Origin of the sequence: Nitrosovibrio sp. Nv17, assembly GCF_900119085.1 — a bacterium.
Lineage (GTDB): Bacteria > Pseudomonadota > Gammaproteobacteria > Burkholderiales > Nitrosomonadaceae > Nitrosospira.
The window spans coordinates 1-57671 of the sequence record NZ_FPIQ01000017.1 but is presented as its reverse complement, the minus strand read 5'-3'; the positions used below and the strand labels follow the sequence as shown (position 1 = coordinate 57671).

Below are 57671 nucleotides of genomic sequence, written 5' to 3'. Positions count from 1 at the left end.
GCGCCGCCATGCGGAGCGCTTCGGCCATCCGACGGAAGCGCTGAAGGCGCTGGTGCACGTCCTGCGGCTGCAGGGGAAGAACCGGGATGCGCTGGCGGTCTACCAGGAGATGCCGGCCGCCCAGGTCGGGCGGCAGCGGCTGGAACTGGCCCGGCTGCACGAGGAGGCGGGGGATATCCGCAAGAGTTTCGAGCTGCTGCGCGACTTCCATTCGCCGGATCCCGCGTATGCGGAGGCGTACTGGCTGCTGCTGGCGCGCGTGGCCATGCAGCTGGGAGAGGATGCCCGCGCGGAGAAGGCGTACGGGGAGGCGCTGGCCCTCCGTCCCGAGGACGCGGACGTGCTCGAGCAGCTGCAGCGCCTGGCGTTGCGTCGCCATGACGAGGCGCAGAGCGAGCGCCTCGCGCACTACGGGTGGGAGCGCCTGCGGCGGATCGAGGATCTGCAGCGCCTGATGCGCTTTTCATGGAAGCGGGGCGACTGGGATGCGCTGGGACGCTGGCTGTCTCTGGCGGACGCATTCCCTGCCGCGGCCCTGGCGCAGGCGCCCGACTACTGGTATTTCCGCTCGATGCACCGGATGAGAAGCGGGGACCGGGAAGCGGCGCGGCAGGCGCTGCGGGAACTCTCCCGCCTGCGGGGCGCGGATCCGGAGGTGACGGAGGCGACGATCTGGCTGCTGCTGTCCGACGCGGACGTGGATCGCGCCGCCCTGGATGCGCTTGCCCAGCCCTATCGCAATCCTGCGATGAGCCAGTCGGCCATCGGCGCTTCCCTGGTGGAGGCGCTCGCCGCGGCGGAGCACGTGCTCGGCAAGGCTGCCCAGGGTGCGCACTGGTACCTGCGCTCGCTGTCGGCCCGGCCCCGGGACTTCATGTGGACCCTGACGCTGGCCGACAACCTGGAGTGGGCGGGATGCTCCGCGAGCGCCAACCATGTCCGCTTCCTCGCGCTGAAGATGCGGGCGGCGCCGGGCTTCCGCCCGCCCGCCACCCGCCATCCGCCGCGGCTCGCCGACTATTTCGCCGGGGTGCGGGACCAGGGCGCCGGCGGTGCCGGCGAGCCGGAAAAACGGCAGGTTCTCGCGGATCGCTGGCGGATGGCGCGCCCCCTGGAAAACGCCGACCGTTTCGCACTGGGGCGCCAGCGCGAGCGCCTGCAGTTGCCGCTCTGGGTGGCCCTGGCCGATGCGCTGGCGCGCGGCGACCCGAAGCCGGTGGAGGCGCAGTGGGCGATGATCTCCGCCCACCTGCACGACCAGCCCGGCGGGCCCGTGCCTGCCGGCGTGCTGCCGCTGTCGCTGGACGACGTCGACCGGGCCGGCCGGTGGTTTGCGGAAGACGCGGCGCCCAACCGGATCACGCCCGGGGAAGAGGCGGATGTCTGCCGCCGGACGCTGGCGAAGGTATCGGAGCTGCAGGCCGTCTCCGTGCCGGGCACGGCGCCGTCGAGGCCATGAAGAAGCCCTGGCTGGAAGGCATCGAGATCGTCAATGCGGACGATCCGCCGCCCGTGTGGGGCGGATGGTTCGAGACCGTCGCCCTGACCGCGATCGTGCTGGCGGCATCGTTCCTCACCCACCCGCCGGATCCGTTCCGCCTGGGCGGCGGCTTTCCCTGGCCGCTGCTGGCCCCGCTGCTGGCGGGGTTGCGCTATGGATTCGCGTACGGCTTCGTGAGCGCGCTGCTGGTGCTGCTGGTGCTGGGTGTGTCCATCAATCAGCAGTGGCAGGCTGCACCCGAGTTCCCGTTGGCGTGGGCCGTCGGCATCGTCGTCGTGGCGATGGCGGCGGGAGAGTTCAGGGACGGGTGGGGCCGCCGCCTGCACCGGCTCGAAGGCGCCTATCAGTACCGCGCCGAGCGCCTGGAGGAATTCACCCGCAACTACCAGTTGCTGCGGCTGTCGCACGACCGGCTGGAGCAGGCGCTGGCCGGCGGCGGGCTCTCGCTGCGCGAAGGCATCCTGCAGCTGCAGTCCGCGCTCGACGCCGTGGACGGCCTCACGCCCGCATCGCTGCAGAAGCTGATCGAATTGGTGGCGGAGCATGGTGCCCTGACCCAGGCCAGCATCGTCGGTCTGGCAGGGGATCGGGTCGATCCCGGGCGGGTACTGGCGCGTATCGGGGAGCCCTTCGACGTCGACGCCGGCGACGCGGTGCTGCGTGCCGCCCTCGACAGCGGCGAACCGGCGGCGGTGAACCGCGTCACGGAAAGCGGGGCGGAGCACGGCGACCTGCTGGCGGCGGTGCCGGTGGCCGACTCCACCGGAGAGATTCATGCCCTGCTGCTGATCCGATCCCTGCCGTTCTTCGCCCTGCACGAGGATAACCTGAAGCTCATCGCGGTGCTCGTGGCCCACGGGGCGGATCATCTGCGCTTCGGCGTGGCCGCCACCTCGATCGCCCGCTTCGTCGCCGCCTACGAGCGGGCATGCCGGGATCATGCCGCCTTCAGGCTCGACGCGGTCCTGCTGAGATTGTCGGGCGAGCCGGTACGGGTGCGGCAGACGTATGAGCGGCTCAGGCTTTCGATCCGCGCGGTCGACACGATCTGCCTGGCCGGGGGAGCGGAAGAGGAAGAGATCTGGATCCTGCTGCCGCTGACCGACATGGCGGGTGCGCGGACATGGCTGCAGCGCACGGGCGACGTGCTGGCGGCGGTGACCAGCGAACTGCTGCCGGTCGATGCGGCGGATCCGCGGCGCATCCGCGCCCTGCGCGCCGCACCATGAAGCGCGCGCTGATCGCGGCCGGGTTGGCGCTGGAGGGGCTTGCGCTCGTGGCGCTGGGACAGGGGGAGGGGGGCGCCTTCGTGGCGGCGGCCGTCCTGCTGCACACGGCGTCTTCCTACACGCTGGCGCGGGGTTACTGGCTGCTGCTGCCGCGCCGCTACCGGCTGCCGGTGCGAGGCGCCATGGGCCTGTTGTTCGCGCTGCTGTGGATGCTCCCGGTGCTGGGCGCGCTGGGACTCCTGTGGAGCGTGCTCGATGCCCTGAGGCGCCCCCTGGACCGGGATGCCCGCAGCGCGAAAATCATCATCCGGCCGGAGCTGCCGTTCTCGCCTCCGGCCGTCCTGCCGATCCCCCCCTACAGCCAGGGCGCGCTGCGGCAGATCGTGCACTTCGCGGGGCGTCCTCTGAAGCGGCTCAAGGCGGTCATGGCGACGCGCCACATGCTGCCGCGCGAGGCCATGCCGATATGGTCGAAGGCGATGCGCGACCCCGTGGACGACGTGCGCCTGCTGGCCTACGCCATGCGGGACGGCAACGAGAAAAGGCTGACGCAGCAGATTCTGGATCTGGCCGACACCCTGCCCGGTGTGCCGCTCCGCAGGCAGCGCGGCTGCCACGAGACGATCGCGGCGCTGTGCTGGGAACTGGTGTACCAGCGCCTCGCTCAGGGCGCACTCAGGGCACACTGGCTGCGGACCGCGCGCCGCCACCTGGAGCGGGTACTGGAGCAGCCCGCCCCGGTTTCCGCTCCGTCCTCCGCCGTCGCGGCGGGATCACCCGGGGGCGGCCGTTCCCTGGGGGACGACTGGCTGCTGTACGCGCGCATCCTCCTGGATTCGGATGACCGCGCGGCGGCCCGCGCAGCGCTCGCGCATGCCCGGTCGGCCGGCATCGACGAACAGAAGATTCTTCCCTGGCTGGCGGAGATCGCCTTCCGCGAGCGCGACTTCGCGCAAACGCGGCGCCACCTGGCGGCGCTCGCGCGGCCGGGCGCAAGGGGCGGCGCCCTGGCCCGGGTGCAGCGCTGGTGGACACATGCCTGACGGCGCGGCCCCGCGGGAGCGGATGTCCCGCCCGGCAGCGGCGGGCGACGCCGTGGCCGACGTCGCCCTGCTGCTGGAAGGCACCTATCCCTATGTCCGCGGGGGCGTGTCGGCATGGGTGCACCAGATCATCGGCGGCCTGCCGGACATCCGCTTCGCCGTCGTCTTCATCGGTGGCGAGCGCGGCATGTACGGCCCTCCGCAATACCCGTTTCCGCCCAACGTGACGCACGCCGAGACCCACTACCTGCTGCGCGCCGACAGGCCCCTCCGGCCCGCCGGTCACAAGGGAAATCGACCAGCCTTCAGCGACATGGCGGAGCTGCACGCGCACATGCGGCAATCCGCTGCGCTGTCCGACGCGCAGATGAGCGACGCCTTCGCACGGCTGGGTCCCGCAATGGGCATCGACGAACGGGATTTTCTCTACAGCGAGGCATCGTGGGACTACATCACCCAGCAATACCGCGAGCACTGCACCGAGCCCTCGTTCATCGACTATTTCTGGACGGTGCGCGCCATGCACGCGCCGCTGTTCACGCTCGCGGACATCGCCGCCGGCCTGCCGCGCGTGCGCACGCTCCACGCCATCTCGACGGGATACGCGGGACTGCTGGGGGCGATGCTGCACCTGCGACGGGACATTCCCTTCCTGCTGACGGAGCACGGCATCTACACCAAGGAACGCAAGATCGACCTCGCCCAGGCGACCTGGATCCGGGATCACAACGACGACGTCTGCAATACCCTGCACGACGAGATGGGATACATCCGTGGGCTCTGGATCAGATTCTACGAGCAGATCGGCCGCATGGCCTATTCGCAGGCGTCCCCCATCGTCAGCCTGTACGAAGGCAACCGCCTGCGGCAGATCGCGGACGGCGCGCCGCCCGACAGAACCCGCGTCGTTCCCAACGGCATCGACCTGCGGCGCTACGCGGCCGTGCTGGAGGCGCGTCCGGCGGGCATCCCGCCGGTACTGGGGCTGATCGGGCGCGTGGTGCCCATCAAGGATATCAAGACGTTCATCCGCGCCATGCAGATACTGGCGAACGAGCGGCCCGACGCCCAGGGCTGGATCGTCGGCCCGGAGGACGAGGACCCCGCGTACGTGGAGGAATGCAGGGAGCTGGTCGCGAGTCTCCGTCTGGAGCGCTGCGTGAGCTTCCTGGGTTTTCGCAACGTGGCGGACATCCTGCCGCAGCTCGGCCTGATGGTGCTGACCTCGATCAGCGAGGCGCTGCCCCTGGTGGTGCTGGAGGCGTTCGCCAGCGGCGTGCCGTGCCTGGCGACGGACGTGGGTTCGTGCCGCGAGCTGATCGAGGGCAGCGGCGCCGAGGACCGGGCCCTGGGAGCAGCGGGGAGCGTGGTCCACATCGCGGATCCGGAGGGAACGGCGCACGCCGCGCTCGCGCTGCTCAACGACGCGGATCGCTGGCGTGCGGCGCAACGCGCCGGTCTGGAGCGGGTGAGGCGCTACTATGACGATCGGCTGATGTTCGCCGCCTACCGGGATCTCTACGGGCAGGCACTCGATCCGGCCACGGATTCGGCCTCCTGAGCATGGCGCCCATCGGCCACGACATCCGCCGGCTGCTGGAGCGCAACAGCTACTGGTCGGTGCTGCGCGCCTACGGCTATGCGGGCCTCGTCAGCGGCGGCCCGTGGGTGCTGTCCATCCTCAGCATCGTGGTCATCGGCGCCCTGGCCGTTGCCCTGGGCGTGGGGCGCACCGAGGTCAGCGCCTTCCAGGTATGCGTGACCTACCTCATGGCCGGGTCGCTGATCTGGACCGGCGGGATGCAGCTCATGTTCACGCGCTTCGCCGCGGACCGGGCGTACGCGGGCAGCCAGGCCGAGGTGCTGCCCAACCTGTTCGGGGCGCTGCTGGTCACGATGGCCGGCGGCGCCGCCTGGGCCGCGCCGCTGATATTCTGGTCCTTCGGCGGCACGCTGCTTCAGGAGTTGCTGCTGCTGGGCAACTTCATCATGCTGAGCGGCCTGTGGATCACGCTGATCTTCCTCTCGGGGATGAAGGCCTACCTGCGCATCGTGCGCACGCTGGCCCAGGGCTACCTGCTGGGCATCGCCGTCGCGATCGCGGCATCGTCGTGGGGATTGAGCGGATTGCTGCTCGGGGTGCTGGCCGGGCACGGCTGCCTGTTCTTCTCGTTCCTGCGCCATGCCGTGCGCCGGTATCCGGGACGCACCCTGCTCAGGTTCGATTTTCTCCGCGACCGCGGCGGCTTTCACATCCTGTTCGCGGTCGGTACCCTGTACTATCTGGGGATCTGGATCGACAAGTTCGTGTTCTGGTTCGTGCCGGTCACGTCGGAGGCCATCATCGGGCCCTTGCGGGCGTCGATCATCTACGACCTGCCGATTTTCCTGGCCTACCTGTTCATCCTGCCGGGCATGGCGGTCTTCCTGGTCGCGATGGAGGCCGACTTCGCCGAGCAGCACGAGCGCTTCTACCGCGCCGTGCGCGAGGGCGACACCCTGATGCACATCGAATACCGGCGCGATCGCATGGTGTATGCCGCGCGGCAGGGCATCTACGAGATCTTCAAGGTGCAGGGGCTGACCGTGGCGCTGTGCCTGCTGTGGGGCAGGGAATTGCTGCACGCGGCGGGCATCTCGCCGCTCTACATCCATCTGTTCTACATCGACGTCGTCGCGGTCAGCGTGCAGGTGCTGCTGATGGCAACGCTCAACGTGCTGTTCTACCTGGACGCGCGCAAGGAGGTGCTGCTGATCACGGCCTGCTTCTTCGCCACCAACCTGGTATTCACCCTCGTCACGCTGCAGCTGGGCGCCGAGGCCTTCGGTTACGGCTTCGCCGCGTCGGTGACCCTGTCCGTGCTGCTCGGGCTGCTGGTCCTTTCGCGCAAGTTCAACCGCCTCGAGTACGAGACCTTCATGCTGCAGAACTGAGGCAAGTGATGCGCATGCTCCCGCATGCGCATCATCGCCTTCCACCTATCTACTACTCACCTACTACTCACCTACTACTCACCTACTACCCATCCACTTGCTACCTACCCACCTTCACCCTCACCCTCTTGCTTTTTTCTACCTCAATCTTGCCCAGAGCGTGCCCCAGGCACCGCCGCCACCGCCCCAGTTCTCCACGTCCACCGAGCGCACCAGGAGCTTCCGGTAAAGAGGGAAGAGGCGCCGCGAGTGTGTCCGGCTCATGACCCGGTCGACGCAGTCGGCCAGGAGATAGAGCAGGTGCGAACCGGTAAAGCCAATCAGCTTGCGCATGTCGGGTGTCCCGCGGTGCCCATCCTAATCCTGTAAAAAGGCTCATTCCGGAATAGCGTGGAGCGCCGCGAAACCATCCTCCCCCGCTGAAAATCCGTGCCGTTTTCCCGGCAATCTTCGATGATCCTGCAAAAAGCCCGGTGCGGGATCGCCGTCACCGGGCCGCCCTCTTGATCAGGGGAGTACTGTCCCCTGGTCAGAAGGCATGCACAACCCGTGCCAGTTTTCTTTTCTGGAATATAATATCCATATGCAACATATATTTATATGGTATTCGCGTTACTCCGGGGCAGGCTCTTCCTCGGCCTGGACGGGCGGTGTGTAAAATTTATCGTCACCCGTGAAGCATCCCTCCATGGGTGCGGGGGATTTCGGCAAGGGCCCGAGACGGCGCCAGGCGCGGGTACGGGATTCATGCCGGCGAGGCCACTCCATGATCATGAATCAACATCAAATATCGTATATAAATGATTGTTTTTACTATTTTATTATATAAAGTAAGGGAGTGCCTGCACCGGGATGCGGCCCGCTGCCGCCTGGGCGCCGGCCTGCTGTCGTGCCTGTTCTGCATGCCGTCCGGCGCAGCGCCGGCTGCGCCCGTGGCCGACACGATGGAAGAGCGGGTGAAGGCGTGCACCATCTGCCACGGCCCTGGCAGCGGCAGCGGGACGTACTATCCCCGCATCGCGGGCAAGCCGCAGGGCTACCTGTTCAACCAGCTGCGCAGCTTCAGGGATGGCGGACGCTATTACCGGCCGATGGCCCTGCTGCTGGCCAACGTGTCGGACGACTATCTGCGCGAGATGGCTGCCTACTTCTCGGCGCTCAGCCAGCCGTACCCCCCGCCCGAACGCGCCGCCGCCTCGCCCGCCGAAATCCGGATCGCCCTCGAACTGGTGAACCGGGGCGATCCCGCGCGCGACCTGCCCGCGTGCGTGGCATGCCACGGCGGAGCGCTGATGGGCGCGCAACCCCACGTGCCTGGCCTGCTCGGCCTGCCTCGCGCCTACCTGGCTGCCCAGCTCGGGGCCTGGCAGCGCGGCGGCCTGCTGCGCGGGCAGGCTGGGCACTGCATGTCCACCATCGCCCGCGGGCTTACTCCGCAGGAAACGAATGCCGTGGCGGCATGGCTGGCAGCCCAGCCGGTGCCTGAGGGCGCCGTGCCCGACGCGGCGCTTGCGCCGGATATGGCCCGGCGCTGCGGCAGCGTGTCGCCGCTGGGCCGCGAACGGGCCGCCGCCCCCGCCAAGGCGGCGGGGCCGCGCCAGCGGAGAGGCAGCTATCTTGCGCGCATCGGCAACTGCATGGGATGCCACACCGCCCAGGGAGGGCGCCCCTATGCGGGAGGGCGCCAGCTGTCGACGCCCTTCGGCACCTTCGTCTCCTCCAACCTCACCCCTGACGACGCTACCGGGATCGGACGCTGGAGCGAGGAGGATTTCTGGCAGGCCCTGCACGAGGGCCGGTCGCGCGACGGCCGCCTGCTGTACCCGGCCTTCCCCTATACGGAGTACACGCGGATCACGCGCGCGGATTCGGACGCGCTGTTCGCGCACCTCAGGTCGCTGGCGCCGGTGCCGCAGCGGAATCCGCCGAATCGCGTCGATTTTCCCTACAATCTCCAGCCGTTGCTCGCCCTGTGGCGTCTGGTCTATTTCACACCCGGTGTTTTCCGGCCGGACCCGGCTCGCAGCGGGGAGTGGAACCGGGGCGCCTACCTGGTACAGGGGCCGGGGCACTGCAACGCCTGCCATGCGCAGCGCAATCCGCTGGGCGCGACCGCGGGGGAGGAGGCCCTGGGCGGGGGGCAGATCATGGGGTCGAACTGGTATGCGCCTTCCCTGACGGCGTCAGGGGAAGCCGGCTCCGCAGGCTGGCCGGTGGAGGAGATCGCGCGCCTGCTGACGACGGGCGTGTCGCGGGATGCCACCACCTCCGGGCCCATGGCCGACGTGGTCAGGCACGGCCTGCAGCATTTGACCGATGCCGATGCGCGCGCCATGGCGGTCTACCTGCAGTCGCTGCCGGAAACCGCGCCGCAGGCGCGGCCGGTGGCGCCGGGAGCGGGCGAGCAGGCGCGCCCATGGCTGGCCCAGGGCGCGCGCCTGTACGAGAAGCATTGCAGGGAATGCCACGGGGCGCAGGGGGAGGGAGCACCCGGCGTCTATCCGCCCCTGGCGGGCAGCCGCGGGGCGAGCATGACGCCCCCCGTCAACGCGATACGCAGCATCCTGAACGGGGGCTACCCCCCGTCCACGGCAGGCAATCCGCGTCCCTACGGCATGCCGCCGTTCGCCCAGCTGCTGAACGATGAGGAGGTTGCGATGGTGCTGTCCTACGTGCGCAACGCCTGGGGCAACCGGGCCGCGCTGGTTACCCGGGCACAGGTCGACAGGAGCCGCGAAGGCATGCACTGAGCCAGGGAATTCCGGGGAGGCCGGCCTCTGACCGTCAGCGCTTCAACTGGCCGCGGATTTCGCCACCCTTATGGGCGTCGCTGTGGATGTTGATGTAGAGCCCGCCCGCCTTGAAGGCGTCGTACTGCGCGTCGGTCAGGGTCGCCCCGCCGGGAATGGACCATTCGTCGTCGCCGGTCTTCTTGAGCGTGATGATGTCCGGGCCGTTCTTGCCCACGGGAGCTTCATGGACGTGCCCGCCGCTGCCCTGGATGCCGGAGGTCTTGACGCTGCCGCGGATGGACTTGTCATCCTCGACCTTGATGACGCCGTGCCCGCTCGCGGCAGTCTCGACGGGCGGCACCTCCTGCTTGCCGCTCAGGTGCACCTCGATTTCCCCCGCCGTGGCGATTCCCATGCCGCCCGCGAGCACGCCGGCGAGCAGCGCCGCGGCGATCGTGGCGATCCGGGGCTGATGATTGGTTCCACGCATGTCCGTTCTCCAGTAGATTGATGTGAATGAGCCTGGCTCAGAGTCTGCCGCTTTCCGGCGACCGGGAGGATGCTACGCCATTTTCACGGAAAGGTCCGTACGCTAGCGTACGCAAGCGGCCGGAAGCATGCCATCAGGATAGGGCGGATTCTCTCGCGCCTACTTCACCGGGATGGGCGTCGCGGAAGGGATGGGCACGGCGCTCACGCTATTCTGCGGGCTGCCGTCTATCAGCTTGTCGGAGTAGGCCAGGTAGACGAGCGTGTTGCGCCGCGGATCGACCAGGCGAACGACGTGCAGCCGCTTGAACAGGATCGACATGCGCTCGGTGAACACGTCTTCCTGGCGGGGGAGCTTTTCGGCAAAGCCCACCGTCTCCGCCACCTGGCGGCAGGCGATGGACGCTTCCGCCCGGTCCTCCGCCAGGCCCACCGTGCCCTTCACGCCGCCGGTGCGCGCGCGGGACACGTAGCAGGTGACGCCGCGGACCTTGGGATCGTCGTACGCCTCGACCACCACCCGGTCGTCCCGGCCGAGCCAGCGAAAGGCGGTATCCACCTCGCCGACCGGCTCCGCTCGCACCGGCGCATGCAGCAGGCACAGCGTCATCATGACGATCGCCCTGAACGGAGTCGTGCTATGCGGCATTCGGAGCCTCCCTGCGGATCGCCCGGCCCGGGCGGAGGATGCATCGAAAGTATAGCGTGACCCGGGCCGCGATGCCCATGTCTTTCCGGCTTTCCCCGCGGGATGTCCGATGCCCGATGGACCGAAGCGATCCGGTGCCGGCCAAGGGAACATCTCAATCCGGGGGGCCGTCGCCACGCGTTCGGCCTGCCGGCGCGCGCGGCTTGCGGCGGGGCTTGCGGAGAACGACGGGCGGGGGATCCGCGAGCGCGTCCTCGGACGGCTCCTCGCGCGACAGGAAGGGTTCGATGCGGCTGCCCGGGTGGTCGGATGCCGCTCCGGCATGGGTGCCGCGATGCAGGGTGTAGGCCTGGATCAGCAGGGAGACGCCGATCCAGCCGGCGAACAGCGCGAACGGCGCCACCAGCAGCAACGGCTCGAACAGGGCCAGCAGCGCCATGCCCAGCAGGATGGCGCCGCCCGACGCCATGATCTTGGCTTCGGCCGCGCCGAGGACGAGGCGGTTGGTGAGCGCCGCGCCCACCGTGTTGCTGACGCGGATGGCGCCGGCGGTCAGTTGTCCCGCGCTGCCGCTCCTGCGCCGTTCCCGGCTGCGCCTCACCGGCGGGAGGGCGGGCGGCGCGCCCACCGCCTGCACCCGGTTCTTGCGGCCGAGCACGATCTCCGTCGCATTGTCCAGGTCCTCCAGGTACATGCGCTCCATTTCCTGGGCGAATCCGGCATCTTCAACCGCCACGTCCAGCTCCCAGTTTCCCAGCCAGCTGGCGATGTTGAGATTGCTCGATCCCACGCGCGCCCAGCGGCCGTCGGCCACGGCCGTCTTGGCGTGCAGCATCGATCCGTTCCATTCGAACACGCGCACGCCCGCCTCCAGCAACGGACGGTAGCCCGCACGCGACACCGGGCGCAGGAACTGCAGATCCCCGCTCGAACCAGGTACCAGCAGCCGTACGTCCACACCGTCCTTGGCGGCGCCCCGCAGCGCCTGCACGTAGCTGGCGGTGCCGACGAAGTAGGCGTCCGTCAGCCACAGCGTCTTCTGCGCCAGCACCGTGATCAACTGCTCCAGGCGGTACAGGCCGGCGGTTGCCGTGGCGCTGGCGAGCACCCTCAGGTCGACGTTGCCTGCGGCGGGGATCGAGTCGCGTTGCGGCAGCCCGTCGGGAAAGGCTTCGGCGCCGGCTTCCGCCCAGGCATGGAAGAACGCCCGCACCACATCGGCCACCACCGGCCCCCTGACCTCGACCCCCGTGTCGCGCCAGGGCGGTATCCCGCGCTCGGGGTATCCCTCCCACATCTGGCCGACGCACAATCCGCTGATGAAGGCGACCCGATCGTCCACGCACAGGGATTTCCGATGCAGCCGGCTGATCCATCCCAGCGGGCTGTCCAGGCGCGGCGGGTTGAAGCAGCGCACCGCGACGCCGCCGTCGCTCAGCCGCCGCCAGAAATCGCGCGAAGCCTCGGGCAGGGAACCCAGCCAGTCATAGAGCACCCTGACCTGCACGCCTGCCTTCGCCTTGGCGATGAAGGCCTCGGCGAAACGCCGGCCGACCGGATCGTCATGGATGATGTAGTTCTCGAAATGAATGCTGCGCTCGGCTGCCTGGATCGCGTCCAGCCAAGCGGCGTAGTTCTCGTTTCCATCCCTGAGAAGGCGAATGCCGTTGCCGTGCACCAGCGGTGCGCCGGCCGCGCGCGAGAATGCCTGCGCCGCCAGGATGCGGGCGGCGGGCAGCGCGTCCCGGGAATAGGCCCCGTGTCCCGTCCGGTTCATGGGGCCTCCCCGCCGGTAACGAAATCGTGAAGCGGCTTCGCGCCGCGGATGCCTGGCATGCGGGATCCTGTCATGGGTTGGTTGCCTGCTCCCTTCGGCAGCCGTGCCGGCACGGTGCACGGGAAGATGCCGGCAGGGCATGGACGGCAGGAGGCTGCGCGCAGTCCCGCCCGTTTCCCGGCCAGAATACCCATAGCGCTGCGGCGGCGCAAGCCGCGGAGGGTGGAGGGCGCGATCCCGATTTACCCCGTATCGCGATACGCATATACTTCCATCTGCCCGGGTGCGGTGATCGGTGCCCGTATCCGCGGCCGTTCGGCGCATTGCGCGCCGGCGCCGTGTTGTTCAATCTTCTGGAGACATGATGGACATGATGAGGCTGATTCGGATAGGGGTGCTCGTTCTGGTGCTGCCGTCGCTGTCGGGGTGTTGGCTGCTCGCCGCCGGCGGGGCGGGGGCGTATGGCGGCTACAAGGCCAAGGAGGAAGGCTACACGGTGCAGAGCCCGGTCAAGAAGGAAGGCGCCGGGAAGAAGGACTGACGGCGGTCAGCCGGGAGGCGGGGGGCGGTCGGCAATGTGCCGCTTCCACGCCACCACCCATTCCTCGAACTGCGCCACCCGCATGGGGCGGGCGTAGAGGTAGCCCTGCCCCTCCCTGCACAGTACGCCTTGCAGGAAATCGGCCTGGGCTTCGGTCTCCACGCCTTCGGCGATGATGCGCAGGCCGAGGCTGATCCCCATGGCGACGATGGCCGTCGCGATCGCCTCGGCGTCCAGGTTGCCGGGCACGTCGCGCACCAGGGATTGATCGATCTTGAGGCGGTTGACCGTGAACTGCCGCAGGTAGGAGAGGCTCGAATAGCCGGTGCCGAAGTCGTCGATGGCGACCTTGACGCCCATGGTCTCCAGCTCCCGCAGCTTCTGCACGTTCGAGTCGATGTCCTGCATCACCGTGCTCTCGGTGAGCTCCAGTTCCAGGCTGTCCGGCGGCAGCCTCGACGCCTCGACAGCCCGTTTCACGATGTCCACGAAGTCGCTCTGGCGTATCTGCACGGCGGAGATGTTGACGGAGATGCGGCCGTGCAGCACACCGCGCTCGTGCCATGCCCGCGCCTGCCGGCAGGCCTGCCCCAGCACCCATTCGCCGATCGCCAGCACCAGCCCGCTGTCTTCCGCGATGGGGATGAACTGCGCCGGTGGAATCAGCCCCAGCGTGGCATGCTGCCAGCGCACCAGCACCTCCACGCCGATGATGCGATGGGTGGCGAGGTCGATCTGCGGCTGGTACTCGAGGAAGAACTCGCCGCGCTGCAGGGCGCCGCGCAGATCGTGCTCCAGGCTGAGCCGCGCCATGGCCTGCTCCGTCATGGCATCGGAATAGAACTGGTAGCGGTTGCGGCCGCTTTGCTTGGCGCTGTACATCGAGGCGTCGGCGTTGCGCAGCAGCACGCTGGACTGCGTGCCGCTGTCCGGACAGATACAGATCCCCACGCTCGCCGTCACCTCCAGCTCATGCCCCGCGACGCTGTAGGGCTGCGACAGCGCGCGTATCAGTTTCTCGGCGACGCGCCCGGCGTTTTCCGCACTGCCGATCTCGCTCAGGAGAATGACGAACTCGTCGCCGCCCACCCGGCTCACCGTGTCGATGCCGCGCACGCAGTCCTGCATGCGCTGCGCCGCGACCTTCAGCAGCTGATCGCCCACGTCGTGGCCCAGGGAGTCGTTGATCGACTTGAACCGGTCCAGGTCGACGTACAGTACCGCGAGGCGGGTCGCCTGGCGCTGGGCGCGGCGGATGGCGAGGCGCATGCGGTCGGCGAGCAGCGCGCGGTTGGGCAGCCCGGTCAGGGAATCGTAGTGGGCGAGATTCAGGATGTGCTGCTCCGCGGCCTTGCGCTCGGTGATGTCGCGCGCGAGCACGATGAAGCGTGCGTCCTGGGCGGGATCGACCTGCTTGCGCGAGACCGAGAGCTCGAGCCAGAGCCTGCTCTGGGGCGGGCCGAGTTCCAGCTGCCGGCCCGCCGACAGCCCTTTCTCCTGGGCTTCCGCCAGGGCGGACAGGATGACCTTGACCGCCTCCGGGGGGAGGGTGTCCGCGATCCTGCTGCCGAGCAGAATCTCGACGGGTACCGCGGGCAGGCTGGTGCGCGCGGAGTGGTAACTGTGGCAGCATCCGTCCAGGTCGAGTTCGAGCAGCAGATCCGGGATGGCATCCAGCGTCGCGCGCAGCTGGTTCTGCGCCGCCAGCGCTTCCAGCTTCCGGTTCTCCTGCTCGGTGATGTCGCCGATCATGGCGACGAAATAGTCGACCTTGCCCTCGTCCGTGCGCACGCACTTGACGCTCACGTTGGCGAGCACGATCGAACCGTCCTTGCGGATGTAACGCTTGTTCCTCACGTAGCTGTCCGATTCCCCCCGCATGATCCGCTCGAACGCCGCGATGTCCTTCCCGACGTCGTCCGGATGGGTCATCTCCACCCAGTTCCGGGCCGACAGCTCGTCGTGCGAATAGCCGAGGATCTCGCACAGCCGGTCGTTGTAGCGCAGCCAGCGCTTGTTGTCCGGCGAGGTGATCGCCATGCCGATGAACGGCAGTTCATAGAAATACTTCAGCAGCTTGTCCTGTTCCGCGGTGCGCACCAGCAGCTCGAGCCGGTGGGCGTGCCGCTGCTGGCGCCAGATCTGCCATACGGCGGCGCCCACCGCGATCACGGACAGCAGCATGACGGCGCCGACCCAGAACACCAGGATCCACAGGTTGGCCAGGACCTCCTCGCGGTCGATCTTCGATATCAGGTGCCAGCCGGTGCCCGTCACGGGGCGGAATGCCGCCAGCACCGGTTCGCCGCGGTAGTCGATGCCCTGGGTGATGCCGCCGTGCCCATCCCGCGTCGCCAGGGCGGCCAGCGTATTCTGGGGTGACCCGCTCGCCGGCGGGAGGGTGTGCGCGGTATGGCGCCAGGGGGTGAGGTGCACGATGACGCCATCCTCCTGGCGCACCAGCAGGGTTTCCGCGCTGCGGCTGTTGACTGGCCACTTGCTGACCAGCGGCAACAGGAATTGCCGCAGATCCGCGCGCAGGACGACGAAGGCGGCCACCTGCCGCGTCGTTTGCGAGACGAGCGGGACGACGATGTCCAGCCTCGGGATTCCCTGCTCGTCCAGGAACAGATCGCTGTTCCGGATTTGCCGCACCTGCAGCGCCGCCGGCAGCAGCGCCCGGGTCGCGGGCGGCAGATCGGGCTGCCCCTCGCCGGCAAGGAATGCCCGGCCTTCCGTGTTCAGCAGCTGCACGGATTCATAGCCGTAGGCGTTCTGGACGGCCTCCAGCCGATTGTGGATGAGCTGTTGCAGATACGGGTCGCGGCTTGCCGGCGTGTCCGCCACGCGCCCGATGAACGCCTGGGTCGCTGCGATCGTCTCCGCGTCGCGCTGCCGCTCCGTCAGCCAGAGCTCGACCTGCTCCGCCTTGAGATCGGCGATGACCTGCAGGTCGGCGTAGGCCTGGCGTTCCATTTCCGGGCCATACAGCATGATGATGCCCACGGCCACCACGGGTACGACCAGCGCCAGGACCGCCAGCATGGCGAACAGCCGATTCGACCAGAAGCGACCGGTGTCGCCGCGGCTAGCGCCGGCATTCGCCGAAACGCCATCGCCTGCCGGTGCGCTGTTCCGATCCAGATCCGTCAATGGCGGCCGCCTCCGGTTCGGCCGGGAGTCAGTTGCGGCAAGGTGTCGAGGACCGGGTCATCGGCCTGGAGCCGGGCAGGGCACGCGGCGGGCAGGGATTCTGGCATTGCATGCGGAGAACGGAGGTGGATCCCGTACGGGAGCCGAAACGCCAGGCACAGATCCCGCTTACCCGAAAGGGTGTGAGTGGAAGCGGGCGGTTTGGATTTCCGCATGCGCTCATTCTATACTGTGTGCTCTGTCGAGGGTAGCGCAAGGGAGGAAAAATGCGAATCAAGAAGATCTCGATCGTTGCTCCGATCATGGCCGCTGCATGCGTCCTGCATGCCGCGCCCGCCAGTGCGGCTGCCACGGACGATTGCCGCGGCATCCTGTCGGAGGGATTCTACAGGAATTACGCCAAAAATGACGACCGGGTGCGAGAGCAGGCGATGTACGCGCAGCTGTGCGCCTCGCCGTTCGCGCAGGCCGGGGCGGCCATCGAGCGTGCCCGGCATCCTGCCGACAGCACCTTCGGATTCTCCTACGGGCTGTTCCTGCCGGGCGAGCAGCCTTCCTCCCGCCTGCTGGACGACAGCCGCTTCAGCCAGTGGAAGACGGCGTACTGCTCCAAGAATTCGGCGTCCAACACGTCGCGGGCCGCCGAGTTCCTGATGCAGAAGGCCGCTTCGCCGGCGGTGGCGGAGGCCTGGTCGGCGTGCATGCGCCAGCGCAAGGGCCTGGCCTGCTGGGTCAGCCCGGGCCTGGAACGGGCGGCCGTGCTGCACGTGAACTGGGTCTCCGCCGACGCCTCGCGGCCGACGGTGCAGCACTCCTTCCTGAGCCGGGGCGCCATCTCCGGATTTCAGGGCGCGGAGAGCCGCCGCATCCTGCCCGCGGGCCATGCGCTGGCGGCGGGCATCACGCGCATCCCCGTCAGCCGGGAAGAGGACAGCGCCACCGTCGTCACCCTCAAGGTGCGGCACGAAGGCACCGAGCACGAGTGCAGCACCTTCATCCCGGGCGAGCGCGACTTCGTCCTGAGGAAGCCCTTCGGGATGTAACGCCGGGCAACCGATCCCCACGCTCCCTTCCTTCCCCTCTCCCGCTGCCGCCATGGGGATGCGGATGCGCCCGCGGCGCTTCCGGCACGCCTGTCAAATATGCCACTGGAGTGAGTTTCCCCACAGCCCGGAATCCGCCCGGCGGCTATCCTGTGCCTGTCTGATGGAGGGATTCAATCCAAACGCATACAGGAGGAATCATCGTGCACGACACCAGGATCGATCGTACGGAGCGGCACTGCATCATCGGCGCCGGTCCTTCGGGATTGGCGCAGGCGCGCGCGCTGGGCGCGCTCGGGCTGCCGTTCGACGTGTTCGAGCGCCACCGCGACGTCGGCGGCCTGTGGGACATCGACAACCCGGGTACCCCGGTCTACGAGCATGCGCACTTCGTCTCGTCGCGCACGCAGTCCGGCTTCACGGATTTCCCGTTTCCACCCGGTGCGGACTATCCCCGCCGCGACGAGGTGCACGCCTACCTGCGCGCCTTCGCGGACGCATACGATCTCAGGCGGCATATCCACTTCTCCAGCGAGGTCACGCGGGTCGAACCGGCGGAGGGCATGTGGGCGGTCACCGCGCAGGGCCGCACCCGCATCTACCGCAGCGTGATCTGCGCCTCCGGCATGCACTGGTCGCCCAATCTGCCCGAGATCCCCGGCCGGTTCATCGGCTGGCAGCGCCATGCCATCGGCTACCGCAGTCCCGAGGAGTTCCGGGGGCAGCGGGTGCTGGTGGTAGGGGCCGGGAACTCGGGCTGCGACATCGCCACGGAGGCGGCCAGGAACGCGAGGGCGGCGTACCACAGCCTGCGCCGCGGCTACCACTTCCTCCCCAAGCACATGTTCGGCAAACCCGCCGACGTCTACGAGCGCGAGAACGAGTGGATTCCCCTGCGTATCCGCCAATGGGTGCTGGCGCGCATGCTGGCGGCGATGCAGGGCGATCTCACGCGCTACGGGCTGCAGCGGCCGCGGCACCGCATCCTCGAGTCGCAGCCGATCATGAACTCGGACATCCTGTCCTGCATCGCCCACGGCGACCTGATCCCCAAGCCCGACGTCCTGCGCTTCGACGGCTCCACCGTCCACTTCGCCGACGGTTCCACGATCGAGGTGGATCAGGTGGTGTTCGCCACCGGCTACCGCGCCGCGCTGCCCTACCTCGACGCCGGCCACGTCGAGTGGGCCGGGCATGGCCTGGGGCACTTCCTGACGTGCTTTTCGCGGCTGCATCCGAATCTGTTCACGCCCGGATTCTACGAGGGGAATGCGGCGGTGTTTCCGCACCTGGAACTGTTCGCGTCTCTGGTGGCGCGCTACCTTCAGGCCCAGGCGCACGGGACCGGGCGCGACGCGCTGCTGCGCAGCATCGCGCAGCGGGAGCGCGGCGACTTGCGAGGGAGCCTGCGCCTGATCGATACGCCCAGGCACGCCGCCTACTGCGACTGGCTCACCTTCCGCAAGCGCGTGCGCGCGCTGCACCGGGAGCTGGGCTGGCCCATGCCAGCCGCGGCGGATTTCGCCGCGCTCAGGGCCGCGCCCGCGCGGGAGGAAGAGAAGGGCGCGCTGCCGGCGCCGCTGCGCGACGAAATCCTGCACGGCACCTGATTTTCACGAGACCTGTCCGCCGCGGCCACGGCACGCGATGCGAACCGACGATCCTTCAAGGGGAGAACGAGACATGACGACCGATACACTGAACGACGACGCCGGCGCGGGGCCCGAGCCCATTGCCCTGGTGGGGATCGGCTGCCGCTTTCCCGGCGGCGCCCACGATCCCGGAACCTTCTGGGATCTGCTGGTGAGCGGGAACGACGCCATCGTCGACGTGCCCGCGGAGCGCTGGAGCCTGCAGCGCTTCTATGACGCGGACGCGGCCAGGCCCGGCAAGATGTACGTCCGCCAGGGCGGATTCCTGCAGCAGCGCATCGACGCGTTCGACGCGCTGTTCTTCGGCATCGCGCCGCGCGAGGCGGCATGCATCGATCCGCAGCAGCGCCTGCTGCTGGAGACCAGCTGGGAGGCGCTGGAGGATGCGGGCATCCCGCACGAATCCCTGGCGGGATCGAACACGGGCGTCTTCATCGGCGCCTTCACGCTCGACCACAAGCTGACGCAGATGGGAAAGATGAACCGGGACCTGATCGGCGCGCACACCGCCATCGGCTCCACCATGACCATCCTCTCCAACCGCATCTCCTACACGCTGGATCTGCGCGGCCCCAGCGTCAGCCTGGATACCGCCTGCTCCTCCTCCCTGGTGGCGCTGCACCTGGCGTGCCAGGCCATCTGGCACGGCGAGTGCGACCTCGCCCTGGCGGGGGGCGTGAACGTCATGCTGCGCCCGGAATATCCCGTCGCCATGTGCAAGGGCGGGTTCCTCGCGCCCGACGGGCGCAGCAAGAGCTTCGACGCGCGCGCCAACGGCTACGGCCGCGGCGAGGGCGCCGGCGTGGTGGTGCTCAAGCCCCTGTCGGCGGCCCTGGCCGACCGCGATGACATCTACGCGCTGGTGCGGGGCACGGGCGCCAACCAGGACGGCCGCACCCAGGGCATCACGGTGCCCAACCCCGAATCCCAGGCGACGCTGATCCGGGGCGTGTGCGACCGGTACGGGATCGACGCGCGCGACATCCGCTACTTCGAGGCGCACGGCACCGGCACGCCGGTGGGCGACCCGCTGGAGGCGCGCGCCCTGGGCTCGGTGGTGGGTGGAGCGCGGGCGGCGGACGATCCCTGCCTGGTGGGCTCGGTCAAGGCCGCGATCGGCCACCTCGAAGCCGCCGCGGGGGTCGCGGGCGTGATCAAGGCGTCGCTGTGCCTGGCGCACCGCCAGGTGCCGCCGCAGGCCAACCTCGCCACGCCCAATCCGGACATTCCCTTCGACGCGCTCGGCCTGCGCCTGCCGCGACGGCTGGAGCCGCTGCCGTCCGACGCCCGCCCCCTGTATGCCGGCGTCAATTCGTTCGGCTACGGCGGCACCAATGCCCACGCCGTGCTGGAGCGCGCACCGGCACCGTCCGCGGAAGACGCCGGCGATGCTCGCGCGGAAGATGCCGGCGATGCGCTTCATTTGCTGCCGCTGTCGGCCCGCAGCGATACGGCATTGAAAGATCTGGCGCGCGCCTGGCTGGCGCGCTTTCCTGCCCATACCGAAGCCGACGCCGACACCGACGCGGTGCGGGATCTGTGCTACTCCGCGTCCTGCCGCCGCGGGCACCACGACCATCGCCTGGCGGTCGCCGGCGCTTCGTGGGAGGAGATGCGCGGGCAATTGGCCGCCTTCGTGGAAGAGGGGAACGGGCCGTGGCTGGCGACGGGCAGGGCGGACGGCGGGACGGTGCCGGGCCCGGTGTTCGTCTACACCGGGATGGGGCCGCAATGGTGGGCCATGGGGCGCGAACTGTACCGGCACGAGCCCGTCTACCGCCGTACGGTCGAGGCGTGCGACGCCGTGTTCCAGGGCCTGGCGGGATGGTCCATCCTGGCGGAAATGCTGGCGGACGAGGCGCATTCCAGGATGGCCGACACCATCGTCGCCCAGCCCGCCAATTTCCTGATCCAGGCCGGGCTGACCGCGCTGTGGCGCGCTCGCGGCGTCGAGCCCGCGGCCGTCGTCGGCCACAGCGTGGGCGAGGTGAGCGCCGCCTATGCGGCGGGCGTCCTGAGCCTGGAGGATTCGGTGCGGGTGAGCTACGAGCGCAGCCGCATCCAGAAGCAGGCGGCGGGGCAGGGCCGGATGCTCGCGGTCGGCCTCGGCCGGCAGCGCTGCACCGAACTGCTGGCGGCGCTGCCGGCCGCGGGGGTATCCGTCGCGGCAGTCAACGGCCCCGCCACGGTGACGCTCGCAGGAGCCGCGGACGCGCTGGAGGCGATCAGCGCGCACCTGACCGGGCTGGGTGAGTTCAACCGCTTCCTGCAGGTCGAGGTGGCATACCACAGCCCGTTCATGGATCCGCTCAAGCCGGAGATCCGGCGCGTGCTGGCGGACCTGCGGCCGGCGCTGCCGGGGCTTCCCCTCTATTCCACCGTTACGGGAGACAGGGTCGAGGCCATCGCCTACGATGCCGAGTACTGGTGCGACAACGTGCGCGAGCCGGTGCACTTCGCCCGGGCCATGGCCAGCCTGCTGCGCGACGGCCACCGCGTCTTCCTGGAGATCGGTCCGCATCCGGTGCTGTCGTCGGCGATCGGGGAATGCTGCCGCGAACGGGGCGTGGAGCCGCGCGCCTTCGCCTCCCTGCGCCGCGGGCAGCCGGAGCGCCACACCTTCGGCCTGGCCCTGGGGGGCCTCTACACGGCCGGCTGCCGCATCGCCTGGCAGCGCCTGTACGCGGCGCGGGCGGCCTACCGCAAGCTTCCCACCTACCCCTGGCAGCGCGAGACCTACTGGCAGGAGGACGACGACTCCGTCGCCGACCGCACCGGCGCGCCCCTGCACCCCCTGCTGGATCGCCGCCTGCCGGATCCGCGTCCGTCCTGGCAGGGCTCGATCAACCGGCAGTTCCTGCCCTACCTCGCGGATCACCAGGTCGACGGCCTGGTGGTCATGCCCGCCGCCGCCTACGTCGAGGCCGCGCTGTCCGCCCACCGGCAATCGACCGGGGAGGCAGGTTGCGTGCTGGAGCGGCTGGCGTTCCACCAGGCGCTGATACTGGACGCCAGCGGCGGCGAGCCGGCGGTGCACGTGAGCCTCGATCCGCACAGCGGCCACTATGCCTTCTGCAGCCGCGAGCATGTGGAGGGCGGCGCCTCTGCCTCCTGGCGCACCCACGCCTCCGGCACGGTCGCGGCCCTCGCCGGGCAGGCACCCGCCCGCCTGGATCGCGGCGGGATCGAGGCGCGCTGCCGCGAGGCGGTGGACGTGGCCGGCCTGTACGACGAGCTGGACGAGCGCGGCCTGTTCTACGGGCCCTTCTTCCGCACCATCCGCCAGCTGTGGCGTGGGCCGGGAGAGGTCCTGGCGCGCATCGAGCTGCATCCCGGCCTGGCCGTGGACAATGCCGCCTATCTCCTGCATCCCAGCCTGCTGGACGGATGCTTCCAGTCGCTGATCGCGGCGATCGCGGGCCGCGACGAATTCTTCATGCCGGTCGTCATCCGGCGCGCCGCCTACCACGCGGCGCCGAGCCATGCGTTCTGGTGCCACGGCACGCTGGAGCGCATGGACGACCACGTCATCGAGGGCAGCCTGAGGCTGTTCGACGACGACGGGCGGCTGCAGGTCGAGATCGAGGGGCTGCGCTGCCGCGCCCTGGCGGCGGAAAGGGAAAATCCGGCGCAGCAGGCGGCGCAATGGCGCTACGCCTGGCAATGGCAGCCGCAGGCCCTGGTGCCGCAGACCCAGCGCAGCGGCTGCTGGGCGGTATTCTGCGCCGACGATGACGGCGGCATTGGAGCATCCCTGTGCCGGGCGCTGGAGGCGGGGCATGACCACCCGGTGATCCGCATCCCGCTGCCATCTTCCACGACGGCGCGGCCGCTGGACGCGGGCGAGGTGGATCATGTGGAAACCCTGCTGCGGAAGGCGCAAGCCCTGGGTTGCGCAGGGGTGGCCCATGCGTGGGGCCTGGCCGCCGATGGCCGGACGGATCCCGTCGGCGCCGGCATGGCCGGCGCCACGCTCCAGGCGCTCCAGGCGCTGGGCCGGGTGTTCGCCGCCGGCGCTGACGTGCCGCGCCTGTACGTGATCACCCGGGGCGTGCAGCCGGTCGTCGCGGGCGATGTCCTGGAAGGCCTCGCGCAATCGCCGCTGGTCGGCCTGGCCCGGGTCGCCTTCAACGAATATCCCTCCCTGCGCTGCACCCTGGTCGACCTGGATGCCGTCCCGGACACGGCCCAGATCGGCCTGCTGAGGCAGGAGCTATTGGCCAATGACGGCGAGGACGATGTCGCCCTGCGCGGGATGCAGCGTTTCGTGCACCGCCTGGAGCGCCTGGCCGTCGTATCCGCATCCGCATCCGCATCCGCATCTGGAGCCGGAGTCGGAGTCGAAGCCGCGGCCTCGAATCAGCGCGAGTGCGCGCAGGTGGAAGCCTTCCGGCTGGGGCAGGGCGCACAGGGCCGCCGCGAGTGGCGCGCCATGCCGCGCCCGGTTCCCGAGGCGGACGGCATCGTCCTGGCCCTGGAGTACGCCGAGATGAGGCGGACGGAGCCGCTGGGAGCGGGCGGTCCGGACGGGTATTTCGCGGTCGGCACCGTGTGTGCGCGCGGGGCCGGCGTCACGCGCTGGCGCGAGGGCGAGCGCGTTATCGCCGCGCTCGAGGGTGTGCCGGCATCCCATGCCGCCTGCCCGGCCAGCCGGGCATTCTCCCTGGAGGATCTGGACGACCTGCCGCATACGGATTTGCTGGTCCTGGCGGCGACGCTGCTGCCCGCCTGGCATGCGCTGAAGCACGTCGCGCGCGTGGCCGCGGGCGAGACGGTACGGATCGATACCGCACCGGATCTCGATGTACCGGCCATCATGCACGTCGTGCGCTGGCTGGGTGCGCGTCCGCGCATTGATTCCACCGGCGACGCACCGGCGTTTCAGGGTAATAAAGATAACAAAGGCAATCAAGGCGATGGAAGCGACGCGACCCTGGCGCGTGCCCGGCTGCGTGGCGCACGCATCAGCGGGGAGGCAACCGGCACGCGGGCGCCGGCCCTGCACGAAATCGTGCTCGTACGCGGCGGATCGGACGAAGCCCCGCCGCGCGATGCCGTTGCGGACGCTGCGGGTGCCAAGGATACCGGAGGCAGCCTCGCGCGGGTGGATGCCTGGAGGCTGGCGCTGGCCGCCCCGGCGCTGTTCGCGCAATCGCTGCGCGAGATCGGGCGGTTGATGAAGACGGATCCGGCGCCGGCGCGCATCGAGATGCTGTCCCTGTCGGAGGCGCTGGCCTTTCCGGCGGCCGACGAGGACGAGGCATCCGCGGACGTGCCGCACATCCTGTCCCTGCGCGATGCGGCCGGCGCCACGGTGCGGGTCGAGATCCCGCGGCAGGCACCGTTCGACGCCGAGGCCACCTACCTGGTCACCGGCGGGTTCGGCGGATTCGGCCTCGAAGCCGCGCAGTGGATGGTGCGGCACGGCGCCCGGCACCTGGTGCTCGTCGGCCGGCGCGGCGCCGGCGACGAGCAGGCCCGGGCGGCGGTGAAGGCGCTGCAGGCACGCGGTGTCCGGGTGCTGGCCGCGGCGGCGGATGTCTCGGACGAGGCCCAGGTGAGGACGTTGCTCGCGAACGTCGCCGCCGCGTTTCCCCCCCTCAAGGGCGTGCTGCATGCCGCCGCCGTGCTGGACGATGCGCCCATGGCGGAGCTGGATCCCGCGCGCGTGGCGCGCGCGATGCAGGCCAAGGCGCTCGGGGCCTGGCATCTGCACCGCCTCACGCAGGCGCAGCCCCTGGATTTCTTCGTGCTGTTCTCCTCCGTGTCCGCCCTGATCGGCAATGCCCGGCAGGCCGGCTACGCGGCCGCCAATACCTTCCTCGATGCGCTCGCCGCCCTGCGCCGGGCGCAGGGGCTGCCCGCGGCCAGCATCAACTGGGGCGCCATCGCTACCGGCATGGCCATCGACAGCGAGGAAGTGCAGAAACACCTGGCGCTGATGGGCATGCATCCGCTGACCGCCCGCCAGGCGCTGGACGCCTGGGCCGGCATGGTGGACATGGGCGATGCGGCGCCGTCGCAGTACGGCCTGATGCACTGCGACTGGGCGCGCTGGCGCGAGTTCGAACCCGCCGGGGGCAACTCCCCCCGCTTCTCCGGCCTGATGGCGGATGCCGCTGCGCAGGCCGGGGCCGAGCTGCCGGAGGCGTGCCTGGCGATCGGACAGCTCCCGGAGACGCAGCGGCGCGCCGCCCTGCAGGACGCGCTCGCCGGGCAGGTGGCCGCCATCCTGCGGCTGCCGGCGGGAAAGATCGAGGTGGACCGGTCCCTGGCGCAGATGGGCGTGGATTCGCTGATGTCCGCCGAGCTGCAGGCGAGCGTTGCCAAGGTGTTCGGGATCAGGATCTCCACGCTGGAGCTCATGCGCGCATCCAGCCTGGGACAGCTCGCCGAGATCCTCCTGGGTAGGATGCTGCTGCCCGCGCCGGATTCCGCCGCGCAGGCGCCGGCGGACGGCGATTCCCTGGTGGACCGCATGTCCGCCATCGATGTGGACGCGCTGCTGGCCCAGCTGATGCCGCAGTCGGCCTGACGCACGGAGCCCATGGGCGGGCGGCGTGTCCGCCCGCCCACGACCGTCCAAAAATTCCGCGAACGCAGCGATGGGATGGGGATCCGCCGGTATCGGCGGATCTTCAGCCATCCGTGGAGCGGCGGTTTTCGTGGGCCTGGAAAATCCTGGCGGATACGATAGGGATGAGATAGATCAATAAGATATGTATATGGATGTAATTTATCTCACCCGAACGGGTGATAACAATGAGCAAGGACATAATGTTCGCAGCGGTTCAGGGCAAGGATCGTCAATATATCAAGGAGGGGGTGCTGGCAAGCCAGGATGGCATCATCGTGAAATTCACGGGGGAACAGTTCAACCAAACCGATCTTGATATATGGGAGACCATCGTTCATATGGCCCATGACCGGCCCCTTGGCACATTTTGCAGCTTTACGGCGCACGGGCTTTTAAGGAAGCGCTGATCAATGCCACCCTCTCGGGATTTTCGATCTCGGAAGGCGTTCTGCTGCAATTTCCGCCTTCATGGCGTACAGAATCAATTAATTCGAATATTCTACAGCGCCAAACATCAGCGTTTCCCTAGACACTGTCGTCACGAGATTATGGTTTAATAGTGATTTTCCAGGATATTTGCTATCCAATGACCGAGAGCTGCCGGCGACACGATATTTCAGAGCATACATGGCAGTTACTCGAACCCCTGCTTCCGGGGCGCTCTGGGGCATGGGGCGGAGTTGCCCAAGACAATCGGCGCTTCATCGATGCCGTATTCTGGATCCTTCGTACAGGCGCTCCCTGGCGGGATCTGCCGCCTGCGTACGGGGACTGGAAGAACACCCATCGACGTTTCTGCCGCTGGCGTGATCAAGGGGTATGGGAATCGCTGTTTGAGAAACTGGTTGCTGACCCGGACTTTGAATGGCTGATGATCGACGCCAGCCATTGCAAGGTGCACCCGCAGGCTGCGGGCGCACGGGGCGGCAATCAAGGCATGAGCCGCACAAAAGGGGGCTCAACACCAAGGTACATCTGGCCGTGGATGCGCATGGTATGCCGCTCAGAGTTATTGTTACAGAAGGTACCCGCGCTGATTGTGCAAAGGCTGGGGAGTTGATCGAAGGCTTCGAGGCAGGACACCTGATTGCCGATAAGGGCTATGACAGTGAGGCGATCGTCGAGAAGGCAAAAGCACGAGGCATTCGCTGTGTCATTCCACCGCGCAGGGATCGAAGACAGCTGCGCGAATATGACCGTGCTCTCTACAGGCTGCGCCATCTGGTCGAGAACACGTTTCTGCACCTCAAGGGTTGGCGCGGGATTGCCACACGGTACGCAAGGAACTTGTCTTCATTCATTGCCATTATTCACATCCGATGCCTCGCCTTGTGGCTCAAAGTCTTGTGACGACACTATCTAGTCTTTGCTTTCCAGTTCATCCAGTATGTTTTGCAGGGAATAATCTGCAAGGCCGCTTTGCTCGCCCTCAATCAAGGCGTGACGTAGCGCTTCCAGCTTGGTCTCACGTTCTTCCAGCAGGCGAAGGCCGGCGCGTATGGCTTCACTGGCTGAGCCGTAACGCCCGGATTCGATTTGATGGGCGAGAAACTTCTCAAAATGCTCGCCCAGCGTAACACTGGTGTTTTTTTGTACCCGCATGGTTTCCTCAATAAATTAAATTTATACCTAATTATAATATTTATTGGTATCTGAGGCAATTTAAATATAAAGGCTGTAGCGCAATACGCCAAGCGAATCTGCGATATTGGAATCTTAGCCTTACGCCAATTATGATATGGAGGTGTGGCTCAGGCTGCATTTGAGTTCCTCCCTCAATTCTTGACTTAGAACGGCATGGTAACCGCGCCGACGCACCTGCGCTTCCCACTGATACGGCCCCCCTTGCGAAACGTTGCCATATGTTCGCCTACTCGAAGACAGTTGCGAATATGACCGTGATCTCGACAGGCTGGCCACCTGGTTGAGAACGCATTCCTGCACCGCAAGGGCTGGCGCGGGATTGCCACACGATATGCAAAGAACTTATCTTCATTCGTTGCCATTATTCACATCCGCTGCCTCGCCTTTCGACCCAAGGCAACCTTGAGGGCTTCAGCGATACATAGACATGGCCACGCTATGCGCCCGTGGTCGAGACCCGGAATTCGCGCACGGCGTCGATGGCCTGCAATGCCTGCGCCAGCCCCGAGGCCCCGCTGAGGTCGGTGGTCTTGACCTCCATGCGGTACTCGAATAGGCCGGCCGGGGTAACGCAGTAGCTCGTCGTCACGATCTCGAACCCATGTTCGATCGCCAGCGCGCGCACCTCCTCCTCCGGCAGGGCCGCATGGCGGTCGAAGCCCACGCAATACTGGACGTAGGACTGCCGCGGGATGCGCTCCTCGATCCGGCGGAACAGCGAGAGCGCTCCCAGGGTCAGCAGGGTTCCCAGGATTGCGGGCAGGAAAAAGCCGATGCCCATCAGGATGCCGATACCGGCGGTGATCCAGATGGAAGCCGCGGTGGTCAGGCCGCGCACGCTCAGGCCCTCCTTGAAAATGACGCCGGCGCCCAGGAAACCGATGCCCGTCATGATGCCCTGCGACATGCGCGTCGGATCCATGCGCACGAATTCCCCCGATATGTTGGGCGGCAGCCATTTCCACTGGTAGAGCGTCACCAGCATCAATAGGCTGGAGGCGAGGCAGACCAGGACGTGCGTCCGGAAGCCGGCCGGATGCCCGTGCACGCTGCGTTCGAGCCCGATCGCGCCGCCTGCCAGCACCGCGGCCACCAGATGGATCGCGATCGTGATGGAATCCCCCATGTCTGCCATGATCCTCCAATTTTCACTCATGATCGACCAGGTACCGATTTTTCGTCCCGCCACCCCCAACCCGCTGAATGCATGGGGAGCATTCGGCTTCGGCGCTCTCCCCTCGGCGCCATCCATAAGGGTTCCGGCCGGCGGCACATGATCGGAACGGCTGATGGTGGGACTGCAGGGGACACGCAATCTCCTGAACGCCCGATCATTCTTCTACAGCCTGTTAACGTCCGCGGCGGTCGCCTGGGTCAGTGCAGAAAAAGGCGCAAGGCGACCGGGTGCCGTTTCATGTCATGAAAGTCATTTCCAACACCCCGGGCGGGTGATGGCGGCAGGGTTCGATGGATTCGAAGGCGAAGCCGGCGTGAGCGCGCACGCCGACCGCCATTGTCGCCAATCCCTGCAACGATGTCCAATTATTCCGGGTCAATTCGAGACCACGGCGGGTCGTTTCCGCAGAAAACACCGTTTTGACAGGGTCCGCAATGCGGTCAGGCCCATCGTACTGCCGCCACGCCAAAAATCGACACTGCTTATTGCAACGTCACCATTGCTTTCCGCCAAATGCAGGGTATTTACGATACCTGACACATTCATTGGCGACCAGGAGTGATAAAAAGAAGAGTTTAGAAAACACTCCCACGGGTGAGGGGAGTATCTCCGGCCTGAAGGGTTTCCATGTAATGACCTGCCGGAACCTGTGCCGTTCATGCCGCCAATGCATATGCCTCAGCGGAGGTCTTCATATCCAGCGCCCGATGTTTAGGCTAGGGCATGTCAGCCGAGTATGACGAAATATGACGGGAACGTCGCTATTTCGACATGAAAGACTTCAGGGGGGCGGGCTCCACCCCCTGCCGTAAGCAAGGACAGCAACGTTTTTGTCCCTGACGCTTCCCGGCAAAAATTACGGTGGATTCCGGACTTGTCTGTTAGCTTTCCAACGATTGTTTCCATGACAAGATTCTCACATAAAACTCACAAAATCAATGTGATAATTTTTACTGGCGTCAGGATACGCCAAATACCAGCACGTTTTTTATCCTGCTGTACCAATCATGATGAAATCACTAGCCGCCCGCTGAAGCGGGTGGACTGAGGACGATGACTAAAATCAAGGCGCGGTATTTCAGATCGATCCACGACAAATCCATGCCGCTGTTCAACCTGTCTAACCAACCTAAGCGGCATGCAAATGGTCACTAACCTACCCGTCGTTCTAGGCTTGATCGCCACCCTGGTATTGGATGGATGCCATCCGAAAGCCGAGACACATGAAGAAATGCCAAGATATGAGGCAACCACGCCATTCCGCGAAGACACTTCCATCCTGGAAGCCTATGTCTGTCAGATTCGTGCCATCAGACATATCGAAGTCCGCTCTTTGGAAAAGGGCTACTTGACCCATTTTTTTGTGGACGAAGGGCAATGGGTAAAAAAGGGACAGCCCATGTTCAAGATCATGCCCAACGTCTATCAGGCGGAACTTCTAAGAGCGCAAGCCGAAGCGCAAAATGTGGACATCGAATACCGCAATACCCAGGCCCTGGCTGACAAGAATATCGTATCAGCCAATGAACTGGCGTTGGCAAGAGCAAGATTGGATAAAGCCAACGCGGAGGTGGAACTGGCGAAAACCCACCTGGGTTTCACCGATATCAGAGCACCTTTTGATGGGATTACGGATCATCTGGCCGTCAGGGTCGGCAGCCTTCTCGATGAAGGTGATTTGTTGACGGAGCTGTCTGATATCAGCCAGTTGTGGGTCTATTTCAACGTCCCGGAAGCCAGGTATCTGTATTTTATAACGCGCGAAAATGGCAAGATCAATGAAACGGTGCAGTTAAGGATGGCAAATGGCGAGATTTACAATCACACGGGAGTCGTCGAGACGATTGTAGGTGATTTTTTTAATACCTCCGGCAATGTCCAGTTCCGTGCCTTGTTCGCCAACCCGGACAGAATTCTCAGGCATGGTCAGACAGGAACGATCCTGATGACCATACCTTACCCAAACGCCATGCTCATCCCTCAGAAAGCGACGTTCGAAATCATGGATAAAATCTATCTCTACGTCATAGACAAGGAAGAAAAAGTGGAGCAAAGGCTTGTCCATATAGAGGCCGAATTGCCACACATGTTTATTGTCAAGGCTGGCCTGAATGACGGCGACAGGATTTTGCTCGAGGGTATGCGCAAGGTTAGTCCTGGAGAGAAGGTGATGATCGATTTGAGGCCACCCCAAGAGGTTCGCTCCGAGTTGATGAAATTGTATACCGAGTGACCTTTTTAGCCAGAATCAAGCCATGTTTGGTATTTTTCTCAAAAGACCCGTGCTGGCGATCGTGTTGTCGCTGCTGTTCATATTCATGGGCTTTTTGGCAATGAAATCATTGCCCGTCGCGCAGTTTCCGGATATTGCGCCGCCCCGGGTCACGGTTGCAGTATCGTTTCCAGGTGCCAGCGCCGAAGTGCTGGTGAAATCGTCCCTGATCCTCCTGGAACGCGCTATCAATGGCGTGCCTGGCATGAGATACATCACTTCGGATGCGACCAGCGCCGGCGAGGCGACCATTCAAGTGTATTTCCATTTAGGCGTCGATCCTAATATCGCGATGGTCAACGTGAAGACGCGCGTGGATCAGATGATGAGCCGGCTGCCCGCACTGGTGCAGCTGGAAGGGGTGATCGTAAACTTCGTCCAGCCCAGCATGCTCATGTATGTCAACCTCTTCAGCACAGACAAGGACGCCGATCAGAAGCTTTTGTTCAATTATGCCTATGTCAGTGTTATTCCGGAAATCCAGCGCATTACTGGAATTGCCCAAGCAACCATACTGGGTTCCCGCCAATATGCGATGCGGATTTGGATGAACCCGGAACGGATGAGAGCCTATAACATCTCGTCAGAAGATGTGATGAAGGCACTCGCGACTCAAAGCATTATCGGACGACCTGGTCGGCTGGGCCAGAGCACAGGCAGGCTCGCCCAGTCCAAAGAGTATGTGCTGGTTTATAAGGGACGCTTCAACAAGCCGGAAGAATATGAGGACATTATTCTCCGGGCGGCTCCAACAGGCGAGATTCTGCGCATTCGAGACGTTGCCAAGGTCGATCTGGACAGCGAGTTTTATAACATTTTCTCCGATAAGGACGGATACCCTTCCGCGTCCATCGTGCTGAAGCAAAACTACGGCACCAATGCCCAGGTAGTCATAGAGAATGTGAAGAAAAAACTGGAAGAATTGAAAAAATCCTTCCCGAAAGACATGGACTACGAAATCAATTACGATGTGTCGCGCTTCGTTGAGGCGTCCATCGAGCAAGTGCTGCACACATTGGCGGAAGCCTTCGTTCTGGTCTCCCTGGTGGTCTTCATTTTCCTGGGTGACTGGCGTTCCACCCTGATTCCCGTCCTCGCGGTGCCGGTTTCGCTGATCGGGGCGTTTGCCGCCATGTCTGCGTTCGGGCTTTCCATCAACCTCATCACCTTGTTTGCCTTGGTGCTGGCTATCGGTATCGTGGTCGATGATGCCATTGTGGTAGTGGAGGCAGTGCATGCGAAAATGGAGGCCGAGCATTGCAGCCCCTTTGAAGCCTCCCGAAAAGTGTTGACGGAAATCGGTGGCGCCATCATAGCGATAACGCTGGTCATGGTATCGGTGTTCGTCCCTCTTGCATTCATGCCAGGACCGGTCGGGGTGTTTTATCGACAGTTCGCCATCACCATGGCGTCGTCGATCATCATTTCAGCCATTGTGGCTTTATCGCTCACCCCGGTCCTGTGTGCCATGATACTTAAGAACACTCACGGCCAGAAGAAACGGAAGAACCCGATAAGCCTTTTCATCGATGGCTTTAACTTTGTTTTCGAGAAGGTCACCGGCCGCTACATCAGATTGCTGAATGTCACCGTCACCCGGCGCCTGGTCACGCTTCTGGTATTGGCCGGGTTTGGCTTCGGCATTTTCGTGGTCGATAAAACCTTGCCTTCCGGTTTTATCCCCGGCGAAGATCAAGGCATGATTTATGCAATCATCCAGACACCGCCCGGGTCAACCATCGAAGTGACCAACAAAGTGGCGCGTCAGCTGGAAATAATGGCCGCAGAAATCGAAGGCGTGCAATCGATCTCTTCCCTGGCCGGCTACGAAGTGCTCACCGAAGGCCGTGGATCAAATGCGGGGACTGTTGTTGTCAACATGAAAGATTGGTCGCAACGCAAACTTTCGGTCACTCAGGTCATCCACCAACTCGAGGAAAAAGCCCACGACCTGGGTGCGACCATCGAGTTTTTTCAACCGCCGGCAGTGCCGGGATACGGTGCGGCATCGGGTTTGTCGTTTCGCTTGCTGGACAAGACGCTGGACACGGATTTCTTCGAATTCGACGAACTTAACAAAACGTTTATGGAAGCGATGCGTCAACGCAAGGAATTGACCGGCCTGTTCACTTTTTATGCGGCCAATTATCCGCAATACGAACTGGTCATCGACAATAGGCTGGCCATGCAGAAGGGGATCAACATCAACGACGCGATGAATCAGCTGGACATCATGATCGGCAGTACTTATGAACAAGGCTTTATTCGCTTCAATAACTTTTTTAAGGTCTACGCCCAGGCGTTGCCGGAATTCAGGCGCGCCCCTGAAGATGTGTTGAAATATTTTGTGAAGAATGATGAAGGCGAAATGGTGCCGTACTCCGCCTTCATGACCATGGTGAAAAAGCAGGGGCCCAACGAACTGACGCGCTATAACCTCTATAACTCGTCGGCGATCCGGGCCGAACCCGCAGCCGGCTATACCACTGGCGCAGCCATCAAGGCAATCGAAGAGGTTGCGGAAGCCACGTTGCCGAAAGGTTTTGAAGTTGCCTGGGAAGGCTTGACATACGACGAAGCCCTCCGGGGCAACGAAGCACTGATGATCTTCGCCGTCGTTATCCTGTTTGTCTATCTGGTGCTGGCCGCACAATACGAAAGCTTTGCCCTGCCCCTGGTCGTGTTGTGTTCGCTACCCCCTGGCATTTTCGGTGCCTTTTTGCTGTTGAAAGAAGCGGGGCTTGCCAATGATGTCTATTCCCAGCTGGGAATGGTGATGCTGATTGGCTTGCTCGGCAAAAACGCGGTGTTGATCGTCGAGTTTGCGAGCCAGAAGCAAGGCCAAGGCATGACGGTCAGAGAAGCGGCGATTGCAGGCGCAAAAGAACGTTTTCGGCCGATTCTGATGACTTCATTTGCCTTTGTAGCCGGATTGATACCCCTGGCGATGGCGACGGGCGCCGGAGCGGTGGGCAACAGGACGATCGGCACCTCGGCACTGGGTGGGATGCTTACCGGTACCGTGTTTGGCGTCATCGTTATTCCAGGACTTTATTATATTTTTGCGAAAATGGCAGAGGGTAAAAAATTGATACAAGGCGAAGACCTTGATCCTCTGGCGGAAATCTATCACTACGGCCCGGATGACAATGAAAAATAAGACATTTCGGCTTATGGTTCTGGTCGTGTTGGGGCTGATGCTGCAGGGCTGTATTCCTAAGCTGGCCGTCAAGAAAGAAGATACGCGTCTTCCTGATACTTTTGAGCCGGGTGTTTCGGAAGCGGCCAATTCGGCGGATGTCAAGTGGAAAGATTTTTTCGATGACTCCGCCTTGTTGGGCTTGCTGGACATAGCTGTTGCTAATAACAAAGAAATCAACATCATGATGCAGCGCATCAGCATCGCACAGAATGAAATCCAGGCGCGTAGAGGCGAATATCTGCCGTTTGTAAAATTTCGTGTCGGCGCAGGCGGTGACAAGATCGGCGAGTTTACGCGCCAGGGCGCTATTGAAGAGCATCTGCCGTTAGCCGGCCATGCCTTTCCTACGTTTCTTGGCGATTTCCGATTTGAGCTGTTTTCAACGTGGGAGTTGGATGTATGGAAAAAATTGAGGAATGCGAAACAAGTGGCCGTGCTGGAGTACATGGCGTCTGAAGAAGGAAAGAATTTTCTTGTGACCAACCTGGTCGCCGAAGTTGCTCATTCGTACTACGAACTGCTTGCCCTGGACAACCACCTTGAGAATTTAGAGCAAAATATCAGGATTCAGCAAAATGCGTTGGAGATGGTCAGGCAGCTTCTGCTGTATGCAAGAGCAACTGCACTTGGGGTCAGACGTTATGAAGCAGAAGTGGCAAAGAACAAAAGCAACATATACAAACTTAAACAGGATATCACGGTTGTTGAGAACCGGATCAACGTCCTGCTGGGGAGAACGTCGCAGCCTATCCAGCGTGCTTCCAGCGGTTTTATGGAGCAAAACCCCAAAGTGCTCATGACGGGTATTCCGTCGCAATTGCTGCAAAACAGGCCTGATATCAAGCAGGCGGAGCTTGAGCTGTCGGCAGCGGAATTAAACATAAAGGTGGCCAGGGCAAATTTCTATCCCGCCTTTAGCATAAACGCCGGGATAGGGTTCGAAGCTTTCGCGCTCAAGTACCTGATCAATACCCCCGAATCATTGGCGGCTGCCGTTACCAAAGAGATAGTAACCCCGCTGGTCAACAGGAACGCTATCGAAGCCGAATATAAAAACGCCAATGCCAAGCAGATTCAGGCAGCTTTTGAGTATGAGCAAAGCATCATCAAAGCTTATGCGGAAGTGGTGAATCAAATTTCAAATATCGATAACCTCAATAAAAGCTATCAGATGAAGACAAGCCAGGTGGAAGCGCTCGTCCAATCAATCGATGTCGCTAGCCAGCTATTCAAATCCGCTCGTGCGGACTACCTGGATGTGCTGTTGGCACAAAGGGATACCCTGGATGCCAAGCAGGATCTCATCGAAACGCAACAAAAGAAATTTGATGCAATGGTGGATCTTTATAAATCACTTGGCGGCGGTTGGCAGTAGCAGGATGAAAGGAAGGAGCGGTTCAAAAAAGTACAGGTTCATGTTTTTGAGCCATCACTGAGAAGCTGTTGGGAAATTCCCGTTTTGTTTTATAAGCGAGAGAACAACGTCGGCTGATCCAGGGCCTGTCAACACTTGTTTCATGCTCGCGACGGTGACGGATTTCAGCTGGAACGAGGGGCGAGCCTTGCACCAGAGCAAGCTCTGCAAAAGGCGATCACTGCCAGGCTCGTTTTGCAGCAAGCCCGGCAAAGCCGGGGCATCGAGCACGACGCTCATTCATTCGCTTCCCGCTTTTGCTGCTGGATACCGTTCCGCGATCCATTATTCAGATGGGTTTGATGGGTTGCGCTGCGCTCCACCCATCCTACCACCCGTCCTGTTCCTCTCTTGTCCCCCGCAGCAGTCCATCGAACCGAAATCAAAACCCGATGTGGGAATGGCTTGTTCTCTTATTCCAATGGGCTTGTCTGCGGTAGGATGGGTGGAGCGCAGCGCAACCCATCGAACATGTCTTGTCTTCCGTGGCCACTCATTTGGACTTGCCTCAATTTGAGAATGGCTTATTCTGGATGGATGGAGCGAAGCCCAACCCATCAAGCTTGTCCGAAGACCAGCGGTTGCCGGAGCCGGATTCAGAGGAAAGACCCGCGGGGCAGGAGAATGCAGCCATGAACGACCGGACCGAATGGTCCCCGGAAGCGGGCGGAATCCGCTGCGCCGGTTCCCATGAAGCGCGGGCCGATGGCCAGTGTTCCCGGCGCCCGTCGCGGCTGCGGTCATGACCCTTTTGCCCGACAGCTGGATGCGGATTACGGTGGCCCTGGGCATCGGGCTGCTGATCGGGGTGGAGCGCGAGCGCAGGAAGGGCGAGGGGCGGCACCGCGCGCCGGCGGGGATACGCACCTACGCGGTCACGGCGCTGCTCGGGGCGATCGGCTTCGAACTGGGAGGCGTTCCGCTGCTGGCGGTGGTGGCGCTCGCCGTGGCCGGCTTCATCGCGCTGGGATATTTCCGCACCCGGCCGCGGAGCGATCCCGGCCTGACCAGCGAGATGGTCCAGCTCCTGACGCTGCTGCTGGGCGCGCTCGCCATGCGCGAGCCGTTGCTCGCCTCCGCCCTGGGCGTGACGGTGGCCCTGCTGCTCGCGGCCCGCACCCGCATCCACACCTTCGTGCGCGAGACGCTGACGGAGGCCGAGCTGCACGATGCGCTGGTGCTGGCCGGCGCCGCGCTGGTGATCCTGCCGCTGATGCCGGATCGCCACATGGGGCCGTTCGACGCCATCAACCCGCATCTGCTGTGGATCATCGTGGTGCTGATGATGGCGATCAGCGCCGGGGGATACATCGCCCTGCGGTTGCTGGGGCCGCGCTACGGGCTGCCCGTCGCCGGGCTGGCATCCGGATTCGTGTCCAGCTCGGCGACCATCGCGTCGATGGGTTCGCTTGCCAGACGCAAGTCCGAGCTCATGGCGGCGGCGACGGGGGGCGCAGTGCTTTCCACCGTGGCGACCATCGTGCAGATGGCGCTGATACTGGGAGCTGCGCATCCTCCCACGCTGGGTGCGCTGGCGCTGCCGCTCCTGTCGGCGGGCGCGGCGGCCACTGCCTATGGCGGATGGGTTCTCAGGCAGGCGTTGCGGCAGAACACTCCGGATACGATCGAGATGGGGCGCGCGTTCAGTTTCCGCAGTGCGCTCATGCTGGCGGCGATGATGGGGGGCGTGCTGCTGGCCGCAGCGGCGCTCAACAGCTGGCTGGGCAGCGCCGGGCTGATCGCCGGCACGGCCATCGCCGGCTTCGCCGACACGCACGCACCCGCAGTGTCGGTCGCTTCCCTGGTCGCGGGGGGCAAGCTCGGTGCGGACGATGCAGTCGTGCCCATTCTGCTCGCCATGAGCACCAATACCGTGACCAAGGTGGTGCTGGCGTTCACCAGCGGTGGGCGCGGCTTTGCCCTGCGGATCGTGCCGGGGCTGATTCTGACCATCGCGGCCGCCTGGCTCGGCAGCCTCGCCACATTCGGCTGAGTCCGATCTCCCCGGATTCGCGGGTCAATTCCAGATCGCATCCATCGCGAGCAGGATGCGAGGCTCGTCCACGGAGGGAACGGCCGGGGAGCGGTGAATCGCGCCGCGGGCGGCGTTGTCCGGCCACAGCGTGCCCTTGAGCAGCACCACGTCGAAGGAGCAGGCGGCTTCCACCGTGGTTCCGCGGTCGAACAGGCCCGAAGCGTGGTCGGGCAGGCCGGTGGATCCGCGGCCAAGCCGGTCGCGGTCTACTCCCGCATCATCGATCCATTCGGTGCCTGGCCCCAGGTAGGCGCACGTCAGGCGTATCCCGGTGCGGTCCACGTGGAAGCGCGGGCACATGGCGTGGCGCAGCACTTCCAGGCGCAGGCCCACGGCCGGGCATCCCAGCAGGTCGGAATACAGCGACGAGAGCCCATGGATGTCATCGATCATGGCAAGTCGATCCGGTCCGTCCGGCAGCAGGGCCGGATCGACTCGCCGGTTTGCTGCGACGGTGGTGCGAAAGCCGCTCCCCAGGGCGCCGCTTGCCGCGGCCTGTTGCAGAAAGGCGGTGATGGCGGGGTCGGCGCGGCGTCGCCAGCGGACGACCTGCATGCCTGCATCGAAGATTCGGACCAGGTCTTCCGCTTGCCGCGTCGTGCACGCGTATGGCCGGCGCGCGGAATCGGCGAGGGGAGGAGATGGCTTGCAGAGGGCGGCGGGCATGACGGCGTGTTTGCGAAGAAGAGGGTGTGGTGATCAATAATCAAGGTCGATGGCCGCGTTCCAGCAGCTCGTGGCGCTCCTGTGCCTCAATGCAGAGGGTGGCGGTGGGGCGTGCCAGCAGGCGCGGTATGCCGATCGGTTCACCCGTCTCCGCGCACCAGCCATAGGTGCCGTTCTCGATACGCTGCAGGGCCTCCTCGATCTTCCCCAGCAGCTTGCGTTCGCGGTCCCTCACCCGGAACTCGAGGGAGAATTTTTCTTCCGTGCTTGCGCGGTCGCTGGGATCCGGTTCCGAATCGGTGCTGCGCATCTGCTCCAGCGTGCTGCGGGCGCTTTGCAGCAAGGCATCCCGTTCCTCTTCGAGCAACTGGCGGAAGAATGCCCGCTGCGCCGGCGACATGTATTCGCCCGGCGGCACGGGATGCTCCGGATTTTCTGCTGGTCGGGAGGCTTCCTGGCTTTTCATGAGGCCGTCGCGAGAGTCGGCGCGGATCATGGGGGAGGCCGCGATGCGGGACCTGCGGCCCTTCCGGGGATTCGCTCGAACCAGGCCACGATCCGCTGCCGGTGCGCCTCGCCGTAGTGCCGCACGAAACGGCGGGTTTCCTCATGCCGTGGCTCGCACAATATCGCCAGCCTTTCTTCCACGAATTTTGCGGTCAGCGCAATGCCGCAGTCGTGCTCGATGCAGTGGCGCCATTCCTCGAACGTCTCCGGGATGATCGCGCTCATGACGGATCCAGCGCCTCTTCCACGAGAGGGATCGCCGACCATTCGGGGAGATCGTCGGACAGGGTGCGCCAGTGGGCCGGGCCGCGGGAGATTTCCGCGGGCGTCAGCCGGCAGGCGGAAAAAGCCGCCTCGATCACCGCTCGATCCCACTCGCGGTGGCGCCCGATGAAGACGATCTCGTTGATGCGATCCCCGTAGGGCTTGCGCCAGTTCCGTTCGATCAGGGTACGCTCCCGGCTTCCCCGGGCGGGCCACTGTTTTCGGGGGACCGCCGCCCACCATCGTCCCACCGGTTCCACCGAGGCGGTGTTGCCGGAACGGGAGTAGGCGATCGCCCATTCGGGGCGGCTGGCCAGCCATACGTAGCCCTTGGCCCGCAGGATGCCGGCCAGGGGCAGGCCGAGGAAGGCCGCGAACCGTTGCGGGTGTAGGGGCTCGCACATGCGCAGGATGAAGCTGCCGATGCCGTACTCCTCGGTTTCCGGGGTATGCTCGCCCGCCAGTTCCCTGGCCCAGCCCGCCATCGCGCTGGCGCGATCCAGGTCGAAGCGGCCGGTGCCCAGTATCCTGTCGAGGGGCACCCGGCCATGCTCGGCATGCACGATGTCAGCCACGGGATTGAGCGCCCTGATCGTCCCGATGACGGCATCCAGTCTTGCCTGGCCGACGCGGTCGACCTTGCTGACCACGATCACGTCCGCGAACTCGATCTGCTCCGCCAGCAGGCCCGCCAGGGTGCGTTCATCCCCGTCACCCGCCACCTCGCCGCGCTGCGCCAGCAGATCCTCGCTGGCGTAGTCGTCCAGCAGGTTGACCGCATCCACCACCGTGACCATGGTGTCGATGCGGGCCAGGTCGTTGAGCGAATCGCCGCGTTCGTCACGGAAATCGAAGGTGGCGGCGACCGGCATGGGTTCCCCGATGCCGGTCGACTCGATCATGAGATAGTCGAAGCGGCCCTCCGCCGCAAGCTTGCGCACCTCCGCGAGGAGGTCGCCACGCAGCGTGCAGCAGATGCAGCCGTTGCTCATCTCCACCAGCTTCTCTTCGGTGCGCGACAGCGCCGCGCCGGCATTTTCGGCGCCGCGCTCGACCAGCGAGGCGTCGATGTTGATTTCGCTCATGTCGTTGACGATGACCGCGACGCGCAGCCCCGCGCGATTCGCCAGGACGTGGTTGAGCAGGGTGGTCTTGCCTGCGCCCAGGAATCCGGAGAGTACCGTTACCGGCAGGCGCGTGTCCGTTGTCGTCATGGTGGGTATGGGAAAGTATCGAGCCGGAGCGCTTCCCCATTCAAATAAAATGGGGAAGCGCTGTTTCCGGGGGCGTCGCCGATCAGCGGCGCGCGCGCCTGCGGGCGCCCCAGGTCAGCAGGAACAGCCCGGCGGTGAACATCGCGTAGGTTTCCGGCTCCGGAACGGGCGAGACGGCAAAATCGAAGCTGAACGTACCCGAACTCAGCAGGGGTGATTCCGCACTGGTGTTCAGGAGTTCGAACGTGGCGGAATACACTCCCGCGGCGGCGTCTGCATCCACCCAGTAGATCGGCTTGAACTCGAAGTCGTTTCCGGTTCCCAGTGCGAATACGTCACTGCCGCTGTACGCGTCACGGATGGCTTCGGTCCCGATGTGCAGGCCGGGCGTGCTGTTCACCAGCCTGAGGGCGATCTGCGCACCGTCGAGCGTGCCCGACCAGCGGTTGCTGCTGCTGTGGAACAGCACGTCTTCCACGCCGCCGGGAACATGGCCCGCCAGGGACTGGATGGAGGCGATGCCGAGGTAGCTGTATTCGGAATCGCCTACGCCGGAACGCAGCGTTCCGCCGTACAGGCCGCTGCCCGCCGTGAGGGGAAGAGGATCCTCGCGGGAGGAGATTTCAGGAATCCGGTTGTTCGAGTTGGTGGAAAGTATTTCCGGCGCGCCGGCGGGGCCGGCATAGCCGTACGTGCCGATGCCATGAAAATGGTTGCCATGGTCGAGCAGGAGAGTGAGACGATCCGCATTGGGGTTGGAAAGACTGGCATAGGTGCCGGAGGCGATGGTGGCCAGGGCATCGTAACCGACGTAGAAGCCGATGCCTTCGTCATGCCGTGACGACGCCGAGGCGTCGAGGGATGCCAGGATCATCAGGCCGGCCAGACCCAGGGCGGTTCCTCCAGTGGTATTGCGTAGTATGAGGCGCATATACATTCTCCTTCTGCGGTTATAAAATGGGCCCTGCCCACGTTTCTTGCCACGAATGCGCGTGGTGGCCGCCTGCCGTCATCGGCGGGCCGCCGCCAGCGGCATGCATGGTGCTATTGATAATAAGTTATCAATAGCATATAGTCAAGGCGATGCGGGATCATTTTGTGCAGGCTGGCCCTTTTTTATTGCATGCGGCGGATCGATGAGTCCGCCGCTCTGATCGTGCCGAGGTGATATGGAACGCAATACCCGACAGCGCAATGCGATACTGGACGTCATCTCGGAGGCGGGCCGGCCCCTGTCCACCCAGGAGATACATGAAACGGGCCGGGCCAGCGTGCCATCGCTCAGCATCGCGACGGTCTACCGAACGGTGAAGGATCTGGTGGCTGCAGGGTGGATACTGCCGGTCAGGCTGCCGGGCGAGGCGGATCGCTACGAGATGGCCAGGCTGGACGATCACTACCACTTCAAGTGCAGTTCCTGCAGCCGGGTGTTCGACATACACGAACGCATCAAGAAGAGCCATCTCCTGGCTCCCCGCGACTTCGTGATCGAGAAGTACGACCTGATCCTGTACGGGCAGTGCAGCGAATGCCGTCACTGAACGCCTGAGCTGGGCGATTGTCGGCGCTGCAGGTGCCGTTCGAGCAGCCTCATTCTTTCCTGCGCCGGGCGGTAGTCCCGGTTGAGCGCCGCGCTGGCGCGATAGAGGCCGAGCGCTTCGTCCAGGCGTCCCTCGCGTTCTGCGATCTGCCCCCACAGGGCCAGGTTGCGGCTGCGGACATGGCTCGCCAGGCGGGCGTCGCCGCCCTGGCGGTATGCGCCGGCCGGATCGTCGGCCAGCAGGGCGGGCAGGCGCCCGTACGACAGCGTGCCCCGCCGGGCGGCAAATCGGGGCGCAAGGTAGATCACCCGGGGATGGTCGTCGGTGCCGATCGGTGCATCGCCGGCGTATTCCCGCAGCCTCGGCGCATCCGCCAGGAACGTGCCGGCCCAGTCCACGCGGCCGCGCAGGCCGAGTCCCTCGAGGTGCTCCGCCAGGCGGGGATCGCCGGCACTGCCGCGGGTGCGATCCAGGCGCGGCATCCCGCCTACCAGGCCCAGCGCCGGAAATTCCAGGTTCTCGTCGGCGAGTATCGCCGCCGCCTCCGGGAACACCTCCAGGAAAGTGGCGACGATGGTGCGTAGCGTGGGCTCGTCGAGCTGGTAGAGGGGCAGCCACTGGCAGAACAGCCCGCCTCTCGCCAGCAGGCTGCGGATGGCGGTGAAGTGCTCGCGCGTGTAGAGGGCGCCGGCGCCATCCAGCGCCGGATGGAACAGATCGCCGATCACGACGTCGTAGAGACTGCCGTTCGCCGCCCGCACGAAGCGCCGTGCATCCGCGTTGACGAGCCGGACGCGCGGGTTCCGCTGGGGTGCGGCATTGTGGGGTTCGAAGAACGGCAGCAGCCCGATGACCTCCGGCACCAGTTCCACAGCGTCGATGCGCAGATCGGCATGTCGCGTGGCCGCGCCCAGGGTCACCCCCGAGGCCACGCCGAGCAGCAGGGCGGTGCGCGGCTGCGGGTGCAGCAGCAGGGGGACGTGCGCCTGGCGCGACTGCAGGCGCACGGCGTCGCGTGCGGTTCCGCCCATCTGGTAGCGGTTGTTGACACGCAGGTTGCGCTCGCCGCCCTTTCCGATCACGGCGACCGACGCCATGACGCCTTCCTGGTGCTCGACCACCCACTCGCCCTGCCGCAGCGTGATGATCCTCAACTCGCCGGGCACCGCCAGCGCCAGCGCCAGGCCGGCCACGCCGGCTGCCGCGGCGCCGGCCAGCCAGGATTTCCGCCGGGAGGGCGCGGGGGAAGAAGCGGGCAGGAGCGGCAGCAGGGCAAGATAGCCGAATCCCAGCAGCGCGAGCGCTCCGCGCGCACCCGCCTGGGGCAGCACCGCGATGCCGAACAGGGCTGCGGCGCATGCCGAGCCCAGCGTGTTCACGGCCACGGCCGCGCCGACGGAGGCGTCCCGATCCCGGCACGCCTGCACCAGATGGCTGAACAGGGCGCCCATCAGCAGGGTGGGCAGCGCCAGTGTCAGCGCGGCGATCATGGCTTCCGAGGTGATGACGGCGGCCAGCGAGTCGCCCAGCGCCAGACGGCTGGCGCGGTAGGCGCCCCGTGCGCCGTCCAGGGTCGCGACTGCCAGCTGGGTGGCCAGCGCCAGGCCGACCAGCAAGCCCGCGGGGAGGGATCGCACACGCTGCGAGTCCCGGCTCCGCGTGGCGTGGCGATAGCAGGCCGCACCGGCTGCCGTGCCGAGCAGATAGACCGCCAGCACTGCGGCATAACTGTATACCGTCCCCTCGAACACCTGTGCCAGCACCCGCACCGCCACGACTTCCAGCCCGATGCCCAGCAGGCCGGTCGTGAAGAGGAGCAGGGCGGCTCTCGCCCCGAGGGGCGCCCGTGTTCGCAAAAGCGCATCCGCTGCCGCCGACCCCTCGATCCGGGCCAGCACCCACGCACTGCCGGCGCATGCCATGTTGGTCAGGACGAACAGGAAAAGCGCCGCGCCGTGCCCGATGGCCGGCATCAGGACGTAGGCGCTGGCGAGGACGCCGAGAACGGCGCCCGCAGTGTTGGCGGCGTAGAGCCCGGCTACCGTCCCGCGGTGCGGCAGGGTGTGCGACACGTGCCGCTCCATGGCGGGAAAGGTCGCGCCCATCGCCACCGTCGCCGGCAGCAGCAGCACGAGCGGCAGCGAAAAGCTGATGAACCACTGGAACAGCGGGGCAGGCGCCGCTCCCAGCAGGGCGTGGGCCAGGGTCGAGAGGAGTGGCTCCATGTGGAACGCCAGCGCCGAGGAAACGGCGATCGCCGCCTCCGCCATGGCGTAGAGCCGGAGGCCGCCGAAGCGCCGCAGGAACGGCTGGTCAGCCGCCCATGACCCCAGGCACAGGCCGAGAAAGAACGCGGTGACGACCCCCATCAGGCTGGAGAACTCGTGCCCGAGGGCCAGTGCCAGGATCTTGGTCCAGACGAACTGATACCCCAGTCCGGCTGCGCCCGATATCGTGAAGATGGGATAGAGAAGCAGGTGCCGCCGGTCGGGCATGTCGGACGGCGGGATCCACGGAGGAGCCCGGTGTGCGGAGCGCATGCTCATCAGGTGTGGAGAGGGGTTGCGGCCATGCCCGGATTGCGGATGGCATGGAATCGTATTTCAGCGCCTCATCCGGCCTGCCGGACGCGGCGCCCCCGACCCCGGCGAGGGGCCGGGGGCGGACGGAGGGGATCAGCCGTTGCGGCGCTGGCGCCGCCGGACGACCTGGGCGCACAGCGCCAGGCCGGCGAGGAACATGGCGTAGCTTTCCGGTTCCGGCACCGGCGTGGTGAGGGTGGCGATCGACGCCTCGAACGCTTCGCCGCTCAACCCGCGGTTGAACACGATGTGGAACGGGTCGCTGTCCGCGTAGGGCGCGGGCAGGCCGCCGCTGGCATCAAGCGAGGTGAGCGAGAGGGTGACGAGGTAGGCGCCGGCCGGGTTCAGGTCGGAGACCGCGAAGTCGATGTGGGCGTGGATGCCGCCGCCGGAATCGGACTGGTCGATGGCACCCAGGGAGTTCGTCACGCCGCTGGCGGAAAAGAGCGTCGTGCTGCCGAGCGCGTCCTCGACCCCCAGCGTGACGCCGCCGGGTGCTGCGCCCCAGCTGGAGCCGTTCCAGAAGCTGAGCGTACCGAGTCCGTTGTACCAGAGCTGCTCGCCGGAGAGGAAGGTTCCGCCCGACGCCAGGAATCCGGGATCGTCGGTTCCCAGGGGGCCGCCCGCCAGGTCGCCGAAATCGCCCTCGAAGATCTTGTAGCCGGTGCCGAACGCGGCCGGCGCATGGTTTTCCTCGTCGACGACCAGCTTGCCGCCGACCACCGATACCTCGATGTCGCTGTGCGCCAGGACCTGGGGAGAAAGGATGAGCGACAGCGCGGCGAGTGCTGTGCCCAGGGTGACGCGTAGGGGTTTGAACATCATGTCCTCCATGAAAGGTTGCATCCGGCTCACGAAGCAGCTGCCTCCATGAAACCGGCAAGATTGTTTTCCGGAACGGGATCTCATATAATACTATTGAGAACTCGTTATCAATAATATAATGGACGTCCCAGGCTTTGTCAACAACCCTTCTCCTTCGCTCATCCGGCGCCCCGGGGCTCCTGACGTCCCTCTCGCGGCACGTGGCGGGGCTGGCCGCCCGCCGCCATAAACACAAGCATAGGGCCTCCCGGCGTCCTTCCTTGTGCGCCGTCCGACTTCATGCCGCCTGATCTGCGCGTGCCGCCTGCGGCCCTGCCATGCATGGCGATGGCGGGTCTCATCGCCACGGTCGGCCTGCCCGGAGCGCTGGCGCAGTCGAGTGCGCCCCCGGCATTCCCGGACACCCGGCAGGAGACTGCGGCCAGGCCCGAAGCGGATGCAGAGACGGTGCTCAAGTCCATCGAGATCAGGGCCGCACCGGAGGAGGACGTGTCGCCAGAACCGCCCCGTCCCGCCGTGAAGCTGCGCGGGGAGGCGCTCCGGGAGCGCATCGGCAATACCCTGGGGGAGACGCTGACCGACGAGGCCGGCGTCTCCAACTCCACCTTCGGGCCGGGGGTGGGCCTGCCGGTGATCCGCGGCATGTCGGGGCAGCGCGTGCGCCTGCTGAGCAACGGGCTGGCCACGCACGACGCCACGACGTTCAGCCCGGATCATGCCGCCAGCATCGAATCCATCCTCGCGGACGAGATCCAGGTGATGCGCGGACCCGCCACCATCCGGCATGGCGGCAATGCCATCGGCGGCGCCGTGAACGTGATCGACAACCGCATTCCGCGCCGTGTCCCGCGATCTCCCGTCCAGGGCATGCTGCAGTCGCGCTACAACTTCAACGGCAACGAGCATACCCATGCCTTCAAGCTCGATGCCGGCGCGGGGCGCTTCGCGATGCACGTCGACGGCTTCATGCGCCGCCGCGACAATATCTCCATCAACGGCTGCGCCGTCGATGACGCGGCCATCCGCCAGCAGTTCGGCCTCATCAACGTGCGCAACACCTGCGGCCACGTCGCCAACAGCGGCGCGCAGGCCCAGGGGGGCAGCGTGGGCGGGGCGCTGTTCGCGGACGCGGGAATGGTGGGCGCCTCGGCCACCCTGCTGGACAACGTCTACGGCATCCCTCCCAGCGCGGGTTCGCATGCCCATGGCGGCGGCAGCAGCGACGTCGGCATCGACCTCGCGAACCGCCGCTATGACGGCCGGGTGGAGCTGTGGGGATCCGGCGAGTGGATCGACGCAGTCAGGCTGAACGTCAGCCGGGTCAACTACCGGCACCACGAGAAATCCGGCAGCGTGATCGCAACCACGTTCCGCAACCAGGCCCTGGACGGGCGCCTGGAGGTGGAGCACCGGTTGGGTTCGCGCATATCCGGGGTGGTGGGCGGGCAGATGATGAACCGCGATTTTTCCGCCCTGGGAGCCGAGGCGTTCATCCCCGAGACCAACACGTTCAGCACCGCGGCCTACATCCACGAGCGGCTCGACATCACGCCGGCGCTGCGCCTCGAAGGGGGGTGGCGCTACGACCGGATCAGGCTGGTATCGGGCCCGCAGCCGACGGTCGACGGGCGCATCCTCAATTTTCCCGCGCGCAGCTTCGGCCTGGAGAACCGTTCCATTTCACTGACGTGGCAGTACGCCGAGAAGAGCATGGTGGGCGTCATCTTCTCGGGCTCCCGGCGGGCGCCGGAGGTGCACGAGCTGTATTCCTTCGGCCCGCACCTCGCCACCCATACCTTCGACGTCGGCAATGCGAACCTGAGGACGGAATCGATGCGCAGCCTCGACCTGACCTGGGATGCGGATGCGGGATGGATACGCTTCAATGGCGCCCTGTTCCTCAACGATGCGGACCATTTCATCTTCCAGCGCAGCATTTCCGGCATCTTCTTCGATGCCGAGGAGGGACGATTCCGCGCCCGCTGCGTGAGCCTGGACGAGTGCCTGCCGGTGACGCAGTACCAGCAGGCGCGCGCGCGCTTCATGGGATACGAGGCCGAGGCCACGCTGCGCATGCCCGCGGGTATCGCGCCGCCGGTCGAGATCACGCTGTTCTCGGACTACGTGCACGCCCGCCTGCGGGCAAGCGGCGAGAATGTGCCGCGGCAGCCGCCCCTGCGCTACGGGGTGCAGGTCGCAACCGCCTCGGGACCATGGTCCGCGCGGGTGCGCTACACCCATGCCCACGCACAGGACCGCCCCGGCATCAACGAGACTGAGACCAAGGGCTACAACCTCCTGACCCTGCATGCCGCCTATCGGCAGAAGATCATGGGCCGGCCGGGCTCCCTCTTCCTGCGCGCACGCAATCTGCTCAACGAGGAGATACGCAGCGCCACGTCCTTTCTTCGCAGTTTCAGCCCGGAACCGGGGCGCAGCGTCGAACTGGGGTTGGAGCTGATGTTCTGAGCATCAGGCGATGCCGGCCGCCGGCGCCCGGCGGCGCAGCCACAGCATCAGGAATCCGAGCCCGGCCAGCATCAGCCCCACGGCCGGCGGTTCCGGGACGGGCTGCACCCGGGAGTCGAAGGCGAGCAGGTACTGGGCCTCCGTCAGGCCGTAGTTGAACAGCACCTTGACCGGCTCGGATGCCTGGTAGCCGTCCGCGACGATCGCGAAGGTGACGAGATAGGCGCCGGGTGCGGGGGTCCCGCCGGGATTCTCGATGAACCAGTCCAGGTGGGCGTGGAAAGCGCCCTGGGAATCCGCATCGTCGACGATCGCGGGGTTGGGCCCGGAAATGCCGCTTGCCGAGAATACGGTGCCGGCGGCGTAGAACGGATACTGCTCGGCCAATGCCCGGTCGCAGAGCGGGCCGCCGCTCTGGCAGAACGTGTACGCCAAGGCGATATCCGTCGGCACCGCGCCGTGCAGCCGCAGCAGCTCTCCGCCGGCGGGCGCCGACCACGCCTGGGTCGCGGGCGCCCAGTACTCCAGGCTGCCGATGCCCTGGATGGAGACGATGGCGCCGGGGTCGAGGGTGCCGGCGAAACTCTGGAAACCGGGATCGTTGGTCGCACGCGGACCGCCGCCGAAATCGCCGAAGTCAGTCGGGTACAGGTTCTGTCCGCTGGCAAAGTCGGTGGCGAAGCCGCCGCCCGGCGGCAGGGCGCCGTGGGCGAAGAAGCTGGTCGTGAGCTGCCTCCCCGAAGCGCCGATCAGAATGTCGTAGCTGGCCGCGTGCGTGGGCAGGGATATGGCTGCGAGGGCGAGAGTTCCCGCCAGCGCCATGGTGGAGCATCCGTTCCTGTTCATGAGACCCCCTGGGGATGAAAATGGAAGGCAGCCGGCACGCCTGCCCGTATCATGGTCCATGGGGGGAATCATAATATAATGAGATTACATTATCAATAGAGATGTTTCCATGAGGTAAGTGACCTTCGCTCATCATGGCGGAAAAGCCGGCTTTTCGGGCGCCGGCCCAAGATACACCGACGTTCGATGTCCTCGCCATTGCCAACGCCGAGTGGAAGCGCGCGATCGGGTTGATTCAGGGGTGATTCAGAATATCGGGTCGCAGACGGAGCTCCGTAGGCCCGATCTCGCATCAGCTAATTGATGCATAAGGAGAAATTTCACCGTACTTTCAATATCCCGCTTCTTTCCGATGCCGGAAGGCCAGCACATACACCCTGTCATCAACAGGTTCATGGCGATACAGGGCAGCGTAGCCGGAATCCCCGAACGTTATTACCAGTTCGCGCAGCTCAGGCAGTTCAGGCAACGGCCGGCCCATGTCCGGGGTTTTTTCCAGCAGCAGGAATTGCCGTTCAATAATCTGGCCGGCTCGCCTGGCAGCTTCCGGGGCCTTTGCAGCCAGGAATCGCCGGCAGCGGGTCAACCCTTGCCTCGCACCTTCCGTGACGACTACTTGTGGCACTCAGGAATCATTTTTTCGTCCTCGGTTCCCCAGGTGCTCAACCAGGCGCGTACTTCCTGGCCTGTCAGGTGCAGGCCGGTTTCCTGATAGATTGCCCAGGAAGCCAGAGCTTCTTGTTTGAAGCTTTCTCGTGCTTCCTCGCGTTGCACATATTGCTCGATGGCTTCGAGCATGATCCAGTGCGCCGAGCGGCGACGCTGGCTGGCGAGCTGCCGGATGCGACTTTTCAAGCCATCATCGATTTTGAGGGATGTTGCCATAATCAAGCCATTTTCAAGCGATCTTCAAATTATCCATCACATGGTAATACCTGGTGATAATATATTCTTTTCTCCCCTGTTGTCTATCTCTCCGCGATCTGTCCGATTTTTCATGCCAGTACTATTTGCGGGCCGTCGCTACCGGATTGTTCACGGGTAGGGGGTGATCCACTCGGCGCTCAGCCGGTAGCCCGCCTGGCCCATTTCCGTGTCGACCTTGCCGGCGTGCAGCGTGCCGCTGACCCACATGGTATCCATGGTGCGCATGCTGATTGCGGGCTTCGCCGCGCGCACGTGGATGATCTGGTTGGAAGGCGGCGGCGGGGTGTGGATGCAGGCGCCGAAGTAGGGAACCAGCAGGAATTCGCTCACCTTGCCGCCGGCGCGCTCCAGGGGAATCACGAAGCCGGGGATGCGGATGCGGGCCCCGTCCAGCGAGGGTTCGATGGGCGCATCGGTCCAGGCGGCGCGTATCTTCTCCAGTGCCTCGATGGCGCGCGGGTCGCTGTCCTGCAGGTTGTCCAGCTTCAGTCCCTTCAGCGGCGCCATCGGATCCCAATCCTTGGGCATCAGGTCGTCCCACGTCTTTTCCTTGTAGCCGACGCCGGTAGCGGGTTTGCCCTTGGCGGCGCGCGGCGGGGAGGCCTGCAGCTTTTCCCCGATCGCGTAGTCCCTGGCGGTGGCTGCGGGTGGTTGCGCGACGAGCGCCAGGGCGGCGGCGAGAGGAAGAAGGCGGGCAAGACAGGTTCGGGCGAGCGACATGGCAGGTATCCTCCTTTGGATCACAGTCTGGGAGTGAGGCCGTCCGCCAGCGACAGCCGGTAGGCGCGATAGCCCGGGACGAGGCTGACGGCGAAGCCCGTGGCCATGACCAGCAGCAGCAGGCGCCAGGCTTCGGGAGTCAGCGTGCTTGCCGACAGCGTGACGCCCAGGTGCTCTTCCACCATGGGTGCGGCCAGGGCGCCGAGTCCCATCAGCCCCAGCACGCCCAGTGCCGCGCCCGCAACCACCACCATCAACCCTTCGATGGCGAGCAGCAGGAACACCACGCGCGGCCCCGCACCTACCGAGCGCAGGATCGCCAGTTCGCGCCGGCGCTCGCTCAGGCCCGCCAGCACGACCGCCACCAGGCCGCTCAGGCCCACTGCGACCACCAGCGCGGAAATCGCCAGCAGCGAACGTTCGACCACGCCGACCACACTCCAAAGGTCGTCCAGCGCCACCCCCGGCAGGACGGCCAGCAGCGGCTCGCCCTGGTACCGGTTGACGAAGCGCTGCATCTGGAACACGCCCGCGCGATTCTTCAGGCCGATGAGCGCGGCCGTGATCTCCTTCGGCGCCAGGTCGAACTTGCGCACATGCTCGGGCGGGATGGAGACGCCGGGCATGGGCGCGCCCCCCTGCCAGTCGAGGTGGATGGCCTCGATCGCCTCCAGGCTGACGTGGATGCTGCGATCCACCGCCAGGCCGGTGCGCCTGAGGATGCCGCTTACGGTGAAGGGCTTGTCGGCATGCTCGGCCAGGCCGATGCCGCCGCTGCCGTGATTGAGCACGATGCGGTCGCCCAGGCGGTAGCCGAACTGCGCCGCCACCTCGGCGCCGATCACGGCGTCGAATACGTCTGCGAACGGCTGGCCCGCGGAAAAGGCGAGCGGCTGGCGGTCGCCGTAGCGGAAATGCTCGAAGTAGGCGGCCGTGGTGCCCACCACCGCGTGGCCGCGATGCGAATCGCCCAGCGAGAGCGGCACCGCCCATGCCACGGCCGGATGCGCAGCCACCGCCTGGAAGCTGGTCCAGCGGATGTTGTGGGTGGCGTCGCCGAGGCGGAACACCGCATAGAGCACCAGCTGGATCGGGCTGGTGCGCGCCCCCACCACCAGGTCGGTGCCGGAGATGGACTGCGTGAAATTTTCGCGTGCCTGGATGCGAAGCTGCTCGACGCCCAGCAGCAGCATGACCGAGAGCGCGATGCTGATCGCCATCAGGCCGAGCGTGGCGTGGCGGTTCCACGCGCTGGCAAGCGCCAGGGAGAGCAGGGGCTTCAGGGGTCGCCTCTCACCACGGCAGGCCGGATCGTGCCGGGTGCGGGCGCATGCAGGCGGATCAGCAGGGGGTGGTTGCGCACAGGTCGTCCAGTCTCACGCTCCGGGTGAAGCGCGATTCCAGCCGCTGGTCGTGGCTGACGAAGACCAGCGTGACGCGATCATCGGCGCAGCGTTCCAGCAGCAGGTCGAGGAATTCTCCCTGCCGGTCCGCATCCAGGGCCGAGGTCGGCTCGTCCGCGATGATCAGCTCCGGGTGGCCGATCAGCGCCCGCGCCGCGGCGATGCGCTGCTGCTGGCCCACCGACAGCGCCGTGACCGGCTGCCGGGCGAGGCTGCCATCCAGCCCCAGCCGCTGCAGCAACCGGTCCGCCGCCTGCTGTAGCGAGGAGGCCGACTGCAGCGCCTGCCGCCGCCGGTGCCGGGAGAAGCGGCAGGGCAGCAATACGTTCTCGCGCACCGAGAGGTAGGGAACCAGGTTGAATTGCTGGAACAGGAAACCCACGTGGTCCACGCGGAAGCGGTCCCGGTCGCTGGATGAAAGCGCCGTCAGGTCGGTGTCCAGCACGCGCAGGCGGCAGGGCTGTGGCCGCAGCACGCCCCCCAGCAGGCTCAGGAGGGTGCTCTTGCCGCTGCCGCTCGCCCCCTGCAGAAACACACGCTCGCCGCGCTCCACCTCGAACCGGGGAATGGAGAGGCGAAATCCCGCCTGGTTCCGGGCGGGCCACTGAAACACCAGGTCCTGCACAGCGATCGCAAGCGGACTCGGGCTCATGCTTCCGGATCGATCGCCCGCACCTTCCGCTACCACGCGAGCCGCGTGGATCCGGGGGACAGGCGTGCGCCGGACTGCCCGCCGGGGGCCGCGACGGCGGCGTCGATACGCTGCAGATCGGGGAATACCTGGAACAGGCGCACCTCGATCCCCCGAAGCGCCTGCGGCCGGGCGCACCGGAACTGCCATGCGGCCTCGAGTTCCGCGTGGGCGTGAGCTTCCTCATCGTGATCGGCCTGCGCCACCTGGGAGGCAATCCTGGCGGTCGAAAGGGTTTTGCCCGCGTGCATCGGTGCAGTCACCCGATAGGACGACGGAGGCAGCAGGCGAGCCCTGGCGAGCGTGCCGGCGGTGTCCTCCCACCGCAGGCCAGCCCCGCCGGGATATGGGCGCAGGCCGGGCAGGGCGAACACGGCAGCGGGCCGGCCGCCGCCCAGCTGGATGATGGGGGTGAAGGCGAAGTCGTATTCCTGCCCCGAGGGCCAGAGACGGGGACGCGTGCCATGGGAGGCGGTGGACCATGCGCTGCCGTCGGCGGCCCTCGTCCCGAGGGTCTGCCGTTCTTCCTGGAAATGGGAGCGCGGGGAAGAATCCGGGGACAGCACGGGAGAGGACAGTTCGGTCGATTCCACCTGGCAGCGGGCCTCGGGCGTGAGCACGAACAGCGTGTCGGCCTGGTGGAGCCGGGCCGCCAGGGCCTTGATCGCGTGGCGCTCCTTTTCATTCCTCGGGGCGTGCTCGAACCCGACGAGGCTGTCCAGCGGGCTGTGCAGGTGGATGTGCACCACATCGCCGTCGACGGCGATCTCCAGCGCGGCCTGGCCGTGCACGTGGGCACCCGGCGGCTGCGCCAGGGCAAGCGGCAGCCACCCGGTTGCGAGAAGCAGCGCGGCCGCCCTGGCCCGGGTCGAGAGGCGTCGTGTCGGATCCATGTATCGATTTCTCCAGTGGGACCTGTCGCCGGAAACCCGATCCGGGATCGAGAGCACAGGTTGGCGGCGAGGCTTCACGGTTACATCGCCTGCCGCGCCGGGGTCGGCAGCGCGCCCCATCACGGGGTTGGGCAGTCCGGAATGCGATTCGTTCAACCCGTGCATTCATCCGCAGGGCCGCTGTCTGCGCACCGTTGCGGCGCGTTTCCGCAAGGGAGGCGACGGCGGCAGCGGTCATGACTCCAGCATGCCATCCTCGATGAGGGAAGTCTGGAATTCCATCACCACACGCCTGTCCGGCATGACCAGCCGCTCGTCCTTGTTTTCGTAGTCGAGACGGCTGAGCATGTCCTTGATCACATTGATGCGCGTCAGCTTCTTGCTGTCGGCGCGGGCAATGGTCCAGGGCGAGGTGAGATTGTGGGTGCGCGCCAGCATCCGGTCGCGCGCCTGGCCGTAGGCATCCCATTTCTTGACCGCGTAGGCGTCCAGCGCGCTGGTCTTCCACTGCGTGAGCGGATCCTGCTTGCGCCGTTTCAGCCGCCTGACCTGCTCCCGCTTGCTGATGTCGAGATAATACTTGAAGAGCGTGATGCCCGAGTGCACCAGCATGTGCTCGAACTCCGGTACCGTATCCATGAATTCGTCATATTCCGGACGGGTGCAGAAGCCCATCACCGACTCCACTCCCGCGCGGTTGTACCAACTGCGGTTGAACAGCACCAGTTCCTGTGCGGCGGGCAGGTGCGGCACGTAGCGCTGGAAGTACCACGAACTGCGGTCCCTGTCGGATGGCTTGCCCAGCGCCACCACCCGCGTTTCCCGCGGGCTCAGGTAGCGGGTGATGCGCTTGATGGTGCCGTCCTTGCCGGCCGCGTCGCGCCCTTCGAAAATGATCAGGATCCTGTTGCCATGCTCGATGAAGTGCCGCTGCAGCTTGACCAGTTCGACCTGGAGCCGGTAGAGGGTCTCGCCGTACTCCTTTTTGGAGGGCTCGGGCGGGAACCCTGCCGCAGCCGGATCGTCGCGTTTCTTGCTCATGTTTTCCCCGTGGATTCCTGTGGATGCCGTTCTTCCGTGAGCATGGTACCGGCTTGCCGCCGCAATGCAAAGGGGCAGGCCGCTGCCGGCCTGCCCCTGGGTGCGCCTGGAGCGGCAATGATGTCCGCTACCGGCCTCGGCGGGTGGCCCACCACTCCCGGGTACGCTTCGAGCTTGCAACCTTGTAGGCGATGAAGGTCAGCAGCAGGACGATGATCAGGGGCTTGATCGATGCGCGCAGCAGGTTGCCGTAGTTCACCATCTTCACGCGCAGGGGATACTCGTAGCGCACCGGCGGCACCGAATCCCCGGTGATGAACACCGTATAGACCCCCTGGTCCAGGGTGGTCTCGCCCCTGATCACCCCGTCCGGATGGGAGGCGGGATGCAGGTAGGTGACGGTTTCGTCGTCCACCTCGCTGGTGCCTCTTACCACCCTGAGCGCGATCGGTATGTCGCGCAGGGCCTGGTCGACGAGATCCACCACCAGGAAGGTGTCGCCTTCCTTGGGGATTTCGGTGCAATATTGGTCGCCTGGCTCGTGCTGCGGCTGATAGGCGCTCAGGTGCACCATGCTGTTGTCGCCGAGGCGGCGCATGCAGGTATCCTCTTCCATCGCGACCCTTCCATGCGCGGCGGCGGCACCGCAATAGAGTGCCATGGCTACGGCCAGCGCCGCCATGGAGGCTCGTACCCATTGCTTGATCATCATGAGATGGCTCCTTTCGGTTCGTGTTCCATGCGTGCTTCCCGATCGGGCGCGGGCCTGCCCTGGCCGCCCGCCGGTCTGCGAAATCCGTATGTCTTTCCTTTCATAACAGGTCATTGCCCGGCATGCGCCGGATCCGGCGCGTTGCATGATAAAAAGTATAATCGATAGGTTATAGAATGCAATCGAATTGACTCGTCCGGGGGGAAGAATGGGGAAGCGGGCACTGCGTTCGACGATCCGCCCGTTCGGCGTCAGCCGGCGACGCCTGCCGAAGCGCGGCCGGAGGGCCGGTTGAAGGCGGCGCGTCCTGCGCCGCGGTCTTCGCTTCCAGCGGCGCTGATCGCCCTCTACCGCGCGACCGAGTACCGCGCGACCCTCGCCGGGCCTCCCGGGGGCGGCTCTCTCATCCTGCGCATCGACGAGTATTGCGCACCGCTGTCACGGCTGCTCGCCGCATCCGGATGCCAGTGCGCGGCCTTCATTACCGCCTGGAACCCACGGGGCGCGCGCCTGGACCCGGCTGAGAACCGGTCCGCGGCCCGGCGCCTGCGTCGCAGGCTGGCGCGGTTCGTTCCCGCCGGGCACATATTCAAAGGAGCGGGGTGTGATCCATCCGGCGTCTGGCCGGCTGAGGCGAGCCTGCTCACGCTTGGCCTAGGGCTGGAAATGGCGCAGGCGCTCGGGCGGGAATTCCGGCAGAACGCCATCGTCTGGGCGGGACCCGATGCGATCCCCCGGTTGATCCTGCTGCGGTAGGCATCGGCGCGGCCGCCGTACGGCCGCGCGTGCTATGATGCTTCCATTTTCGGAGAAGCCAGATGACGACCATCCAGCAATTGAATGCCGCTCATGGAATCGGCGACCGGATCAGGATCGTCGAGGGCGCGGGCGGGCTGCCCTTCATCAGGATCGACAGCGACGCGGCCAGCGCCGTGATCTCCCTCTACGCGGGACAGGTGCTCTCCTTCCAGCCCGCCAACGATCCCGACAACCTCATGTTCCTCAGCGAGGCGGCGTACTACCAGCCCGGCAAGGCCATCAAGGGGGGCGCGCCCGTGTGCTGGCCGTGGTTCGGCCCCGACCCGGAGGGACTGGGCCGTCCGGCGCATGGTTTCGTGCGCAACCGCTACTGGAACCTGGAGCGCACCGGCGCCGGGGCGGACGGCGAGCTCACGGTCACCCTGGGGCTGACGGACACCGAAGAGACGCGGGCGATCTGGCCGCATGCCTTCGACCTGGCGCTGGAGATCGGGGTGGGGGCTTCCCTGCGCCTGAGCCTCTTCACGCGCAACACCGGCACCCGGCCATTCCAGATCACCCAGGCGCTGCATACCTACTTTCGGGTGGGGGACATCGACCGGGCGAGCGTGCTGGGGCTGGACGGGCTCGAATACGTGGACAAGACCGATCATGCCGCATGCAGGCGCCAGGAAGGAGCGGTGTCCATCGCCACCGAGGTCGACCGCATCTACCGGGGGGTACGGGGCGAACTGGTGATCGACGACGTTGCGCTGGATCGCAGGATACGCATCGCCTCTCAAGGCAGCCGCACCGCGGTGGTGTGGAACCCGTGGGCAAGGATATCGGCGGAGATGGCGGACCTGAAGGATGACGACTACCGGCGCTTCCTCTGCGTCGAAACCGCCAACGCCGACGTGGACGCGGTGCAGGTCGCACCTGGCGGCGAGACCCGGCTGACGGCCAGCTACCGCGTCGAGCGGGATTTGCCGCACGTGCTGCAGGGCGTCCGGCCGCCCCTTGCGTCGTAGGAGGGAGGCCGCGCCACGAGAGCGCCATGTGGATGCGCACGGCACAGCGTGTTCGCCAATGAGCGAAAGCATGCGTCCTCTCTGAGATTGCCGCTGCCGCAAGCGCCTGGAATGACCCTGGGGATGCTCCGGTGACTTTCAGGCATGCCATTTTCATCATCACCGCCGCAGCGGTGCTGGCGTATGGGCTCCTCAAGCCCCATCGCAACTGGGACATGGTTGCCTACGTGGCCGCGGCCTATCACAGGGACGGCTACCGGGGCGAGGACCTGAGCCGCGCGACCTATGACAGCGTCAGGCGGACGGTCAGCAGCAAGAGGTTTGCCCTGCTCACCTCGGGCAGGTATCCCGGCACGGTATTCGCCGATCCCGCCTCCCTGGAACAGCAGATTCCCTTCTATGCCACGCGGGTCGCATACATCGGGCTCGTCCGTCTGCTGGGGCGTGCCGGACTGGGTTACGCGGCGGCGACCTTCACGATCAGCGCGTGCTTCGCCGCACTGTCCGTGCTGCTCCTGGGCCTGATCATGTCCCGGACTTCGGTACCCCTGGGAATGCTGCCGGTCGTGGCGGCCGTGACCGGATACACGGATCTCGCACGCTTCTCCACGCCGGATGCGATGGCGTGCTTTTTTTCCCTTGCGGGGGTGTACAGCCTGATGGGGAAAGGCAAAGCGGTCTTCCCGGTGGCGGCCATCCTTCCCCTGATCAGAACCGACTTCATCCTGCTCTCGGCCCTGCTCATGGGCCACGCCTATCTGCGGGGGAGCAGGCTTGCGGCGCCATGCTCGCTGCTGGCCGCCATCGGCCTCTATCTTCTCATCACCCGCATGAGCGGGGGATACGGATACCTGACCCTGTTCAACTTCACCTTCATGGGCTCGCCCCATCCCTATCCCGCCGACATCGTGATTTCCACCCGGCCCGCAGACTACCTGATGCCCTACTGGGTGCTGCTCAACGACCTGGTCCTGCGTTCGCACGCCGCCATCTACGTGGTGGCGCTCTACCTGCTGTGGCTGAGGGGAGGGCAGGAGCGCGCGCGGAGGGAATTCTATCCTCTGCTCGCCATTCCCATCGTCTTTACCGCGGGGCACCTGCTGCTGTTTCCCTCGGACCAGTACCGGTTCTTCGTCTTCTCGGCTTCGCTGATACTCGTATGGTGCCTGCACGTGGCGCAGGGCCTGAGGCAGGCGGATCCGTCCGCGGCATGATGCACGGATACTGCCGATCGGGCTTGCCAGGGAAACGCAAAACGCTGATTCGAGGCCGCGTCGTGGTATAGAATGCCTGAGTTTCTTGCGCTGCCAATGCCTTTCCGAATAATTGCCATGGAACTCGAATGACCGGGTTACCCCGGGTTTCGAGGAGGCTCCAACATTCGGGAGAAAGGGGCCATGAACCACCAGGGGAAGCTTTCCAGCGTAGGGCGCGAACGCGTCTCTAGAGCATTTTTGATTTAAATATAGACAATATGATAAATTATCCCGGGTTCAATCTGGAGTCCGGGCATGCACGCTTATTCGCAAGATTTACG

The 57671-nt window shown here is 65.5% G+C and carries 46 protein-coding genes and 1 pseudogene (1 of these 47 running past the window's edge); 23 read left to right on the top strand and 24 right to left on the bottom strand.

All coding sequences use genetic code 11. From position 1 onward, the window contains the following. The 5 genes in view from BT108_RS10085 to pelG are tightly spaced (at most 22 nt apart) and all read left to right on the top strand, a layout consistent with a single transcriptional unit that may run on beyond the window. A protein-coding gene (locus tag BT108_RS10085; protein WP_143142464.1) for a tetratricopeptide repeat protein crosses the window boundary here: on the top strand, positions 1-1459 show its 3' portion. Its footprint begins 1241 nt before the window's first position; 1459 of the gene's 2700 nt are visible here — the last part of the coding sequence; its start codon lies off the left edge, out of view; the stop codon is at positions 1457-1459. Beyond that, a complete protein-coding gene (locus tag BT108_RS10080) occupies positions 1456-2730 on the top strand; it encodes a protein PelD (protein WP_072294402.1) in 1275 nt (424 codons plus the stop codon). Before BT108_RS10085 ends, BT108_RS10080 begins: the two co-directional genes overlap by 4 nt. Beyond that, entirely contained in the window at positions 2727-3773 is a 1047-nt protein-coding gene (locus BT108_RS10075) for a protein PelE (RefSeq protein ID WP_072294401.1), read from the top strand. The genes BT108_RS10080 and BT108_RS10075 overlap by 4 nt, the downstream gene beginning before the upstream one ends. Before the next feature lie 22 nt (positions 3774-3795). Next, positions 3796-5334: a GT4 family glycosyltransferase PelF gene (pelF, locus tag BT108_RS10070; protein WP_072294400.1), complete on the top strand. Its 1539-nt coding sequence runs from the start codon at positions 3796-3798 to the stop codon at positions 5332-5334. A gap of 2 nt (positions 5335-5336) precedes the next feature. Then, entirely contained in the window at positions 5337-6707 is a 1371-nt protein-coding gene (gene pelG / locus BT108_RS10065) for an exopolysaccharide Pel transporter PelG (RefSeq protein ID WP_072294399.1), read from the top strand. A gap of 138 nt (positions 6708-6845) precedes the next feature. On the opposite strand, the gene BT108_RS10060 is transcribed toward pelG, so the two are convergent. Continuing rightward, positions 6846-7040: a hypothetical protein gene (locus tag BT108_RS10060; protein WP_072294398.1), complete on the bottom strand. Its 195-nt coding sequence runs from the start codon at positions 7038-7040 to the stop codon at positions 6846-6848. 467 nt (positions 7041-7507) lie between these two features. Here BT108_RS10060 and BT108_RS14335 point away from each other — a divergent pair, with 467 nt between their 5' ends. Beyond that, the gene (locus tag BT108_RS14335) at positions 7508-9457 is read left to right on the top strand and encodes a c-type cytochrome (RefSeq protein WP_143142463.1); all 1950 of its coding nucleotides are present in this window, start codon (positions 7508-7510) and stop codon (positions 9455-9457) included. A gap of 34 nt (positions 9458-9491) precedes the next feature. Here the strand turns inward: BT108_RS14335 and BT108_RS10045 are convergent, their stop codons facing one another. The 3 genes from BT108_RS10045 to BT108_RS10035 form a co-directional block, all read right to left on the bottom strand. Beyond that, positions 9492-9929, bottom strand: a complete 438-nt coding sequence (locus BT108_RS10045; protein WP_072294397.1) for a CHRD domain-containing protein — start codon at positions 9927-9929, stop codon at positions 9492-9494. Between the two features lie 159 nt (positions 9930-10088). Next, positions 10089-10541, bottom strand: a complete 453-nt coding sequence (locus BT108_RS10040) for a CreA family protein (protein ID WP_072294413.1) — start codon at positions 10539-10541, stop codon at positions 10089-10091. Between the two features lie 190 nt (positions 10542-10731). Further along, positions 10732-12354, bottom strand: coding sequence for a phospholipase D-like domain-containing protein (locus tag BT108_RS10035; protein ID WP_072294396.1), 1623 nt, complete (start codon positions 12352-12354; stop codon positions 10732-10734). A gap of 370 nt (positions 12355-12724) precedes the next feature. Between BT108_RS10035 and BT108_RS13570 the strand changes: the two genes are divergently transcribed. Continuing rightward, complete coding sequence (locus BT108_RS13570) at positions 12725-12895, top strand: hypothetical protein (protein ID WP_177257297.1); 171 nt, start codon at positions 12725-12727, stop codon at positions 12893-12895. 6 nt (positions 12896-12901) lie between these two features. On the opposite strand, the gene BT108_RS10030 is transcribed toward BT108_RS13570, so the two are convergent. Next, positions 12902-16048, bottom strand: coding sequence for a bifunctional diguanylate cyclase/phosphodiesterase (locus BT108_RS10030; RefSeq protein WP_255369690.1), 3147 nt, complete (start codon positions 16046-16048; stop codon positions 12902-12904). Positions 16049-16314: 266 nt separating this feature from the next. Between BT108_RS10030 and BT108_RS10025 the strand changes: the two genes are divergently transcribed. The 5 genes from BT108_RS10025 (at position 16315) to BT108_RS13365 (ending at position 26670) form a co-directional block, all read left to right on the top strand. Beyond that, positions 16315-17091: a hypothetical protein gene (locus tag BT108_RS10025; protein WP_072294395.1), complete on the top strand. Its 777-nt coding sequence runs from the start codon at positions 16315-16317 to the stop codon at positions 17089-17091. A gap of 203 nt (positions 17092-17294) precedes the next feature. Then, positions 17295-18701, top strand: a complete 1407-nt coding sequence (locus BT108_RS10020; protein ID WP_177257299.1) for a flavin-containing monooxygenase — start codon at positions 17295-17297, stop codon at positions 18699-18701. A gap of 73 nt (positions 18702-18774) precedes the next feature. Further along, positions 18775-25278, top strand: coding sequence for a type I polyketide synthase (locus BT108_RS10015; RefSeq protein ID WP_072294394.1), 6504 nt, complete (start codon positions 18775-18777; stop codon positions 25276-25278). A 227-nt stretch (positions 25279-25505) separates the two neighbouring features. Next, positions 25506-25727: a hypothetical protein gene (locus tag BT108_RS10010; RefSeq protein ID WP_143142461.1), complete on the top strand. Its 222-nt coding sequence runs from the start codon at positions 25506-25508 to the stop codon at positions 25725-25727. Between the two features lie 179 nt (positions 25728-25906). Next, a protein-coding gene (locus tag BT108_RS13365; RefSeq protein ID WP_143142460.1) for an IS5 family transposase occupies positions 25907-26670 on the top strand; the annotation gives its coding sequence in 2 pieces (ribosomal slippage) (positions 25907-26267 and positions 26267-26670; 765 coding nt in all). A gap of 9 nt (positions 26671-26679) precedes the next feature. Here the strand turns inward: BT108_RS13365 and BT108_RS09995 are convergent. Beyond that, positions 26680-26922 carry a type II toxin-antitoxin system ParD family antitoxin gene (locus tag BT108_RS09995; RefSeq protein ID WP_072294390.1) on the bottom strand — a complete coding sequence of 81 codons (243 nt, stop codon included), beginning with the start codon at positions 26920-26922 and terminating at the stop codon, positions 26680-26682. Positions 26923-27237: 315 nt separating this feature from the next. Between BT108_RS09995 and BT108_RS13565 the strand changes: the two are divergent. Further along, a pseudogene (locus BT108_RS13565) lies at positions 27238-27348 on the top strand (IS5/IS1182 family transposase); the annotation flags it as partial. A 52-nt stretch (positions 27349-27400) separates the two neighbouring features. Here the strand turns inward: BT108_RS13565 and BT108_RS09990 are convergent. Continuing rightward, complete coding sequence (locus BT108_RS09990; protein WP_072294411.1) at positions 27401-28090, bottom strand: MgtC/SapB family protein; 690 nt, start codon at positions 28088-28090, stop codon at positions 27401-27403. 163 nt (positions 28091-28253) lie between these two features. On the opposite strand from BT108_RS09990, the gene BT108_RS13560 reads away from it, so the two are divergent. The 4 genes from BT108_RS13560 to BT108_RS09975 all read left to right on the top strand — a co-directional run bounded on the left by BT108_RS13560 (position 28254) and on the right by BT108_RS09975 (position 34990). Then, entirely contained in the window at positions 28254-28703 is a 450-nt protein-coding gene (locus tag BT108_RS13560; protein WP_143142459.1) for a hypothetical protein, read from the top strand. 582 nt (positions 28704-29285) lie between these two features. Continuing rightward, positions 29286-30374, top strand: coding sequence for an efflux RND transporter periplasmic adaptor subunit (locus BT108_RS09985; protein WP_072294389.1), 1089 nt, complete (start codon positions 29286-29288; stop codon positions 30372-30374). Between the two features lie 22 nt (positions 30375-30396). Beyond that, complete coding sequence (locus BT108_RS09980; RefSeq protein WP_072294388.1) at positions 30397-33573, top strand: efflux RND transporter permease subunit; 3177 nt, start codon at positions 30397-30399, stop codon at positions 33571-33573. Beyond that, positions 33557-34990, top strand: a complete 1434-nt coding sequence (locus BT108_RS09975; protein WP_177257300.1) for a TolC family protein — start codon at positions 33557-33559, stop codon at positions 34988-34990. The genes BT108_RS09980 and BT108_RS09975 overlap by 17 nt, the downstream gene beginning before the upstream one ends. Before the next feature lie 54 nt (positions 34991-35044). Here BT108_RS09975 and BT108_RS09970 read toward each other — a convergent pair whose 3' ends face one another. Then, positions 35045-35269, bottom strand: coding sequence for a hypothetical protein (locus tag BT108_RS09970; RefSeq protein ID WP_072294386.1), 225 nt, complete (start codon positions 35267-35269; stop codon positions 35045-35047). A 502-nt stretch (positions 35270-35771) separates the two neighbouring features. Here BT108_RS09970 and BT108_RS09965 point away from each other — a divergent pair. Next, positions 35772-37022 carry an MgtC/SapB family protein gene (locus BT108_RS09965; RefSeq protein ID WP_072294410.1) on the top strand — a complete coding sequence of 417 codons (1251 nt, stop codon included), beginning with the start codon at positions 35772-35774 and terminating at the stop codon, positions 37020-37022. 24 nt (positions 37023-37046) lie between these two features. Here the strand turns inward: BT108_RS09965 and BT108_RS09960 are convergent, their stop codons facing one another. The 5 genes from BT108_RS09960 to BT108_RS09940 all read right to left on the bottom strand — a co-directional run bounded on the left by BT108_RS09960 (position 37047) and on the right by BT108_RS09940 (position 40646). After that, positions 37047-37730 (bottom strand): DUF1826 domain-containing protein, encoded by a 684-nt coding sequence (locus tag BT108_RS09960; RefSeq protein ID WP_083566360.1) that lies wholly within the window; start codon positions 37728-37730, stop codon positions 37047-37049. 40 nt (positions 37731-37770) lie between these two features. Further along, a complete protein-coding gene (dksA, locus tag BT108_RS09955; RefSeq protein WP_369817081.1) occupies positions 37771-38130 on the bottom strand; it encodes an RNA polymerase-binding protein DksA in 360 nt (119 codons plus the stop codon). Positions 38131-38222: 92 nt separating this feature from the next. Then, positions 38223-38462, bottom strand: coding sequence for a hypothetical protein (locus tag BT108_RS09950; RefSeq protein WP_072294385.1), 240 nt, complete (start codon positions 38460-38462; stop codon positions 38223-38225). Next, positions 38459-39715 (bottom strand): GTP-binding protein, encoded by a 1257-nt coding sequence (locus tag BT108_RS09945; protein WP_072294384.1) that lies wholly within the window; start codon positions 39713-39715, stop codon positions 38459-38461. Before BT108_RS09945 ends, BT108_RS09950 begins: the two co-directional genes overlap by 4 nt. A gap of 82 nt (positions 39716-39797) precedes the next feature. Next, on the bottom strand, positions 39798-40646 hold the full coding sequence (locus tag BT108_RS09940; protein ID WP_072294383.1) for an all3515 family Zur-repressed PEP-CTERM protein: 849 nt from the start codon (positions 40644-40646) through the stop codon (positions 39798-39800). A 238-nt stretch (positions 40647-40884) separates the two neighbouring features. On the opposite strand from BT108_RS09940, the gene BT108_RS09935 reads away from it, so the two are divergent. Then, positions 40885-41256, top strand: a complete 372-nt coding sequence (locus BT108_RS09935) for a Fur family transcriptional regulator (RefSeq protein WP_072294382.1) — start codon at positions 40885-40887, stop codon at positions 41254-41256. On the opposite strand, the gene BT108_RS09930 is transcribed toward BT108_RS09935, so the two are convergent. Together BT108_RS09930 and BT108_RS09925 are read right to left on the bottom strand one after the other, a co-directional pair. Then, positions 41250-43751: a spermine/spermidine synthase domain-containing protein gene (locus BT108_RS09930; protein WP_072294381.1), complete on the bottom strand. Its 2502-nt coding sequence runs from the start codon at positions 43749-43751 to the stop codon at positions 41250-41252. The two genes, BT108_RS09935 and BT108_RS09930, sit on opposite strands and share 7 nt — an antisense overlap. Positions 43752-43931: 180 nt before the next feature. After that, the gene (locus BT108_RS09925) at positions 43932-44663 is read right to left on the bottom strand and encodes a PEP-CTERM sorting domain-containing protein (protein WP_255369689.1); all 732 of its coding nucleotides are present in this window, start codon (positions 44661-44663) and stop codon (positions 43932-43934) included. A gap of 279 nt (positions 44664-44942) precedes the next feature. Here BT108_RS09925 and BT108_RS09920 point away from each other — a divergent pair, with 279 nt between their 5' ends. Continuing rightward, on the top strand, positions 44943-47132 hold the full coding sequence (locus tag BT108_RS09920; protein WP_083566356.1) for a TonB-dependent receptor: 2190 nt from the start codon (positions 44943-44945) through the stop codon (positions 47130-47132). 3 nt (positions 47133-47135) lie between these two features. Here the strand turns inward: BT108_RS09920 and BT108_RS09915 are convergent, their stop codons facing one another. The 9 genes from BT108_RS09915 to BT108_RS09875 all read right to left on the bottom strand — a co-directional run bounded on the left by BT108_RS09915 (position 47136) and on the right by BT108_RS09875 (position 54365). After that, positions 47136-47978, bottom strand: coding sequence for a PEP-CTERM sorting domain-containing protein (locus BT108_RS09915; protein ID WP_177257298.1), 843 nt, complete (start codon positions 47976-47978; stop codon positions 47136-47138). A 331-nt stretch (positions 47979-48309) separates the two neighbouring features. Then, entirely contained in the window at positions 48310-48603 is a 294-nt protein-coding gene (locus BT108_RS09910) for a type II toxin-antitoxin system RelE/ParE family toxin (protein WP_072294378.1), read from the bottom strand. Then, entirely contained in the window at positions 48591-48863 is a 273-nt protein-coding gene (locus tag BT108_RS09905; protein ID WP_072294377.1) for a CopG family ribbon-helix-helix protein, read from the bottom strand. The genes BT108_RS09910 and BT108_RS09905 overlap by 13 nt, the downstream gene beginning before the upstream one ends. 150 nt (positions 48864-49013) lie before the next feature. After that, positions 49014-49625 carry a DUF3299 domain-containing protein gene (locus BT108_RS09900; protein ID WP_072294376.1) on the bottom strand — a complete coding sequence of 204 codons (612 nt, stop codon included), beginning with the start codon at positions 49623-49625 and terminating at the stop codon, positions 49014-49016. A 20-nt stretch (positions 49626-49645) separates the two neighbouring features. Then, positions 49646-50845 carry an ABC transporter permease gene (locus tag BT108_RS09895; protein WP_255369688.1) on the bottom strand — a complete coding sequence of 400 codons (1200 nt, stop codon included), beginning with the start codon at positions 50843-50845 and terminating at the stop codon, positions 49646-49648. A gap of 121 nt (positions 50846-50966) precedes the next feature. Beyond that, complete coding sequence (locus BT108_RS09890; RefSeq protein ID WP_072294374.1) at positions 50967-51680, bottom strand: ABC transporter ATP-binding protein; 714 nt, start codon at positions 51678-51680, stop codon at positions 50967-50969. A 29-nt stretch (positions 51681-51709) separates the two neighbouring features. Beyond that, positions 51710-52612: a ZrgA family zinc uptake protein gene (locus tag BT108_RS09885; protein WP_072294373.1), complete on the bottom strand. Its 903-nt coding sequence runs from the start codon at positions 52610-52612 to the stop codon at positions 51710-51712. Between the two features lie 234 nt (positions 52613-52846). Then, positions 52847-53653, bottom strand: coding sequence for a polyphosphate kinase 2 (gene ppk2 / locus BT108_RS09880; RefSeq protein WP_072294372.1), 807 nt, complete (start codon positions 53651-53653; stop codon positions 52847-52849). Positions 53654-53780: 127 nt separating this feature from the next. After that, the gene (locus tag BT108_RS09875) at positions 53781-54365 is read right to left on the bottom strand and encodes a hypothetical protein (RefSeq protein WP_255369687.1); all 585 of its coding nucleotides are present in this window, start codon (positions 54363-54365) and stop codon (positions 53781-53783) included. A gap of 291 nt (positions 54366-54656) precedes the next feature. On the opposite strand from BT108_RS09875, the gene BT108_RS09870 reads away from it, so the two are divergent. From BT108_RS09870 to BT108_RS09860, 3 genes are all read left to right on the top strand, one after another. Next, a complete protein-coding gene (locus tag BT108_RS09870; RefSeq protein WP_072294371.1) occupies positions 54657-55121 on the top strand; it encodes a DUF3293 domain-containing protein in 465 nt (154 codons plus the stop codon). A 62-nt stretch (positions 55122-55183) separates the two neighbouring features. After that, positions 55184-56134: a D-hexose-6-phosphate mutarotase gene (locus BT108_RS09865; RefSeq protein ID WP_072294370.1), complete on the top strand. Its 951-nt coding sequence runs from the start codon at positions 55184-55186 to the stop codon at positions 56132-56134. Between the two features lie 131 nt (positions 56135-56265). Beyond that, positions 56266-57348 carry a hypothetical protein gene (locus tag BT108_RS09860; protein ID WP_072294369.1) on the top strand — a complete coding sequence of 361 codons (1083 nt, stop codon included), beginning with the start codon at positions 56266-56268 and terminating at the stop codon, positions 57346-57348. Positions 57349-57671 lie beyond the last annotated feature (323 nt).

What these genes read in the sequence shown, in the direction of transcription:
- BT108_RS10080 (WP_072294402.1), top strand. Translation starts at nt 1,456, where the DNA reads ATGAAGAAGCCCTGGCTGGAAGGCATCGAGATCGTCAATGCGGACGAT.
- BT108_RS10075 (WP_072294401.1), top strand. Translation starts at nt 2,727, where the DNA reads ATGAAGCGCGCGCTGATCGCGGCCGGGTTGGCGCTGGAGGGGCTTGCG.
- pelF (WP_072294400.1), top strand. Translation starts at nt 3,796, where the DNA reads ATGTCCCGCCCGGCAGCGGCGGGCGACGCCGTGGCCGACGTCGCCCTG.
- pelG (WP_072294399.1), top strand. Translation starts at nt 5,337, where the DNA reads ATGGCGCCCATCGGCCACGACATCCGCCGGCTGCTGGAGCGCAACAGC.
- BT108_RS10060 (WP_072294398.1), bottom strand. Translation starts at nt 7,040, where the DNA reads ATGCGCAAGCTGATTGGCTTTACCGGTTCGCACCTGCTCTATCTCCTG.
- BT108_RS14335 (WP_143142463.1), top strand. Translation starts at nt 7,508, where the DNA reads ATGATTGTTTTTACTATTTTATTATATAAAGTAAGGGAGTGCCTGCAC.
- BT108_RS10045 (WP_072294397.1), bottom strand. Translation starts at nt 9,929, where the DNA reads ATGCGTGGAACCAATCATCAGCCCCGGATCGCCACGATCGCCGCGGCG.
- BT108_RS10040 (WP_072294413.1), bottom strand. Translation starts at nt 10,541, where the DNA reads ATGATGACGCTGTGCCTGCTGCATGCGCCGGTGCGAGCGGAGCCGGTC.
- BT108_RS10035 (WP_072294396.1), bottom strand. Translation starts at nt 12,354, where the DNA reads ATGAACCGGACGGGACACGGGGCCTATTCCCGGGACGCGCTGCCCGCC.
- BT108_RS13570 (WP_177257297.1), top strand. Translation starts at nt 12,725, where the DNA reads ATGATGAGGCTGATTCGGATAGGGGTGCTCGTTCTGGTGCTGCCGTCG.
- BT108_RS10025 (WP_072294395.1), top strand. Translation starts at nt 16,315, where the DNA reads ATGCGAATCAAGAAGATCTCGATCGTTGCTCCGATCATGGCCGCTGCA.
- BT108_RS10015 (WP_072294394.1), top strand. Translation starts at nt 18,775, where the DNA reads ATGACGACCGATACACTGAACGACGACGCCGGCGCGGGGCCCGAGCCC.
- BT108_RS10010 (WP_143142461.1), top strand. Translation starts at nt 25,506, where the DNA reads ATGAGCAAGGACATAATGTTCGCAGCGGTTCAGGGCAAGGATCGTCAA.
- BT108_RS09995 (WP_072294390.1), bottom strand. Translation starts at nt 26,922, where the DNA reads ATGCGGGTACAAAAAAACACCAGTGTTACGCTGGGCGAGCATTTTGAG.
- BT108_RS09990 (WP_072294411.1), bottom strand. Translation starts at nt 28,090, where the DNA reads ATGGGGGATTCCATCACGATCGCGATCCATCTGGTGGCCGCGGTGCTG.
- BT108_RS13560 (WP_143142459.1), top strand. Translation starts at nt 28,254, where the DNA reads ATGGTGGGACTGCAGGGGACACGCAATCTCCTGAACGCCCGATCATTC.
- BT108_RS09985 (WP_072294389.1), top strand. Translation starts at nt 29,286, where the DNA reads ATGGTCACTAACCTACCCGTCGTTCTAGGCTTGATCGCCACCCTGGTA.
- BT108_RS09980 (WP_072294388.1), top strand. Translation starts at nt 30,397, where the DNA reads ATGTTTGGTATTTTTCTCAAAAGACCCGTGCTGGCGATCGTGTTGTCG.
- BT108_RS09975 (WP_177257300.1), top strand. Translation starts at nt 33,557, where the DNA reads ATGACAATGAAAAATAAGACATTTCGGCTTATGGTTCTGGTCGTGTTG.
- BT108_RS09970 (WP_072294386.1), bottom strand. Translation starts at nt 35,269, where the DNA reads ATGAGCGTCGTGCTCGATGCCCCGGCTTTGCCGGGCTTGCTGCAAAAC.
- BT108_RS09965 (WP_072294410.1), top strand. Translation starts at nt 35,772, where the DNA reads ATGACCCTTTTGCCCGACAGCTGGATGCGGATTACGGTGGCCCTGGGC.
- BT108_RS09960 (WP_083566360.1), bottom strand. Translation starts at nt 37,730, where the DNA reads ATGCCCGCCGCCCTCTGCAAGCCATCTCCTCCCCTCGCCGATTCCGCG.
- dksA (WP_369817081.1), bottom strand. Translation starts at nt 38,130, where the DNA reads ATGTCGCCGGCGCAGCGGGCATTCTTCCGCCAGTTGCTCGAAGAGGAA.
- BT108_RS09950 (WP_072294385.1), bottom strand. Translation starts at nt 38,462, where the DNA reads ATGAGCGCGATCATCCCGGAGACGTTCGAGGAATGGCGCCACTGCATC.
- BT108_RS09945 (WP_072294384.1), bottom strand. Translation starts at nt 39,715, where the DNA reads ATGACGACAACGGACACGCGCCTGCCGGTAACGGTACTCTCCGGATTC.
- BT108_RS09940 (WP_072294383.1), bottom strand. Translation starts at nt 40,646, where the DNA reads ATGCGCCTCATACTACGCAATACCACTGGAGGAACCGCCCTGGGTCTG.
- BT108_RS09935 (WP_072294382.1), top strand. Translation starts at nt 40,885, where the DNA reads ATGGAACGCAATACCCGACAGCGCAATGCGATACTGGACGTCATCTCG.
- BT108_RS09930 (WP_072294381.1), bottom strand. Translation starts at nt 43,751, where the DNA reads ATGCCCGACCGGCGGCACCTGCTTCTCTATCCCATCTTCACGATATCG.
- BT108_RS09925 (WP_255369689.1), bottom strand. Translation starts at nt 44,663, where the DNA reads ATGATGTTCAAACCCCTACGCGTCACCCTGGGCACAGCACTCGCCGCG.
- BT108_RS09920 (WP_083566356.1), top strand. Translation starts at nt 44,943, where the DNA reads ATGCCGCCTGATCTGCGCGTGCCGCCTGCGGCCCTGCCATGCATGGCG.
- BT108_RS09915 (WP_177257298.1), bottom strand. Translation starts at nt 47,978, where the DNA reads ATGAACAGGAACGGATGCTCCACCATGGCGCTGGCGGGAACTCTCGCC.
- BT108_RS09905 (WP_072294377.1), bottom strand. Translation starts at nt 48,863, where the DNA reads ATGGCAACATCCCTCAAAATCGATGATGGCTTGAAAAGTCGCATCCGG.
- BT108_RS09900 (WP_072294376.1), bottom strand. Translation starts at nt 49,625, where the DNA reads ATGTCGCTCGCCCGAACCTGTCTTGCCCGCCTTCTTCCTCTCGCCGCC.
- BT108_RS09895 (WP_255369688.1), bottom strand. Translation starts at nt 50,845, where the DNA reads ATGGCGATCAGCATCGCGCTCTCGGTCATGCTGCTGCTGGGCGTCGAG.
- BT108_RS09890 (WP_072294374.1), bottom strand. Translation starts at nt 51,680, where the DNA reads ATGAGCCCGAGTCCGCTTGCGATCGCTGTGCAGGACCTGGTGTTTCAG.
- BT108_RS09885 (WP_072294373.1), bottom strand. Translation starts at nt 52,612, where the DNA reads ATGGATCCGACACGACGCCTCTCGACCCGGGCCAGGGCGGCCGCGCTG.
- ppk2 (WP_072294372.1), bottom strand. Translation starts at nt 53,653, where the DNA reads ATGAGCAAGAAACGCGACGATCCGGCTGCGGCAGGGTTCCCGCCCGAG.
- BT108_RS09875 (WP_255369687.1), bottom strand. Translation starts at nt 54,365, where the DNA reads ATGATGATCAAGCAATGGGTACGAGCCTCCATGGCGGCGCTGGCCGTA.
- BT108_RS09865 (WP_072294370.1), top strand. Translation starts at nt 55,184, where the DNA reads ATGACGACCATCCAGCAATTGAATGCCGCTCATGGAATCGGCGACCGG.